We start from the raw sequence: 57,671 nt of genomic DNA on the forward strand, positions 1-57,671 counted from the left end.
GCCGATCGCATCGTCGATCACCAGCAGCTTGTTGTGCATGCGCTGGTTGAAACGGCGGAAGCAGCACAGCACGCTGCCGGCGTAGTCGAAGTAGTTCAGCCGGGCCTTGCCGAAGGTCGGGTTGTAGACCCGCAGCTGGAAGTTCTGGTGCGCACCGGACAACGCACCGAGGATCTGCAGGTCGGAGATCGCCGAGAGCTGGTCGATCAGCACCCGCACCTTCACCCCGCGGCGCGATGCGGCCAGCAGCTCGTCGATGACCAGCCGGGCGCTGTCGTCCTTGTCGAAGATGTAGGTCTGCAGGTCGATGCTGCGGGTGGCGCTGCGCAGCAGGTTCAGGCGCGCCACCAGGGCACCTTCGCCTTCATCCAGCAGGGTCGCGTAATGCCGCGGCCGTTCCGGGGTGGATTCGGTGAACGCGCGGCCGGCCAGCGCCCGCAGCGGCGAGTCCTGAGCGCAGCGGTCGGCACGTTGGCAATCGACCACGGCCGAGCGTGCCTGCACGGCGATCGCTTCGGCACGGTCGCGCTCGGCATGCGAGAGCGATGCACAACCGCTGCCCAGCAACACGGTTGCCAGCGCCAGTACACGCAGCAGAAGGTTCACGGTTTCGGCGCCTCGCTCAGGCGCGCACGCAATACGAAGGTCACTCGGTCACTCAAGGCAAGCTGCCAGCTGTCCATGCCATACCGGCCTCGCTGCACGGTACCGCGGCTGACGACGTCGCAATCATAGCCGGGTCGGGCGCACTCCGCCTTCTCGACCTTCAGTTTCTCCGGGTGGCTGATCCCGCGCAGGGTCAGGCGGCCATCAATGTCGCCCCCGTCTTCCACGGTCTCCGGCCAGTACGGCAGCGAGTCGAACTCGACCACCGGATGACGGCCGGCATCGAAGAACTCCTCGCCCCGCATCCAGCCTGTATAGCGCGCCTTGCCCGGAATCTCGACCGAGCGCGTGAACATCTTCAGGTGCACCTGGTGCCGGCCATCGGACAGGATCTCGATGCGGCCCTCGAAGTGCGGGAACACGCCTTCGATGCGTTGCCCGAACCGGGTGCGCACTTCGAACCCGATCTGCGAGCGCACGGTATCCAGGCGCAGCACGCGCGGGGCTTCGGCCACCACCGGAGGCAACGGGGTTGGCGGCGGCACCACGGCCCAGGCCGGGCCCAGTGCCAGCAGCGCGGGCAGCAGCAAGCGGCCGCGCCGCGCCAGGCTCATCGGATCACGGCCACCAGAACGCGTTCAGGCGGGCCACGCCGGGTTCGATCGAGGCCTCGCGCGGGAAGCCAAGCACGGCCACGCCGCCCGGCGGCATGCCGCGATAGTCGCTGCTGCTGCCGTCGGTCATCAGGGCCACCAGCTGCTCCAGGCCCGGGTTGTGGCCAACGATCAACACCCGGTCCAGGTCACGACGCTCGTCCACCAGCGCCGCCAGGGTACCTGGAGTGGCTTCGTAGATACGGTCTTCCAGGCGCTTTTCGACATAGCCGATGGCCGTCATCACCGCTTCCAGGGTCTCGCGGGTACGTCGCGACGGCGAGCACAACACGCAGTCCGGCAGCAGGTTGTTTTCCTTCAGCCACTTGCCGGCGGCTTCGGCTTCGGCCAGCCCCACCGGCGACAGCGGCCGGTCGAGGTCGGCCTGGCCGGGGGTGGCCGGTTCGGCATGGGCATGGCGCAGCAGGATCAGTTCACGCATCGCGGGTTTCCATGAAGAAGAGGATGCAGCAGGAAAAGTGACGCCGATATCAAAGTTTCAGCCAGGACAGCAGGGGCTCCCAATCGGCCTGGTGTTCACGCACCTGGGCCGAGCGGTAGTCGAACAGGCTGCGGCCGAGGCCGGTCATGACCACATAGCTCTGGCTGTCACGCAGCTGCGCGACCACCGGGTAGGGCCATTCGGCCAGCATCTGCAGGGCCTGCTGCGAAGTCTGGGTCCAGGGCTTGGTACGGTTCAGGACCAGCCCGACCGGCAGCTTGCGGCTGTGCACCCGCGGGTTCTGGGCCAGGCTGTTGAGGAAACCGACGATGGCTTCGATGTCCAGCGCCGAAGGCAGCACCGGCACCACCACCGCGTCGGCAGCGTCAAGGAAATGGGGGATATCGTCGGCCAATGCACCCGCCGGCGCATCGATGATGACGGTTTCGGTGCCGTCGGGCAGCTTCTGCGCCCACTGCTTCTTCCGATGCACGTCGATGGGGAGCACCGCGCTTTCCAGCCCGGCACGCCGTTGTGCCCAGCGGGTGCTGGAGCCCTGCGGGTCGGCATCGGCGATCACCGTGGCCTTGCCCTGCAATGCCGCGTACGCGGCCAGGTGGGTGGCGACGGTGGTCTTGCCCACCCCGCCCTTGGAACCGGCCACCAGGATCGTCTTCATGCCAGCCTCGCTTCCGGGTACGTGCCCCGAGCGTACACCGGCGGTGGTGACGGGAGGTAGCGCCGCGCTGAACCTGTGCCGCTTGGCTTTGCTATCGTGGCGCCCCCGAAGGATCGAACCGGCATGAGCGAGCTGCAGGACCTGAGCGCACTGATCCGCGCCAATACCCCCCTGATCGTGATCGAAACCCAGGACGAGGGCCGCATCGTCGAGCTGTTCCGGCAGACGCTGATGCACGTGTGGCGGGCGCTGCACCGCTGGTCGATCACCGAGGGCCTGCGCCGCATCGACCTGGACAGCGAAGACCCGGCGGTCGGCCCCCCCGATGCCAGCGCAGCCCTGCAGATGATCCGCCAGGCGGACCAGCGCGGGGTCTACCTGCTGCTCGATTTCCACCCCTACCTGGGCTATGCCAGCCACCAGCGCGCGCTGCGCGACCTGATCCAGCGCCGCCACAGCGAGCCGCACGTGCTGGTGCTGATCGGTGCCAAGGTAGAACTGCCGGCCGAGCTGGAAGCGCTGGCGGTGCGCTTCAACCCGCGCCTGCCCGATGCCAACGCGCTGTTGAAGATGCTGCGCGAGGAGGCCGATGCCTATGCGCGCGAGCACGGCGGCCGCCGCGTGGAAGTCGACAGCGAGGCGGTGAAGAAGATCCTGAAGAACCTGCAGGGCCTGAGCCTGGTGGATGCCCGGCGCATCGCGCGCCAGCTGATCTACGCCGACGGCGCACTGCGCGACGACGACCTGCCGCAGCTGGCACGGCTGAAGTTCGAGCTGCTCAACCGCAGCGGGCACCTGTTCTTCGAGCATGACAGCGCGCGCTTCGGCGACGTGGCCGGGGCCAACCGGCTCAAGCGCTGGATCAACCAGCGGCGGGTGGCGTTCATCGCCGGCTCGGCACCGGCCGGGCTGGACCCGCCACGCGGCATGCTGCTGCTGGGCGTGCAGGGCTGTGGCAAGTCGATGCTGGCCAAGGCCACCGCCGCCGGTTTCGGCGTGCCGCTGCTGCGCCTGGACGTGGGCGCGCTGTACAACAAGTACCACGGCGAGACCGAGGCCAACCTGCGCCAGGCGCTGGCCTCGGCCGAACAGCTGGCACCGTGCGTGCTGTGGATGGACGAGATCGAGAAGGGGCTGGCAACCGGTGGCGAGGATGGTGGCGTGTCGCGCCGCGTGCTCGGTTACCTGCTGACCTGGATGGCCGAGCGCAAGGCGCCGGTGTTCATCGTCGCCACCGCCAACCAGGTACAGGAACTGCCGGCCGAACTGCTGCGCAAGGGCCGCTTCGACGAGATCTTCTTCGTCGACCTGCCCACCCCGGACGTCCGCGTGGAACTGCTGCGGCTGCACCTGGGCCGGCGCCAGCTCAACGCCGATGACTTCGCACTGCCGGCGCTGGCCGCGGCGGCGAACGGTTTTTCCGGTGCCGAGATCGAACAGGCGATCGTGGCCGGCCTGTATGCAGCACATGCGGAAAGCCGGCCGCTCGACACCGAGCTGCTGATGACCGAGATCCGTGCCACGCGGCCGCTGTCGGTGCTGATGGCCGAACAGGTGGAGGCGCTGCGGGCGTGGGCGTCGGGGCGGACGGTGTCCGCGGACGACTGAGGGGTTTCCCGCGAACGGCGCAGCCCCTCGTGGCGGGTTGGCCGTGAACATCAAAAGCCGCGCCTGGCCGGGCGGGGTGGGTTCGCGGGGGACGCCGTGAACCCATCCCTGGGGGCTTGGCCGCGGCATCCATGCCGCGGACACCCCCGCGAACCCACCCCGCCCGGCCTCTGACAATTTCCGAGTGCGTCCGCCACGGAAAAGAAAAAAGAAGATCAAAAGCAAACGCCGGTTGGCTGGCCGCCTTTTGTGGAGCCGAGCCCACGCTCGGCTGCATTTCGATCAGATATCGAATAATCGATTCCGACACAGATTCATCCACGCATGGCGTGGATACCGTGTCGACCAAGGTCGACACCTACCCACAGCTGCGAGAATCTGTCGAAGGCGGGGCACTGTGGGTTTGCGGGGTGTGAGCCGCATGGATGCGGCGACCAAGCCCCCATGGATGGGTTTACGGCGTCCCCGCAAACCCACAGTGCCCCGCCATCCCACGGGAAGGCCGCTGTTGCTGTTGCTGTTGCTGTTGCTGTTGCTTGGGCTTTGGCCGTTGCCTCTGCGGGTGCCGGGTGCAACCCGGCCGAACCCCTTCCTCAGGGCCAGGCCGGCGGCGCGGCCGCCCAGGCCTGCTGCACCTCGGCCAGCGAGGCGCGCTCATCCTCGCGCCAGTGCGGCAACAACTGCGCAAACTGCGCCGTGCTGCTCCACTGCGACGGCTCGGTCCGCACCGCCGCCGCGTACCACTGCACCGCCTCCTGCTTCTGCCCCAACCGCCACAGCGCCAGCGCATAGGTGGGCGGCACCCAGCTGGGCTTCGTGCGCGCATTGCCCGCCGAGGCCAGCCACTGTTCCAGCGCCGCCTCCGGCTTGCCCTGGCGAAGCAGGTCCCAGCCGTAGTTCCAACGCACGCTGCGGCCACTGCTGCTCTGGGCCGGCGCCTCTTTCATGGCCTCGCCATACAACTGCTCGGCCAGCTCGCCACGGCCCTGTGCACCGGCCACCATCGCCAGCTGCACCGTGGCTTCAACGGCACGCCTGCCGCGTTCACGCAGCTTGAGCAGCTGGGCGACCAGTTCATCGCCCTCGCCCTGCACCGCCACCATCGGCGCGGCGGCCGGATCGCTGTCGAAGTAGAACTCCTGAGGGGCCGGCAACGCCGGCGCCGCCCACGCTGTGGCCGCTCCCGAGGCCAGCAGCATGCTGGCCAGGATCTTTCCTGGAACTGACATCCCTTCTCCCCAGGCTGCAATCGCAGCCTCCCTCTCTCTGCCCGATCCTAACCCCAGCAGCGGCGCGGGCGCGAGTGCCGGGGGCATTACGGGCGCGCTGCTACAATCCGCGCCTTTCCCGCCGCGTGCCCGCACGCGGCCGGTGCCAGCCGATCCTACCGGGCCAGCCATGACCAGTACCGCGCAACTCACTTCGCCCTCTTCCGCCGACCTGATCGACCGTGACTACACGCTCGACCACAAGTACACCCGCAACGAGGGGCGGATCTACCTGAGTGGCGTGCAGGCACTGGTGCGGTTGCCGCTGATGCAGCGCCTGCGCGATGCCGCCGAAGGCATCGACAGCGCCGGCTTCGTCAGCGGCTACCGCGGCAGCCCGCTGGGTGGCTTCGACCTGGAACTGTGGCGTGCGCGCAAACACCTGGAAGCGGCCAGGGTGAAGTTCACCCCCGGCCTCAACGAGGATCTGGGCGCCACCATGGTCTGGGGCACCCAGCAGACCAACCTGTTCCCCGGTGCCAACGTGCAGGGCGTGTTCGGCATGTGGTACGGCAAGGGCCCGGGCGTGGACCGTTGCGGCGACGTGTTCAAGCACGCCAACGCCGCCGGCACCTCGCGTTACGGCGGCGTGCTGGCGCTGGCTGCCGATGACCATGCCTGCCGCAGTTCGACCCTGCCGCATGGCAGCGAGGACGAGTTCGTCAGCGCGATGATGCCGGTGCTGAACCCGGCCGGGGTGCAGGACATCCTCGACATGGGCCTGCTCGGCTGGGCGATGAGCCGCTATACCGGCCGCTGGGTCGGCTTCAAGACCATTGCCGAAACGGTGGAATCGTCGGCCTCGGTCGAGGTCGATCCGCTGGCGCGACGCATCGTGCTGCCCGAAGACTTCGACATGCCCGGCGGTGGCCTCAACATCCGCTGGCCGGACCCGCCGCTGGACCAGGAAATGCGCCTGCACCGCTATGCGGTGAAGGCGGCGCAGGCCTTCGCCCGCGCCAACGGCATCGACAAGGTGGTGATGGATGCGCCGCGCGCGCGGCTGGGCATCGTCACCACCGGCAAGAGCTACCTGGACGTGCTGCAGGCGCTGGAATACCTGGGCCTGGACGAAGCCGCTTGCGCCGACATCGGCATCCGCGTGTACAAGGTCGGCATGACCTGGCCGCTGGAACCGCAGGGCATCGCGCGCTTCGCGCAGGGCCTGGAAGACATCATCGTGGTGGAGGAGAAGCGGGCCTTCATCGAGCGCCAGATGAAGGAACAGTTCTTCAACTGGCCGGCCAGCTGGGGCCAGCGCCCGTCCATCGTCGGCAAGTACGACGAGAGCGGTGAATGGATCCTGCCGTCCACCGGTGAACTGACCCCGGCCACCATCGCCGGCGTGATCGGCCGCCGCATCCAGAAGTTCTTCAACAACGAATCGATCGAACAGCGCCTGCACTGGATGCAGGAAAAGGAAGCCGAGCTTGCGCTGCCGCGCGCCAGCTTCCCGCGCGTGCCGCACTACTGCTCGGGCTGCCCGCACAACACCTCCACCCAGGTGCCGGAAGGTTCGCGTGCGCTGGCCGGCATCGGTTGCCATTACATGGTGACCTGGATGGACCGCAGCACCGACACCTTCACCCACATGGGCGGTGAAGGCGTGACCTGGGCCGGGCAGGCGCCGTTCACCGATACGCCGCATGTGTTCCAGAACCTGGGCGACGGCACCTATTTCCACAGCGGTTCGCTGGCGATCCGCCAGGCGGTCGCGGCCGGCGTCAACATCACCTACAAGATCCTCTACAACGATGCGGTGGCGATGACCGGCGGCCAGCCGGTGGACGGCCCGCTGAGCGTGCCCGACATCGCAAGGCAGATGCGCGCCGAAGGCATCCACACCATCGTGGTGCTGTCGGACAACATCGGCAAGTGGACCGGCCAGCGCGAGCACTTCCCCAGCGATGTCGAGTTCCATGACCGCAGCGAGCTGGACGACGTGCAGAAGCGCCTGCGCGAAGTGAAGGGTGTTTCCATCCTGATCTACGAACAGACCTGCGCCACCGAGAAGCGCCGTCGTCGCAAGCGCGGCAAGCTGGAAGACCCGCAGAAGCGGGTGATGATCAATTCGCTGGTCTGCGAAGGCTGCGGTGACTGCGGCAAGAAGAGTTTCTGCGTGTCGGTGCTGCCGAAGGAAACCGAATTCGGGCGCAAGCGCGAGATCGACCAGTCCAACTGCAACAAGGACTATTCGTGCGTGAATGGCTTCTGCCCGAGCTTCGTCACCGTGCACGGTGGCCAGCCGCGCAAGGGCAGCAAGCGCGATGCCTCCACCCTGCTGGACAACCTGCCGGCACCGGTGGTGCGCGGTACGCTGGAACAGCCCTGGAACATCCTGATCACCGGCGTCGGCGGTACCGGCGTGGTGACCATCGGCGCGCTGCTGGGCATGGCCGGCCACCTGGAAGGCAAGGGCGCGACCGTGCTCGACCAGACCGGCCTGGCACAGAAGGGTGGCGCGGTAACCACCCACATCCGCATCGCACGCCGGCCCGACGACATCCACGCCGTGCGCATCGCCGCCGGTGAGGCCGACCTGGTGCTGGGCTGCGACATGGTGGTGGTCAACGACTACTGGGCGCTGTCGAAGGTGCGCGCCGGCCGCTCGCAGGTGGTGTTGAACACCTACGAGGCGATGCCGGGTACCTTCACCACCCGCCCGGACATGCAGTTCCCCGCCGCCGACATCATCGCCGGCGTGCGCGTGGCGCTGGGTGGCCAGGAACCGCTGCTGCTCGATGCCACCCAGCTGGCCACCGCGCTGCTGGGCGATGCCATCGCCGCCAACCTGTTCATCCTCGGCTATGCCTGGCAGCAGGGACTGGTGCCGCTGTCGTTCGACTCGCTGATGCGCGCCATTGAACTCAACGGCGCGGCCGTGGCGATGAACCAGCAGGCCTTCGCCTGGGGCCGCCTGGCCGTGGTCGACCCGCAGGCCGTGCAGCAGGCGGCCGGCCTGGTGCGCAACCGCCACACCGATACCGAATCCACCCCGGGCCCGCTGCATCCGTTGCCGCCGGGCGAATGGGAAGGCAATGAATGGGGCGCCACCGCCGCGCCGCGCAACACCGGCGACGAGCGCGAACTGCGTGGCCTGCCCTCGCACGGTGGCGATGTGGCGTTCCTGCCGCTGGACGACGCGCGCCTGTCGCGCTCGCTGGATGAAATGATCGAGCGCCGCGCCGCGTTCCTGGTCGAGTACCAGGATGCCGCCTATGCCAACCGCTATCGCGATCTGGTGTCGCGTGTGCGCGCCGCCGAAGCCGATCGCATCGGCGGTTCCACCGCGCTGACCGAGACCGTCGCCCGTTACCTGTTCAAGCTGATGGCATACAAGGACGAATACGAAGTGGCCCGCCTGTACACCAGCGGCGACTTCCAGCGCAGCCTGCAGCAGCAGTTCGAGGGCGATTACCAGCTGCGCTTCCACCTGGCGCCGCCGCTGTTCGCCAAGAAGGACGAGCACGGCCGGTTGCTGAAGAAGGAATACGGCCCGTGGATGTTCAAGGCGTTCGGCCTGCTGGCGAAGCTGAAATTCCTGCGTGGCGGCCGCTTCGATGTGTTCGGGCGCACTGAAGAGCGCCGCATGGAGCGCAAGCTGATCGGTGACTACGAGGCGACCGTGCAGGTGCTGCTGGACGGCCTGGAAGACGGCCGCCTGGCCCTGGCGGTGGAAATCGCCAGCATTCCCGAGCACATCCGCGGCTATGGCCACGTCAAGGAAGCGCACTTCGCGCAGGCCAAGGCGCGTGAGGCTGCCCTGCTGGCGCAGTGGCGCAACCCGAAGGCGCTGCACATCGTGCAGGTGGCTTGAAGGTAATGCCGGCCAGCGGCCGGCACTACCGGCGATTCAGCCCAGCCGCCACAGCAGCAGGCGGTTGTTGGCCGGCATCGCCACGTCGCGCAGGCGGGTGAAGCCGTTGTCCTCGGCCAGCGCCTGCACCGCTTCGCTATCGCGGATACCGCTGCGCGGGTCGCGCGCCTTCAGCCAGGCATCGAACTGCGCATTGCTGTCGCTGGTGTAGCGACCGCCGTAGTTGAACGGGCCGTACACCGCCAGCAGCGCACCGTGGCGCAACAGCGGCGGCAGCGCGGCGAACAGCGCCTGCACGTGTTCCCAGCCCATGATGTGCAGCGTGTTGGCGCTGAATGCGGCGTCGAACGTGCTGCCCTGCGGCACGCTGAGGCCAGGCGCCGGCGGCAGTTCCACCTGCAGCGCCAGCGGCGGCAACAGGTTCAGCAAGGCCGCTTCGGCGCGCCATGCCTCGATGCCAGGCAGGTGGTCGGGATGATCACTGGGCTGCCAGCGCAGCCACGGCCAGCGCTCGGCAAAGAACGCGGCGTGCTGACCGGTGCCGCTGCCGATCTCCAGCAGCCGGTGGCGGTCGCCCATCCACGGGTCGAGTGCGGTGGCGATCGGTTCGCGGTTGCGCTCGCAGGCTTCTGAATACGGCTTGATCGACATCAGGACGGCGTCCAGGCGGGGTCGGCTCCATTGTGCACGAGGGGTTGTTGCTCGGCAGGGCTGCGCCCTGCACCCGCCGAAGCCGGAGCCAGAGCAACGTCAAAAGCTGGCATTCCGTGGGATGGCAGGGTGGGTCCGGTTGCGGGGGACGCCGTGAATCCGTCCCTGGAGGCTCGGTCGCGCCATCCATGGCGCTCACCCCCCCGCAACCGGACCCACCCCGCCTTCGACAGTTTTCTGCGATCTGTCAGATTTCATTCGATTCATTTCGATATCTGACAGATGTGTCGACCAAGGTCGACACCTACCAACAGCACAGGGAATCTGTCAGAGGTGGGGCGGTGTCGGAGTGCGGGGTGTCAGCCGCATGGATGCGGCTGCCAAGCCTACACGGACGTACTTGCGGCGTCCCCGCACTCCGACACCGCCCCGCCACCCCTCGGAATGCCAGCTTTTGACGTTGACGTTGCCTTGGCTTGTAGCCTCTGCAGGTGCAGGGCTGCAAGCCCTGCCGAAACCCACCCCTACCATGACTGCAGTCACTTGCCCGCAGCCGCTGCGCTGGCGAAAGTCGAGGGGTTGACGTGATCGGCTTGGCCCATTGCCAACCGCACGCAAGCGAGAGAGAGAAACGCTGTGCAACGACGTGAGTTCCTGGCTGTCTCCGGTCTGGGCCTGGCCGGCCTGCTGCTGCCGCATTCCCGTGCCATCGCGGCCGAGCAGCTGCTGGCCCCGGTCGATACCGCCCAGCGCCGGCGCCTGGCCGAGGTCGCCCTGGCCACCGCGCGCAGCGCCAAGGCCAGCTACTGCGACGTCCGCATCGGCCGTTACCTCAACCAGTCGGTCATCACCCGCGAGCACCAGGTCGGCAATGTGACCAACCGCGAGTCGTCCGGCGTGGGCGTGCGGGTGATCGTCAATGGTGCCTGGGGCTTTGCCGCCACCCACCAGCAGACCGAGGCCGCCGTGCGCGCGGCGGTCGAGCAGGCCACCGCGATTGCCCGCGCCAACGCCAGCATCCAGACCCGCCCGGTGCAGCTGGCACCGACGCCGTCGATGGGTGAGGTGCGCTGGCAGACGCCGATCCGCCGCAATGCCATGCAAGTGCCGATCCAGGACAAGGTCGAGCTGCTGCTGTCGCTCAACGCCGCCGCGCTGAATGCGGGTGCCGACTACATCAATTCCACGTTGTTCCTGGTCAACGAACAGAAGTACTTCGCCTCCAGCGATGGCTCGTTCATCGACCAGGACATCCACCGCATCTGGCTGCCGTTCACCGCCACCGCCATCGACAAGGCCAGCGGCAAATTCCGCACCCGCGCCGGCCTGTCCTCGCCGATGGGCATGGGCTACGAGTTCCTCGATGGCGATGCGCGCGGCAAGGTGCAGCTGCCCGGTGGCATCACCGCCTACCGCGATTCCTACGATCCGGTCGAGGACGCCATCGCCGCTGCCCGCCACGCACGCGAGAAGCTGAAGGCGCCGTCGGTGAAGCCCGGCAAGTACGACCTGGTATTGGACCCGTCCAACCTGTTCCTGACCATCCACGAGAACGTCGGCCACCCGCTGGAGCTGGACCGCGTGCTCGGCTACGAAGCCAACTACGCCGGCACCAGCTTCGCCACGCTGGACAAGCGCGATGCCGGTTTCCGCTGGGGCAGCGACATCGTCACCTTCTTCGCCGACAAGACCCAGCCGGGCAGCCTCGGCGCAGTCGGCTATGACGACGAAGGGGTGAAGACACAGCGTTGGGACCTGGTGCGCGATGGCATCCTGGTCGATTACCAGGCCACCCGCGATGAAGCCCATATCCTCGGCCGCGACGCATCGCATGGCTGCAGCTATGCCGATTCCTGGTCCAGCGTGCAGTTCCAGCGCATGGCCAATGTCTCGCTGGCGCCGGGCAAGCAGCCGCTCAGCGTCGAGGACATGATCAAGGACGTGGAGAACGGCATCTGGATCCACGGCCGCGGTTCGTACTCCATCGACCAGCAGCGCTACAACGCGCAGTTCGGCGGCCAGCTGTACTACCAGATCAAGGATGGAAAGATCGCCGGCATGGTCGAGGATGCGGCCTACCAGATCCGCACGCCGGAGTTCTGGAACGCCTGCACCGCCATCTGTGATGAGCGTGACTTCCGCCTGGGCGGTTCGTTCTTCGACGGCAAGGGCCAGCCCGGGCAGGTCTCGGCGGTCTCGCACGGTTCGTCCACCACCCGCTTCAACGGCATCAACATCATCAACACCGCGCGCAGTCTCGGCGCTTGAGCCACCCCATCCTTCGACATGGAGAGCAGCCTTGCAAAGACGTGACTTCCTGGCCCTGACCGGGCTTACCGCGGGCGGGCTGATCGTGCCCTCCTTCTTCGGCAAGGCGATTGCCGCCGAACAACTGCAGAGCACGCTGGACCTGGGGCTGAAGAAGCGCCTGGCCGATGCGGCGCTGGCCGCCGCCCGTCAGGCCGGTGCCACCTACTGCGACGTGCGCATCGGCCGCTACCTGCGGCAGTTCGTGATCACCCGCGAGGACAAGGTGCAGAACGTGGTGAACACCGAGTCCACCGGCGTGGGCATCCGCGTGATCGTCAACGGTGCCTGGGGCTTCGCCGCCACCAATGCGCTGGGCACCGCCGACGTGGCCAGGGCCGCGCAGCAGGCCGCGGCCATCGCCAAGGCCAACGCCGGCGTGCAGACCGCGCCGGTACAGCTGGCCAAGGCGCCGGGCGTGGGCGAGGTGAGCTGGCGCACGCCGATCCGCAAGAATGCGATGGAAGTGCCGATCAAGGACAAGGTCGGCCTGCTGCTGGACGTCAACGCCGCGGCGATGGGCGCCGGTGCCAGCTTCGTCAATTCGATGCTGTTCCTGGTCAACGAGCAGAAGTACTTCGCCTCCACCGATGGCTCCTACATCGACCAGGACGTGCACCGCATCTGGGCACCGATGACGATCACCGCCATCGACAAGGCCAGCGGCAAGTTCCGTACCCGCGAGGGCCTGTCCTCGCCGATGGGCCTGGGCTACGAGTACCTCGATGGCGCCGCCGCCGGCAAGGTGGTCAGCCCGAACGGCGTGGTCAACTACAGCACCTCCTACGACATGAAGGAGGACGCCATCGCCGCCGCCAGGCAGGCGCAGGAGAAGCTGAAGGCACCGTCGGTGAAGCCGGGCAAGTACGACCTGGTGCTCGACCCGTCGCACACCTGGCTGACCATTCACGAGTCGATCGGCCACCCGCTGGAACTGGACCGCGTGCTCGGCTACGAAGCCAACTATGCCGGCACCAGCTTCGCCACCCTGGACAAGCGCGAACAGCACTTCCAGTACGGCAGCGAGCACGTCAACATCTTCGCCGACAAGACCCAGCCGGGCAGCCTCGGCGCGGTGGCGTACGACGACGAAGGCGTGAAGTGCAAGCGCTGGGACCTGATCAGCAACGGCAAGCTGGTGGACTACCAGACCATCCGCGACCAGGCCCACATCCTCGGCAAGACCGAGTCCGACGGCTGCTGCTATGCCGACTCGTGGTCCAGCGTGCAGTTCCAGCGCATGGCCAACGTGTCGATGGCACCAGGCAAGCAGCCGCTGAGCGTGCCGGACCTGATCAAGGACGTGGAGAACGGCATCTACATCATCGGTGACGGCTCGTTCTCGATCGACCAGCAGCGCTACAACGCGCAGTTCGGCGGCCAGCTGTTCTACGAGATCAAGAACGGCCAGATCACCCGCATGCTGGAGGACGTGGCCTACCAGATCCGCACGCCGGAATTCTGGAATGCCTGCACTGCCGTGGCCGACGAGCGCGACTACCGCCTGGGCGGTTCGTTCTTCGACGGCAAGGGCCAGCCGGGCCAGGTTTCGGCGGTCTCGCACGGTTCGTCGACCGCTCGCTTCAACGGCATCAACGTCATCAACACCGCACGCAGCCTCGGCTGACCGGTCAGGAGCCCTTACACCATGAGTATCTTCACCGAAGCCCAGGCCAAGGCCATCCTCGACAAGGTCATCGCCCTGTCCAAGGCCGATGAGTGCACCGCCGTGCTGGCCGGCGCGATCAGCGGCAACATCCGTTTCGCGCTGAACAATGTCTCCACCAGCGGCATCGTCGACAACACCGAGCTGGCGGTCACCGTTGCCTTCGGCAAGCGCGTCGGCACCGCCTCGATCAACGAGTTCGATGACGCCGCGCTGGAACGCGTGGTGCGTCGTGCCGAAGACCTGGCGCGCCTGGCCCCGGAAAACCCGGAGTTCATGCCGGCCATCGGCAAGCAGAGCTACCGCGCCAGCCCGACCTTCAGCGAATCCACTGCCGCGATCGATCCGGCGTTCCGTGCCAAGGTTGCCGCCGATTCGATCGCGCCGTGCCGCGGGCATGGCCTGATTGCCGCCGGCTTCCTCGAGGATGGCCAGGGCTTCCAGGCCACCGCCAACAGCAACGGCAATTTTGCCTACCAGCGCACCACCAACTTCGACTACACCTGCACGGTGCGCACCGAAGACGGCCGTGGTTCGGGCTGGGTCGGCCGCAACCTGAAGGACGCGGCGGACTTCAAGGCCGACCAGGACATCCGCATCGCCATGCGCAAGGCCACCGAATCGGCCGAAGCCAAGGCGCTGGAGCCGGGCAAGTACACGGTGATCCTGGAACCGGCGGCGGCCGCGGGCCTGATCAGCTTCATGATGAACTTCTTCAGTGCCCGCTCGGCCGATGAAGGCCGCAGCTTCCTGTCGAAGAAGGGCGGTGGCAACAAGCTGGGCGAGCAGGTCTACGACCCGCGCGTGAGCATGTATGCCGACCCCTGGCATGCCGAAGCACCGGTGCTGCCGTGGGATGGCGAAGGCATGCCGCGCGAACGCATGGCGATCATCGAGAACGGAAAGATCGCCAACCTGGACTACTCGCGCTTCTGGGCCCAGAAGCAGGGCAAGACCGCCAAGGCCACCCCGGGCAACCTGCTGATGAGCGGTGGTGACAAGAGCACCGCCGAGCTGGTGCGTGGCACCCAGAAGGGCATCCTGGTCACCCGCACCTGGTACATCCGCATGGTCGATCCGCAGACCGTGCTGCTGACCGGCCTGACCCGCGACGGTACCTTCTACATCGAGAACGGCCAGATCAAGCACCCGGTGAAGAACTTCCGCTTCAACGAGTCGCCGGTGATCATGCTCAACAACATCGAAGAGCTGGGCAAGCCGGTGCGCGTGGCCGGTGATGAATCCAGCTACGTGATGATGATCCCGCCGATGAAGCTGCGCGATTTCACCTTCACTTCGCTGTCCGACGCGGTCTGATGGATCGCCGGGCCTGCCTGCGCTGGTTGGCCGCTGCCGCTTCGGCGGCGGCGCTGCCGGCCTGGGCGCAGGCAGGCCCGCGCAGTTCGCGCTACGACTTCTGGTTCACCCGCCTGCAGTACGACTCCGGTGACTGGGACGTGGACGCGCGCATGCCGTCCAACCTGATCACCTCGCTGATCGACTACACCTCGCTGCGCGTGGACCCGCAGGAGCACGTGGTGGCACTGGCCGACCCGCGCATGATGGAAGCGCCGTTCTGTTACCTGGCCGGGCACACGCTGGTCGAGTTCAACGCCGCCGAGCGGCAGAACTTCGTGCGTTACGTGCGCAATGGCGGCTTCGTGTTCGTCGACGACTGCAACCACGACATCGATGGCCTGTTCGCCACCTCGTTCGAGGCGCAGATGGGCCGCCTGTTCGGTCCGAAGGCATTGCAGAAGCTGCCCAACAGCCACGCGCTGTACCGTAGTTTCTTCCGCTTCCCGGACGGCCCGCCCGCCACCAGCTTCGAGCTCAACGGCTGGGGCGACGACCTGGTGCACGACTACCTGAAGGGCATCGAGGTCGATGGCCGCCTGGGCCTGCTCTACAGCAACAAGGACTACGGCTGCGAGTGGGACTACGACTGGCGCAACAAGCGTTTCCTGGCCGAAGACAACACCCGCTTCGGCGTCAACATCGTGATGTACGCGCTGAACAACTGACAGGACCTGCACGCTCATGACCACCCCCGACCTCGATTCCCTGCTGCCGCGCCTGGATGCGCTGCGCGGCGCCCTGGCCCGTGCCGTGGTCGGCCAGCACAGCGTGGTCGAACAGCTGTTGATCGGCCTGCTGGCCGGCGGCCATTGCCTGCTGGAAGGTGCGCCAGGCCTCGGCAAGACCCTGCTGGTGCGCTCGCTCGGGCAGGCACTGGAGCTGCAGTTCCGGCGCGTGCAGTTCACGCCCGACCTGATGCCCAGCGACATCCTCGGCACCGAACTGCTGGAAGAAGACCACGGCACCGGCCATCGCCATTTCCGCTTCCAGCAGGGCCCGATCTTCACGAACCTGCTGCTGGCCGACGAACTCAACCGCACCCCGCCCAAGACCCAGGCCGCGCTGCTGGAGGCGATGCAGGAACGCACGGTCAGCTACGCCGGCACCACCTACGCATTGCCTGCGCCGTTCTTCGTGCTGGCCACGCAGAACCCGATCGAGCAGGCCGGCACCTACCCGCTGCCGGAAGCGCAGCTGGACCGCTTCCTGCTGCACGTGCTGGTGGATTACCCCAGCGAGGACGAGGAACGCCAGATCCTGGAGCAGACCACCGGCGGCGCCACCGACGCAGTACCGAAAGTGATGGACGCCGAGGCGGTGATCGCTTTGCAGGCCGCTGTGCGCCAGGTGCATGTCAGCCCCGACGTGCTGGCCTGGATCACCCGCCTGGTGCGCGCCAGCCGCCCCGGCGACGGCGCGCCGGCGGCGATCAACCAGTGGGTGAAGTGGGGCGCCGGCCCGCGCGCCGGGCAGTCACTGGTGCTGGCGGCGAAAGCACGCGCACTGCTGCAGGGCCGCTTCGCTGCCACCCGCGAGGATGTGCAGGCGCTGGCCGCACCGGTGATGCGCCACCGACTGCTGCTGTCGTTCGCCGCCGAGGCCGAGCAGAAGCGCGCCGACGACGTGGTCGCCGCTCTGCTGCAGGCCGTGCCGTTCCCCGGTTGATCCAGGCGTGAGTGCAGGCATGCCGCTGACGTTGCCACCGGAACTGCGTGCGCGCCTGCGCATGCTGCGGTTGCGGCCGCGCCTGGCCAGTGGTGCCAGCGGTATCGGCCAGCATGCCAGCCGCAGCCGCGGCGCCGGCCTGGAATTCGCGCAGTACCGTGCCTACGAGCCGGGTGACGCACTGCGCCAGATCGATTGGAAGCTGTACGCGCGTTCGGACCGCTTCTTCGTTCGTGAATCGGAGCGCGAGAGCCCGATCACGCTGTGGGTGCTGCTCGATGCCACCGCCTCGGCTGGCCAGGCCGATCGCGCAGCACCGCAGCGCACGCGCCTGGATCATATGCGTGGTGTTGCCGCCTGCCTGGTCGAACTGGCCCTGCAGCAGGGCGACCGTTTTGGCCTGCTGGCGATCAATGGCGACGGGCTGCAACTGGTGCCCGCCGCCAGCGGTGCACGCCAGCGCGACCGGGTGCATCTGCAGCTGCATGCGCTGCAGGCGCGCGGCAGCTGGCCCGCCGCCGAGCGACTGCGCCCCCTGTGGGAGCGCGTGCGCCCGGGCGACCTGCTGCTGGCGATCGGCGATGGCTTCGACGAGGCAGGCATCGTCCTGCTGGAACAGCTGGCCAGCGCGCGCCGCGAGGTGGGGCTGCTGCAGATCCTGACGGCCGACGAGCGGGATTTCCCGTTTGATGCCGGCCATCGTTTCCGCGATCCCGAAACCGGCGACGAACTGCTCGGCGACGGCGCGGCGATCCGCGCCGACTACCTGCAGCGCTTTGCCGCTGCACGCACCGCCTTGCAGGCGCGGCTGCAGGCCGGCGGCATCGCGCATGCGACCGGCTGGCTCGACCAGCCGCTGGACCAACCGCTGCAGGCGCTGTTCGGCCGTGGGAGCGGCGCATGAACCTGTTGTTCCCGCTGGGCCTGGCGGCGCTGGCCGCCTGGCTGCTGCCGCTGCTGATCCATCTGGCCCGGCGCCATCCGTATACCCCTCTGGATTTCGCCGCGCTGCGCTGGTTGCGCGCGCAGATCCGGCCGCGCCAGCGCATCCGTTTCGATGACTGGCCGCTGCTGCTGGTGCGTCTGCTGTTGCTGGCCGCGTTGGCGCTGTTGCTGGCGCGGCCGGCGTTGATCGGCCCTGCCCCGCTCCCCGCGGCATGGACGGTAGTGGCACCGGGGTTGGACGCGACCGCACTGCGCGGCACCGCCGAAGAGGGCAACTGGCACTGGCTGGCACCCGGCTTCCCCGTCATCGATCACGCGCCACCGGTATCCAGCGCATCGCTGCCCAGCCTGTTGCGTGAACTGGACGCACAGCTGCCCGCGGGCACCGCGTTGACCGTGCACGTCCCCGATCCCTTGCCTGGCCTGGATAGCGCCCGCCTGCAGCTGTCGCGCGACGTGCAATGGCGCACGCAGCCGATGCCGGTCACATCGCCACAGACGGCAGTGACACTGCCTCGACTACGCGTGCACGGCGAGGCATCCGCCACTGCCCAGCACTGGTTGAACGCACTGCAGCGCGCGTGGGGCGCGCAGGCACTGCCCTCGCCCTTGGCGGAGGATGCTGTGCCCGAACGCGGCGAGATTGGCGTGTGGAGCGGCAACGATGCACTGCCGGCGAACTGGCAGGCGTGGCTGCGCGACGGCGGTCTTGTCATGAGTGCCGGCAAGCCTGCTGCCAGCGCCCGCATCCTGTTGCGCGACGCCGAGGGCGTACCGCTGCTATGGCAGCAACGCATCGGCCAAGGCCAACTGCTGTCGTTGCCCGGCGACTGGAATGCCGCCAGCAACGCTGCGCTGCGCGATCCGCAGTTGCCACGTGCCCTGCTGCTGGTGCTGCAGCCGCCCACGGCTCCGCGTCTGGGCGATGCACGTGACCAGGCACCGCACCGGGCCGCATTGCCTGCTGTAACACCGCCGCCGCGTGAGCCGACGCCTTGGCTGTTGCTGGCCATCGTGCTGCTGTTCGCGCTGGAACGCTGGATGGCCAGCAGTGCCCGACGCAGGGTGGCCGCATGAACACCCTGCAGCACGCCTGGCAACGCGCGCGCCGCCGCCGTGCGCTCATCACCCTGCTGCTGGGCCTGCCGTGGGCGCTGGCCGCCACGGTGCTGGCGCTGCGCCTGGCGGGTTTCGATGTCGCCTGCGTGGTTGGCACGGTCAGTCTGCTCGCCTGCGCGGCCTTCGCCACGGCACGTACCCGCCAGCTGGACCGGCAATGGCTGCAGCGCCAGCTCGATGGCAGCGGTGCCAGCGAGGACAGTGCCGACCTGCTGTTCGCCGAGGCCGCCACGCTCAATCCGCTGCAGCAGCGCCAGCGTGCGCATGTGCTGGCCACGCTGGAGCGCGCGATGCCGGAGCTGCGTCCACGCTGGCCGCGTGGGACATTGGCGCTGTGCTGGATCGCAGGCCTGGCCATCGTTGCACTGGCAGTCGGCTGGCCACGTTCCGGCCCCGGCTCCGCGCCTGCCCGTACGGCGGCACCTGGCAGCACGGCTGCCGCAGGCCCGCTGCACCTGCAGTCCACCCGCCTGCGCATCGACGCGCCGGCCTATACCGGCCAGGCCACGCTTACCCAGAATGCCTTGGACGCCAAGGTCGCCGCCGACAGCCGGTTGTCGTGGTCGCTGCGCTTCGACCGCGCACCGCACAAGGCATGGCTGCAGTTCCACGATGGTCGCCGGTTGCCGCTGAGCGAACACGATGGCCAGTGGCAGGCGCAGGATGTGGCACGCACGCCGGCGCTGTACCGCGTGGTGAGCGAACCGGCGCTGGCCGAAACCCGCCTGCACCGGCTGGATGTGGTGGCCGACCGCGCGCCCAGCGTACGCGTGCTGGAACCCGCTGCCAGCCTGGTGCTGGGCACGCCAGGACAGCGCCAATGGTCGCTGCGCTTCGAGGCCAGTGACGACTATGGCGTGGCCGCGCAGGCCACGCTGTCGATCACCACCACCCAGGGCAGCGGCGAGAACATCACCTTCGTGACGCGCAGCGTCACGCTTGCCGGCAGCGGCGAACCGACTGCACGCCGTTTCGCGCATACGCTCGACCTCGCCGCGCTGGGTGCGCAACCCGGCAACGATGTGATCGCGCAGCTGGAAGTGCGTGACAACCACGCGCCGACGCCACAGACCGGCCGCAGCAGCAGCGTGATCCTGCGCCTGCCCAGCGCCGAGGTGGCACTCGGTGCCGAACTGGAAGGCCGCATCAAGAAGACCCTGCCAGCCTACTTCCGCAGCCAGCGGCAGATCATCATCGATGCCGAAGCCTTGATCCGGCAGCGCCGCAGCCTGGCTGCCGAAGACGTCGTCAAGCGCAGCGATGCGATCGGTGTCGACCAGCGCATCCTGCGCCTGCGCTACGGCCAGTTCCTGGGCGAGGAAAGCGAGGGTGCACCGAAGCCGCCGCCGACCAGCGACCTGCCCACCAGCGATGCACCGGCCGCCGGCGACCACGACGATGATCACGATCACGACCATGGCGCACAGGCCGGTGCCCACGACGATCATGGCCATGACCATGGCGGCAGCGACGCCAGCGCCGATACGCCACCGGTATTCGGCAGCGCCACCGACGTGCTTTCCGAGTACGGACATACCCACGACCACGCCGAAGCGGCCACCCTGCTTGACCCACAGACCCGCGCCACGCTGAAGGCCGCGCTGGACCAGATGTGGTCGGCCGAGGGCGAGCTGCGCCAGGGCCGACCAGAGCAGGCGCTGCCGTTCGCCTACAAGGCGCTCGGCTTCATCAAGCAGGTGCAGCAGGCCGAGCGCATCTATCTGGCCCGGGTTGGACCGGAGCTGCCACCGATCGATGAAGGCCGCCGGCTGGGTGGTGATCGCGCCGGACTGGCCAGCCGTGAACTGCCGCTGGCCGCACGCACGCCGCCCGATCCGGCCATCGTCGAAGCCTGGCAACGTCTCGGCGACGACACCGGCGCGCCGGATCTGGATGCGCTCGCGGCCTGGCAGCAGCGCAACGCGGCCTACCTGCCCGATGCACTCGATCTGGCTGCCGCCATCGAGCAGCTGCGCATCGAGCCCGGTTGCCGCGACTGTCTCCAGCGCCTGCGTGCGCAGCTGTGGCGCGCGCTGCAACGGCCGCTGCCGCAGGCGATGCGGCGCAGCGCCGCCGATGCGATGGGCCAGCGCTACCTCGATGCGCTGGAGGCGCAGCCATGAACGCCTCCGCTGTGAACCTGTGGAGTGCGCTGGCACTCGCTCTGATCGTGGTCATCGCCAGCGTGCGCCAGCTGCGTGGAAACACCGCGCACGCTGGCCGCCGGTGGAGGGTGATCACGCTGCAGGTCATCGCCGCCACACTGCTGTATTTCTGCCTGGTGCCGCCCACCCGCCAGCAGCCCGCCGTCGGCCTGGTCGTGCTTGGAATCGATGCCGACAAGGCCGGCGTACTCCCTGCCAGCGCAGGCCCGCTGCTGCTGTTACCCGAAGCCGCTGATGTGCCCGGTGCGCAGCGCGTGCCGGACCTGGCGACCGCGCTGCGCCAGCATCCGGCCACCACGCTCAGCCTGGTCGGTGCCGGCCTGGTCGCGCGTGATCGCGACGCGCTGTTGCCTGGCGACGTGCGCTGGCAGCAGGTCCCCGCACCGCGTGGCTGGATCGCACTGCAGCCACCGGCCGACGTCGCGCCGGGCGCCCGTTTCGAGGTGCGCGCCCAGGCGAATGGTGTGGCGCACGCAAGGGCGGAACTGCTGGATCCGGCCGACAGCGTGATCGATCGCACCGATGTTGCCGACGACGGACGCGTGCAGCTCAGCGGTGTCGCCCGTGCCGAAGGCCGCAGCGTGTTCCAGCTGCGCCTGCTCGACGCTGAAGGCCATGTGGTGGACAGCGTGCCGGTACCGCAGCAGACCGTCCCAGCGTCGCCCGTGCGGCTGCTGGTCCGTGCCAGCGCGCCCGGACCGGAACTGAAGTACCTGCGCCGCTGGGCCACGGACGCGGGCCTGCGCGTGCAGGCGCAGGCCGATACCGGTGCCGGGATCAGCGTCGGCGATGGCGCGGTTCCACTTGATGCCACATCGCTCGCGCGCAGCGACCTGCTGCTGCTGGACGAGCGCAGCCTGGCGGCGTTGAGCACCGCTCAGTTCGCCGCCGTGCGCCAGGCGCTGCGCGATGGAATGGGCGTGCTGGTACGCAGTGCGGGCGCACCTTCGCCCAGCGCGCGCCAGCGCCTGCGCGATCTGGGCCTGCCGTTGCTGGGCGATGGCAGCAGCCACACCCTCATCCTTCCAGGTGACGGCGAAGCCGCCCTGCTGGCCGCGCGACGAGGTCCGCTTGCCGCTGGCACGCTGCCGACCGGCTACGGCGAGGAGGCCGACCGCAGCTCGCACAGTGCGCCATTGCCTGCACTGGAAGCGCTGGCGCTGCAGGTGCCAGGCGGCAGTGCCCTGCTGCAGGATCATGACGGCAAGCCCATCGGTGGCTGGCGCGCCATCGGCAAGGGCCGCGTCGGCCTGCTGCCACTGACCGACAGCTGGCGCTGGGTGCTGGCCGGCCGCGATGACCGCCACGGTGAACTCTGGAGCGGTGTCGTCGCTACGCTGGCGCGCGCGCAGGGCGGTGGTGATGCGCTGTGGTCGCCGCAGCCGATCAGCTGGGCAGGCGAACGCCAGACATTGTGCGGCGCGCAGGCAGCGCTGCGGGCATTCAATGCACGTGGCGACGGCGTACCGCTCGTTGTCGACGACACGACCTTGCCCCTGCGCTGCGCCGGCTGGTGGCCGCGCGAAGCCGGATGGCAGCGCCTGCAGCACGGTGACAGCATCGTCTGGCGCTATGTGTTCGATCCGAAGGAGGCACCTGCACTGCATCGGCAGGCGATGATCGATGCGACCTCGCTGGCCCTGGCCTCCGCCACGCCGATGAACACGCCGATGCAGTCCGTTCCGGGCTCGCGCTGGCCCTGGTGGCTGGCCTTCGTGCTGTGCGCCTCACTGCTGTGGTGGCTGGAACGACGGCGCTGAACCCAGCGATGGGATCGCAGACAGCATCCACGCATGGCGTGGATCTACCGACCGGTTTCCCTGGTGGATGCCAACCTTGGTTGGCGCCTTTCCGCAGAGGTCAACGCTTGCCGGCGCGCCGGTACACGCCATTGAAGCGCACGTTCATGCCACCGCACTCGCTGTTGTCGGACACGATCAGTACGTCTACCAGCGAATGCACGCGCACCCTGCAGGTGTCCTCGGCAAACTCCACATCCGCACCGCGCGGGATCGCGTGCGCTTCCACCTGGCCCAGGTTCGGCCCATACGGGCGCTGTTCCGGCGTGGGGTTGGCCGAGGGCCAGTAGGCATCGCCTTCCACCTGCAGCTGCCCACCCTGCACCGAAATCCGCAGGCCATTGTCGCCATCCTTCCAGTGACCCACCCAGTCCTGCAGCGAGGGGGTCGCTACCGGCAACGGCTGCAGTTTGCTGCGCTCCACCCAGCCCGCACTGCCGCCCACTTTGTTCGGGAAGAACGCGCAGCGGTAGCGGCCGAGGTCGCGCCCGGTCACCACGACATCGCCGTTCACTACGTAGCTGCGCTGCCGGCACGCCGGCTCGCCCTTGGCCGGGCAGCCGTCCGTGTCACCGAGCAGGTACAGGCGTTGCGTGCCCACCACCCGCGCCAGTGCGAACCGGCTCTGTTCGGAGGGGAATGCACCGTTGCGGCACGCGCCGTCGCCGGCGATGCCGGCAGCGAAGGCAGGGATCGGCAGCACGGCGGCCAGCAGGACGAACGAACGCAGCAACATGGCAACGCCCCCATGGAGAAGGCCGAAGGATATACCGTCGCTACTTCACCGGAGGCGCGTCGCCGGCATCCTGCTGCTGGGAGAACTGCAGCGCGCGCTGCTGCTGCTCGGCGCTGAGCTCCGGCGGTGGCCGCGCGACCGCTGCCTGGATCTGCGAAGGCCCGCCGGTCAGCTTGTTGACCCCCTTGGCCGCCGCCATCACGCCCTTCACCACGCCCATCATGATGTAGCCGCCGCTCATGCTGACCTGCTCCGGCGACGGCGGCTCGCTCCAGTCGCGGCTGAAGCGGTTGTCACCGAACTTCACCGGGTTCTTGAAGCGGTACAGGTCCAGCGGCTGGTCGTCTTCGGGCTTGAGCGCCCGCACTTCGCCGAGGGTGGTGACGTTGTCCTGCGGCGGGGTGGTGGATACCGGCGCGGTGGTTGCCGCCGCAGCATCTGCAGGGGCAACGGGCGCGGGATCGGGCACCGGCACGGCCTGCTGCGCATGCGCACGCGCAAGCCCAACCAGCACCAGGCCAGCCAGCAGTGCGCCCTGCGATCCACGTCCTGCCACCGCCATCCACCCTGTTGGTTGCGTCCTGTGAACAAGGATACGGATGCGGGCTTCAGATTTCGTTGGCGTCGGCAGAGGCATTCAGGGTGTGTCACGCCTGGCCGATGCGCGGCCAGCGCCGCCGAAGTTTGCAACGAACTTCATTCCCCCCGCGGGGCGGGATCTGCATCCTGTGCTGTTCCCGCTACGGCAACCCCCATGTCAGCTCCCTCCCCCCTCCTACCGCCGCAGCCGTTCGCCTGCTGATGTCGCGCGCAGCAGTGCTGGTTGGCATGGCAATCCTGCTGGCGATGGCCGTGGCGGCCATTGTCGAATGGACGGCACGCGTGTGCAGCAGGCTGCGTGCGCTGCGCAGGGCCCGCGTGCTACGCACACTGAACGCTGACGAGCACGCCGCTCTGGCGCCCCTGCGCGCAATGACCGGCATCGCCCACGACGATCAGGTTCGATTGCTGCGCGGCGCGTTCACAGGGGGCGCTTACCGCCCCAGGCACCCGTTCAACGATGGCATGCTGGGTGGCATTCCCGTGCTGTTTCCGTCCGCTGCACGCGACCACATGGCCGCCTGGAACGAAGCGGAAGTGGTGCTTGCCGACCGTTGGGCGGTCATTGTCCGCCTCAACGGCGTGCAGATCGCCACCCGGTCACGCTCACGGCGCGTCCGGCACTGAACGGTTCACGCCCTTCGCGCGCGATGTCTCACATACTGAGACGTGAATGTGGTGCCATGTGACCCCTCGTAAACCGTCCCGGCTCCACTTTCCATGGCCTACGAACTCGCCAAGCGCACCGCCGACGCCGAGCAGAAGCTCGCTACCCGCGACGGCCTGCCCGCCCGCGACGGTGCCCTGCTCAGTGCGCGCCTGCAGCGCCGCTACCAGGACCGCATCACCGGCAGCTTCGCCATTCCCGGCCGCGAAGGCCGCTACGCGCCTATTCCCGATGCGGTACCGCCCGCCCTGGCCGCGGCGCTGAAGGCACGCGGCATCGAGCAGCTGTACAGCCACCAGGCCGAGGCCTGGGAGGCCAGCCAGCGCGGCGAGCATGTGGCCATCGTTACTCCCACCGCCAGCGGCAAGTCGCTGTGCTACACCCTGCCGGTGGTCAGCGCGGCGATGCAGGACAAGGCCAAGGCGCTGTACCTGTTTCCGACCAAGGCGCTGGCCCAGGACCAGGTGGCCGAGCTGCTGGAGCTCAACCGCGCCGGCGATCTGGGGGTGAAGGCCTTCACCTTCGACGGCGACACCCCCGGCGACGCACGCCAGGCGATCCGCCTGCACGGCGACATCGTGGTCTCCAACCCGGACATGCTGCACCAGGCGATCCTGCCGCATCACACCAAGTGGGCGCAGTTCTTCGAGAACCTGCGCTACATCGTCATCGACGAAGTGCATACCTACCGTGGCGTATTCGGCAGCCACGTCACCAACGTGCTGCGCCGGCTCAAGCGCATCTGCGCGTTCTATGGCGTGCAACCGCAGTTCATCCTGTGCTCGGCCACCATCGGCAATCCGCAGGCGCATGCCGAGGCCCTCATCGAGGCGCCGGTCACCGCCATCACCGAGTCCGGCGCGCCCAGCGGGCCGAAGCAGGTGCTGCTGTGGAATCCACCAGTGATCAATCCGGACCTGGGCCTGCGTGCCTCGGCGCGATCGCAGAGCAACCGTATCGCGCGCATCGCGATCAAGTCGGGGCTGAAGACCCTGGTGTTCGCGCAGACGCGGCTGATGGTCGAGGTGCTGACCAAGTACCTGAAGGACATCTTCGACCACGACCCGCGCAAGCCGCCGCGCATCCGCGCCTATCGCGGTGGCTACCTGCCCACCGAACGCCGCGAGACCGAGCGTGCGATGCGCGCGGGCAACATCGACGGCATCGTCAGCACCTCGGCGCTGGAGCTGGGCGTGGACATCGGCAGCCTGGACGTGGTGATCCTCAACGGCTATCCCGGCAGCGTGGCAGCCACCTGGCAGCGTTTCGGCCGCGCCGGCCGTCGCCAGCAGCCCGCACTGGGCGTGATGGTGGCCAGCTCGCAACCGCTGGACCAGTACGTGGTGCGGCATCCGGATTTCTTCGCCGAGGCCTCGCCCGAACACGCGCGCATTGCCCCGGACCAGCCACTGATCCTGTTCGATCACATCCGCTGCGCGGCGTTCGAACTGCCGTTCCGGGTCGGCGATGGCTTCGGCCCGATCGATCCGGAAGTGTTCCTGGAAGCGCTGGCCGAGACCGAGGTGATCCACCGCGAAGGCGAGCGCTGGGAATGGATCGCCGACAGCTATCCAGCCAACGCGGTCAGCCTGCGCGCGGTGGCCGACGGCAACTTCGTGGTAGTCGACCGCAGCGATGGCCGCCAGCAGATCATCGCCGAGGTCGACTATTCGGCTGCCGCGCTCACCCTGTACGAAGGCGCCATCCACATGGTGCAGTCCACCCCGTACCAGGTGGAGACGCTGGACTGGGACGGGCGCAAGGCCTACGTCACCCGCACCCACGTGGACTACTACACCGACAGCATCGACTTCACCAGGCTCAAGGTGCTGGACCGTTTCGACGGCGGCCTGGCCGGCCGTGGCGATTCGCATCACGGCGAAGTGCACGTGGTGCGCCGCGTCGCCGGCTACAAGAAGATCCGCTACTACACGCACGAGAACATCGGCTATGGGCCGGTGAACCTGCCCGACCAGGAACTGCACACCACTGCGGTGTGGTGGCAGCTGCCGCAGGCGCTGCTGCTGCGCGCGTTCGCCAGCAAGCAGGATGCGCTGGATGGCTTCCTCGGCGCGGCCTACGCGCTGCACATCGTCGCCACCGTGGCGGTGATGGCCGATGCGCGCGACCTGCAGAAATCGGTCGGCAACGGTGATGGCTCCTGGTTCGCGATTGCCGACCAGACCGGCCGTGGCCAGCTGCGCGGCGGCGAGGGTGATCCTGGCGTTGTCGAGCTGCTGCAGGAGTTCGTGCCCACTGTTTACCTGTACGACAACTTCCCCGGTGGCGTCGGCCTCAGCGAGCCGCTGTGGCAGCGCCAGGCCGAGCTGGTGCAGCGCGCGCGCGAACTGGTGCAGCGCTGCGACTGCAAGGCCGGCTGCCCGGCCTGTGTCGGCCCGGTGCTGGCCGCGCAGGAAGAGGATGAGACCTCGCCGCGTGCGCTCGCGTTGCGTGTGCTGGATCTGTTCGATGCCGAAGCCTGCCAGCACGTGCCCGACGTAGTGGTGACCGCCCGCGACCCGATGGAGCTGCTGGCCCCGTGAGCCTGAGCCTGGACAAGCTGCGCCTGCTGCGGAAGCAGGCCGGCGACCCGAAGGCGAGCACGCCGGCCGTGCCCGAGCCACCGCCTGCAGCACCGGCCCCGGTGGCCGCCAACGATGCACGGCAACCGCAGGCCGAGCGCTCGGTGTTCGCCTGGGTCGAACGGGAAATCCGCCACAAGCCGACCGGCGCGGCGGCGCCGGTTGCGCCCCCCGCACCGCTGCGTCGGCCCGAGGTGGGCAGCCTGCATCGCCTGCTCGGCCTGCGCACACGCGGCGGTTCCGCACCGGCGCGAGCCAGTGCGCAGGATCGCCAGCTCCCCGGAGAGGAAATCGCGCCGGGCCTGTTCCTGATCGAGTCGCTGCTGCCGCAGCCGATTCCCGCAGAGCCGCTGTCGCTGGATTTCGCCCGCCGTGATGGCGAGCACGTGGCCGCGCGTGACCTGCTGTTCTTCGATACCGAGACCACCGGCCTGGCCGGCGGCACCGGCACCCGCGCCTTCATGATCGGTGCCGCCGACTGGCATGCGTACCCGCGGCGCGGCGAGGGCCTGCGCATCCGCCAGCTGCTGATGTCGACGATGGCCGCCGAGGACGCGATGCTGGCCACCTTCGCCAGCTGGCTGCAGCCGTCCACCGTGTTCTGCAGCTACAACGGCCGCAGCTACGACGCGCCGTTGCTGAAGGCGCGCTACCGGCTGGCCCGCCAGCGTTGCCCGATCAGCGCGCTGGACCATGTCGATCTGCTCTATCCCACGCGCCGCCGCTATCGAGGGACGTGGGAGAACTGCAAGTTGTCCACCATCGAACGCCAGCTGCTGCGCGTGGTGCGCGAAGACGACCTGCCCGGCTCGGAAGCCCCGGGCGCATGGCTGCGTTTCCTGCGCGGTGGCGATGCAGTCAACCTGCGCCGGGTGGCCGACCACAACCACCAGGACGTGGTGACCCTGGCCCTGCTGCTGCAGCGGCTGGTGCGCGAAGAACAGCGCGAGCGCGAGACGCTGGCATTGGTCGGGCAGTAGCGTGAAACCCCGTTGACATGCCCTGACGGGGACGGCGGCGACACTGGCGCCACCATCCACGCGTGGAGCCCGACAATGCGCCTCAGTCCCCTTGCCCTGCTTGCCATCCTGCCGCTGGCCGCCTGCAGCCACGCCGGCAGCAGCACCACCCACGATGCCGCGCCAGCGCCAGTGGCCGACGCCGCGCATGAATGCAGGCCGGAGGCGCTCGAGGCCTTCACCGGCAGGACCGCCGACGAGGCCACCATCAAGAAGCTGGTGGCCGACAGCGGCGCGCGCAACGCGCGGGTGGTCAAGCCGGGCATGGCGGTGACCATGGACTTCCGCCAGGATCGCGTGACCGTGCAGGTGGATGCGCAGAACCGGATCGAGCGCGCCAGCTGCGGTTGATCGGCCTCGGAGAGGGTGCCGGCCGCGGGCCGGCATCTCCCCCAAGCATTGCCGGCCCGCGGCCGGCACGCCCTGTTTACAGGCGCTCGGCCTTGCCGCTGGCCAGCGCGCGCGCGATCACCTGCTGCGCCCGTTGCGATGCCTCGGCTTGCACACGTGCCTGGCGCTCGCCCAGTGCGGCCTGCTGGCTGCCCAGCGCCGCCTGGCGGCTGGCCAGTTCGGCCTGCTGTCTGGCCAGGCGCCCCATATCGCGGCTACGGCCGGACTGCGCGGCATCGCTGCGGGCTTCCTGCATCCCACGGCGTGCCTCGGCGGCGGCCTCACGCGCAGCGGCCATATCGTTGCTTGCGCCACGCACCGCCTTCACCGCCTCCGTGGCGGCGGCAGCGGCCTCACGTGCAGCCTCACGCACACCGGCCACACTGTTGGTCGCGCCCCGCGCCGCCTTCGCCGCTTCCGCGGCGGCCTCGCGGTTGATGTCATGGGCGGCCATCGCACTGCGTGCGGCTTCTGCCGCTTCCAGCGCGATGCGGCGTGCCTCCTCGCCCTGCAGACGGCCCACCTCGCCCATCTGCCTGCCGAGTTCGCCCTGCTGGCGACCCAGCGCACTCTGCTGGCGGCCCAGTTCGCTCTGCTGGCGGCCCAGATCCACCGCGCCGCTGTAGGCACGCTGCAGCGACTCGATCAGCATCGGGTCACGCACCACATAGCGCTTGTCGCCCTGCCGGAACCACAGTGCCGGCCCCTTGCCGAGCTGCTTGCGGGCCAGCGTGACGTCGTCCATGCCGCCATTGGCGAAGGTCGAGTCGCCATCCACCAGCACATAGGCCTGCGGCGGCGATTTGCCCAGGTCCAGGCGGCCATAGGTGGTGATGGAGGTGGTGTGGGAGGTCGTGCGTCCACCGTGCATGCCGGTATCGACATCGACATCCACGTCGACCGCCACATCCGCATCGTCCGGACCTGACAGCGCCTCGACATCTGCCGGCTCGGCCGGAGCCGCCGGGGCCACTGGCGTGGCCGGCACCCGCGCGGATGCGGGCGGCGCCGGCGGTGCTTTCGGTGCTTTCGGCGGAGGCGGCACCACGGCCTTCGGTGCCGCCGGCGGCGCGGGCGGTGCCGGCGGCACGGGCGCGGCAACCAGGCGCATCGGCGCCACGCCCACCACCAGCACCACAGCGGTCAACGCCATCGCCAGAATGCGCGGGCAGGCCCGGCGCGGTTGCAGCGACATCAGGCGGCGCTTGAGACTGGTGGTGCTCGGCGCGGCACTGGCCACGCCCAGGTGCGGCTGCGGTGCCACGCCCAACTGCAGCAGCAGGCGACCATAGGCCTGGCGGCTCGCGCCGTGCTGGCCGACCACTGCCGCATCCACCGCTTCCTCGCGGGCCTGGGCGTATTCGCGCACCGACAGGCGCAGCAGCGGGTGGAAGAAGAACAGATGCTGGGCCAGCGCCGGCAGCAGGCCCCACTGCAGGTCACGCCGCTGCAGGTGCTGAAGTTCGTGGGTCAGTGCCAGGTCCAGCGCATCGCCCTGCAAGGCATTGTCGCCGGCCGGCAGCAGCAGTACCGGACGGAACGGCCCGACCAGCTGCGGCGAGTCCACCTGCGTGCTCATCCACAGGCGCGGCGCAGGGCGCACCCCGTGCGCTTCGGAGGCCAACTGCAGGGCCTGTACCAGCGCCTCGTCCTGGCAGGGATAGGCCGCCGCCAGCAGCGCGCGGCACTGGCGCCACTCACCGAAGGTGCGCCATGCCATCAGCAGCACGCCGGACACCCACAGCGCGGCCAGCGCGACGGCCCACCACGCCACCGCCGGCATGTCCGCGGCAGGCATCGGCATCGCGGCCAGCAGCTGTGCGGAGGCTTCCGGGGCCAGCGGGTAGATCATGTCGGCAGCCACGTCGGTGGCGGTCATCGCCACCGCCTGCGGCGCCGGCAGCCAGGGCAGCTGCAGCGGCTGGCTCCAGAACAGGCCCAGCACGGCCTGCAGCGACACCAGCCACCACAGACGGCAGCGGGTCGCCGCCGACAGCGACGGCAATGCGCGGCACGCCCCATACACCAGGGCCACCAGCAGCACGGTCTGCAGGCTGGTCCAGCCCAGCCGTTCCAACAACGGGATCAGCATCGTGGTGTCCATGGCTCAGCCCTCGTGGCGACGCGATTGGAGTTGGGCGACCAGCGCTTCCAGCTCGGCCAGTTCGTTGTCACTGACCTGCTGGCGCTGCGACAGGTAGGCCACGAACGGCGACACCGAGCCCTGCAGGGTGTTGTCGACGAACTGGGCCACGGCGCCCTGCAGCACGCTCTCCGGGCCACGGGTGGCCTGGTAGCGGTAGACGCCCTCCTGCTGCCGGCGCTGAAGATACCCTTTCGCGCGCAGCCGCTCCATCATCGTCAGCACGGTGGAGCGGGCCAGGCCACGGGCTTCCCCATAACCACTGGCGACCTCGCCGACGCTGGCCGGCGCATGTTCATCGATGTACTGCAGCAGGGCCAGTTCCTGGTCCCCGATCGTCTTGCCACGCATGACACCACTCCCTTGACTACACGTGTCGTCACTGTCAGCGTGACGACAACTGTAGTCAACCCCCCGGAAGTCATGGGCCGACGAACGGTAGGCAGCTCGGCGCGCTTAAACCTTTCCCAAGCTCCCCGCATCCGATCCTCGACGCCCCGCCGGAAGCCTGCATGTTCCGCCCAACGCTTCGAGCCCTGCTCATGCTCACCTGCGCTCTGCCTCTCGCCGCCCTGCCCGTGCCCGCGATATCTGCCAGCCACGACCAGGCCAACGACCAGACCCGTCGCCTGATCCGTCAGATCATGCTCGAGCAGCGCATTCCCGGATTGCAGGTTGCCGTGGTCAGGCAGGGGCAGATCGTGCTCTCCGAAGCCTATGGCCTGGCCAACGTGGAAAACGGCGTGCGCGTCTCACGTGACACCCGCTTCCCGCTCAACTCGGCGACCAAGGCGTTCACCGGCGTCGCCATCGCACAGCTGGCAGAGCAAGGACGACTGGATCTGGATGCCCCCGCCTCGCGTTACCTGGATGATCTTCCAGCCACGTGGAAGGACGTACGCGTGCGCCAGCTGCTGGCACACACCTCGGGCCTGCCGGACATCCTCGATGCCAATGGCCTGCTGGGCGGTGGTTCCGAAGCGCAGGCATGGACGGCGGTCAGCGCGCGACCGGTCGACGCGGCACCCGGGCAGCGCTTTGCCTACAACCAGACCAACTATGTGCTGCTGGCGCGGATCATCGCGCAGCAATCGGGCATGCCCTACGACCGCTACCTCGCCACCGGCCAGTTCAGCGGCGCCCGCATGGCGCGCACCACCTTCGGCGACAGCTATGACCTGATTCCGGATGTGGCGACGATGTACAGCCTGGCGCCACGCGCCACCGATGCGGCCGACATGCCGCCGCGCCTGTCGCACTGGTTCTACGACATGCCGCCCAGCCTGTGGGCCGGGGGCGGCATCCTCACCACCGCCGACGACACCGCACGCTGGCTGGTCGCACTGAGCGAGGGTCACCTGCTGCAGGACGCGGCACGGCAGCGCATGTGGACCGCCGAGCGCCTGGCCGAGGGCCGCACCGGTCCGTGGGCTGGCGGCTGGCCGGTGCTGCACGCCTCCCCCGACCTGCAGGTGGCCGGCATTGGGGGCGCGCGCTCGGCCTTCGTGGTCTATCCCGAGCGCGGCGTGGCGGTGGTGGTGTTGACCAATCTTGTCGGTGCCAACCCGCAGCAGTTCATTCCACGCATCGCCGATTTCTACGCCAGCGCGGCCTCAACGCCCGCTGACGAACGGGTCGCCCTTGCACGGCAGCAACGGGCTGTCGTCACAGGGCCATAGCGCGGCGGGAACGGTCCTGGCCACCTCGAAATGGTCCTGGTTCCAGCGCAGGAAGCCGGCATGGACAGCGTTGCCGTGGTCGAACGTGCGTGCATCGGCGGCCAGCGGCTGCTCGGGATCGGCCTCGGCCACCCAGCGCAGCACCGGCACCTTGTCCAGCACACCGATGAAGGCGAACAGATCACCTGCGCCCTTGGACCGGTATGACGACATCATCGCTGCATCGGGCAGGTCGGCCTGCGCCAACAGCGACGCGGTGACGTCCTGCAGCGGCGCGGTCCCCTTCGCAACGTAGGCGCGCATGCCTGCGGTGCTGGTCGGGCAGTCCTGCAACTGCACCAGATAGCCGGTGCTGCCGCCGCTGCCGGCAAACGAGCGGATCCAGTAATGGAAGCGCGCTCCACTGCGGTCGGTGGCCATGACATCCTGCTGCCCGCCCTGTCCGGGGAGGGTGACCACATGCACGTTGCTGGCCGCGTCCACATTGCACTTCAACTGCGTCAGTACCTGCCTGACGGATTCGGGCAATGCGCCGTAACCGCCACCGGAAGAGGCGCTGCCGGAGGCTTCAGGCAATGCGGGCAAGCCGCGATCAGGGGCCAGCGGCTGCATCGGCCGGGTTGCCGCTTCCGCAGTGGACGCTGCCGGGGCAGTGCGCTCGCCGGCCGGCGCACAGGCGCTGCAGGCCAGCAGCAGCATCGACGCAATGCCCGGCATCAGGTGCGATCGGATCATCGTTCAACGCCCTCCCATCGCCGGCGCTTCCTGCTGCTGTGCGGGCGCCGGCGCGGGTGCGCCGTGTTCGCGCGCCTGCTGCTGCAGCTGGCGCAGGCTGGTTTCCACCGCGGTCTCGCGGACCTCGGCCGCATTGACCCCTGCACGCAGCGCCGCGGGATCGCCCGGGCTGCCCTGCACCAGGAACAGTGTCTCGCCCGCCGCACGGCCTGCGCTGGGGTTGCTGGCCACGATCTGGTCGACCTGGGTGATGCCCGCGGCCTTGGCTTCGCGCAGCATCACCAGGCTGTAGGCATCGGCGTGTTCGGCGTAGTGTCCACCCAAGGCCTGCAGGCGCGTACTGATCTGCTGCTGCAGGGAATGGTCACGATGCTGCGGCTGGCGAGGATCGTCCTGGGCGGCAAGGGGCGCGTCCTGGCCCAGTTCACGCACCTGGCCCGGCGCGACCGAGGTCAGCACGTACTGCCAGCGGTTCTGCCCCGGCGTGCCACGCACCGTCGCCACGAAGTCATCGTACTCGCCGCCGCCGATGGTCTGGCAGCCGGCCGAATCCGTGTTCGAGCGGCTGCCGCGATGGATCTTGAACGTGTCGTTGAGGTCCTGCACGCCCTGCGTGTCGCGCGCGTCGAACCAGCCGTCACCATTGCTGTCCCGCTCCACCCGGCCGGCACCGGCGGTGATCGCCTCCTGCGAGGGACGCAGTGCGAATTCATCGGGATGGCCGTGGCGCGGGTGGGTGGTCGCGCGCATCTCGGTGGTGCCTTCGCCCAGTCGCCCCAGATCCTTGATCCGGTCACCGTTGACGTCCTCACCTTCGGTCTTGGCGCGCGGCGCCACATCGCCGAAGCCCGGACTGCGGGGCGTGGTCTTGGCATGACCATCGTACTGGGCGGTCGGCTCGGTCGTGGCCTGGTTGAACTCGCGCACGTGGCCATGACCCTGCGCATCCTTCCACAGCACCACGATGCGGTCGTCATAGACACCACGCCCGCGTGCCTCGGTGCTGCGGTTCTCGTCGCGCAGCCCCAGCACCACGCGGTCCTGGGTGGCCATTGCATCATTCGCGGCGGTGTTGCCGCGCTGGGCCACGATGCTGCCGTACACGTCGTACTGCTGCGCCTGGCTCAGGCCTGCGGTTTCCGTGGCGTCGGGCATCAGCGGCGGACGCGTCGCCCCGCGCAGGCGATCCAGCATCGGATTCACCGTGGCGGCATCGGCGGCGGCCACGCCACCGGCCCGGCGCAGCGCCTCCAGTTCGGTGGCCGCGCGGACCGACACGTAACGATCCAGCGATTCCTGCACCACCGCGCTCTGGCCGTTGTGCAGGGCTTCCAGACGGGCGGCCGCACCGCGCGCGTCGTTCTGCCGCAACAGGGCAACGACTTCATTGGCCGCTGCATTGATATCCATCTCGGGCATGATCGGTCCTTGAACGTGTTCGTCGGGACGTCAGCCTACCGCAGCCGCTTGGCGCAGCTTTTGACACACCGCACACCTTCGTTGCCACGCCGCATTCAGGCAGATCACGTCACGGACCGGTCATCCGCGCGGTCCGCCCATCACCGGCAGGATCACCCCGCTGATGTAGCTGGCACAGGCCGGCGAGGCCAGGAACACATAGGCCGGCGACAGTTCTTCGGGCTGTGCGGGCCGGCCCATGTCACTGTCCTTTCCGAACTCGGCGACGTCCTCGGCCTGCTTGTCGGCCGGGTTCAGCGGCGTCCACACCGGGCCTGGTGCCACGCAGTTGACGCGGATTCCGCGCGGCAGCAGCTGGCTGGCCAATGCCTTGGTGAAGGCATGGATCGCGCCCTTGGTGGCGGAGTAATCGATCAGCGCCTTGCTGCCGAACAGGCCGGTTTCCGAACCCGTGTTGATGATGCTGGCACCCTCGCGCAGATGCGGCAGCACCGCACGCGCCATCTGGATGTAGCCGCCGATGTTGGTCTGCAGGGTTTCCTGCAGGTGCGCGTCTTGCAGATCCTCCAGGCGCTCGCAGTGCAGCTGGAACGCGGCGTTGTTGACCAGGATGTCGATGCCGCCGAAAGCCTTGGCCACCTGCTTCACCGCCTTGTTGCAGAAGCGCGGATCGCGCACGTCGCCGGCGATCACCACGCAGCGTGCTCCCTCGCGTTCCACGTGCTGGCGGGTGATCTCGGCATCTTCGGCTTCATCCAGATGCAGCACTGCAACATCCGCACCCTCACGTGCGAACAGCACCGCCACCGCACGGCCGATACCGGAATCGCCACCGGTAATGACCGCGCGCATGCCCTGCAGCTTGCCGCTGCCGGCGTAGTCCGGCGCAAGGAAGCGTGGCGCCAGCTCAAGTTGGTGTTCATGCCCGGGCTTGGCCAGCTGCTGTGCGGGCATGACCTCAGGTTGCCTGCGTGCACCGGCCTGGGTGGCGGTCTTCTTCGTGGCCTTCTTCGCTGCGCGCGCGTCCTTGGCCTTCTCCTGGTCCTGCAGGCGCCGCTGCCGCGAGGCCACCCGCGCCGCACGCGGGTCGCTGGCGGCGGCCTTGCGGGTTGCGGTTTTCACCACGCGCGGGCGATCAGGGTCGGCAACGGTCTGGATCGCGGTGCTGCCTTTGCGCACCTTGGGCGCGGCTTTGTGGCGGGCGGGGGTCTTCTTGATGGTGGCCATGCAGGGTCTCCTCGGGAGGGAAAGGGACTGCCGGCCAGCGGCCGGCACTACCGGGGGCGGCATCCGCCGCAGCTGCAGTGTCTCCATCGGCGCTGTCGGTGGCAGTGAGTGCACCGTGTCCACGGCGTGCACGGCATTCATTCCGCCACCACGCGTGCCATCGCACCCTGCACGCAACCACACGAGGACCGCACCTGTGAAGAACGCCTGCCTGCACCCTGCCCTTGCCGCCGCCGCTCTCAGCCTCGCCCTCGCCGCGTGCAGCAGCACGCCGATGGCACAGGTACAGCCGATCGACGGCGTGATTTCCGGCCAGTGCCACAGCGACATGGTGCGCGGTGCGCTGGGGCTGGCGGCCTCGGATGCCACCGTTGCGCGTGCCCGCGTGGACAGCGACAGCCTGCACGTGCGGGTGCTGCGTCACGACGGTCCGCGGGTGCCGCCAGCCAGCGAAGGCGGTGACCGCCTGACCATCGAGAAGGGCCGCACCAACAACATCACCGCGATCTACTGCGGCTGACCGCCGTCACCCGCTGCGCTTGGCCAACCGCCGCGCCCTGCGCAGCACCTTCAGCGTTGCCTGCTCCCACTGGCGCGGACCGCGCAGGCCGGCCAGCGCAGCCAGTTCGCCACGTTCCCAGCCGGCAAACACGCAGGGGTCGATATAGGCCTTGCGGCACACCGCCGGCGTGTTGCCCAACCGCGCGGCCACCTGGCACACCACCTCGCGCTGCGCCTTGGCCAGCGCGCGCTGGGTGGCCGGTTCCGGCAGCTCGGTGGCAGCGAAGGTCTGCACCGCCGCCAGGGTGCCGCCCCAGGTGCGGAAATCCTTGGCGGTGAAGTCTTCCCCCATCACCTCGCGCAGGTAGTCATTCACCGCGCCCGAATCGACCGGCTGGATGACGCCCTCATCGTCGCGGTACTGGAACAGCGCCTGGCCCGGCAACTGCTGCACACCGCGTACCAGCGTGCCCAGCCGGCGGTCACCGACGGTCACCTCATGCAGCTGGCCGGATTTGCCACGGAAGCGCATGCGCACCCGGCCGCCGCGCAGCAGGTCCAGGTGGCGGTTGCGCAGCGTGGTCAGGCCATAGGACCTGTTCTCCCTGGCGTAGGTTTCATTGCCCACCCGCACCAGGGTGTCGGCCAGCAGTGCGACCACGACTGCCAGCACTTTCCCGCGCGGGAAGCCCCGCTGCTTGAGGTCACGGCCGAGCCGCCTGCGCAGGCCCGGCAGCGCTTCGCCGAAGGCGATGGTGCGGTCGAACTTGCCCGAATCGCGCACCGCTGCCCAGTCGGCGTGGTAGCGGTACTGCTTGCGCCCACGCGCATCGCGACCGGTCGCCTGCAGGTGGCCGTTGGCATGTGCGCAGATCCATACCGCGGTATAGGCCGGCGGGATCGCCAGCGCACGGATGCGTTGCAGGGTGGCGGCATCACGCAGCGCGTGGCCGTCGGCATCGCGGTAGCTGAAGCCCTTGCCGGCGCGGCGGCGGCTGAAGCCGGGCTGGGTGTCATCGACATAACGCAGGCCAGCGGCGCGCGCGGCCTGTTGTTCCGGAGTGGAGGGCGTTGGCATGGCTGCCAGTGTCGCGGGCGCGGCGCGGTGATCCTGTCGATAACGCAAGACAAACACGTGAGGGTCGGTTCGCCGCTATGCTCGGGTCTTCACAACCCCTTCCGGAGTCATGATGTCGTTTCAGATTCGCACCCGTCCGCTCTCCGCCCTGTTGCTGCCGGCCGTGCTGGCCCTGACCGCCTGCCAGGCACCGGCGCTGGATGAACAGGATTCGGCCACCGCCCATGCCCAGCAGGCCGCCGAAGCCGCCAAGGCGCCGGCCGACGACGCAGGCAAGGCGACCGAGGCGCCGCCGGTCGGCACCTGCGACGCCAGCCAGGTGCAGAGCCTGGTCGGCCAGGCCTACACCGACGCGCTCGGCAAGCAGGCCCAGGAAGACGCCGGCGCCAGCCAGGTGCGCGTGCTCAAGCCCAACGACGTGGCCACGATGGAGTTCCTCGGCGACCGCCTCAACATCGAAGTGGACGACAAGGGCGCAGTGAGCGGCACGCGCTGCGGCTGAGCCCGGCCCCGCGCCGGCACGGGCGTGCCGGCGCTTTCTGTTGCACCTGCAACCGTGTATTGCGGCGCTGCAGCAACCTGTGATCTAGTCGAGGCATCCGGTGGCCTCACGATGCGCTCCAGGGATTTGGGCGGGCTTGAGTGTCCCCGTTCAATTCATCCCGCATCGAGGTAGAGATGGCCCCCCGCAACCGCCAAGGGCTTTACGACCCGCGCTCCGAGCGCGATGCCTGTGGATTTGGCATGGTCGCCCAGCTCGACGATCAACCTTCGCGCCTGTTGGTTGATACCGCCATCGCCGCGCTCTCGCGCATGACCCACCGTGGCGGCGTCGCCGCCGACGGCCTGACCGGCGATGGCTGCGGCCTGCTGCTGCGCCGCCCCGATGCTTTCCTGAAACTGCTGGCCAACGAAGCGGGCATCGTCGTCGCCGCGCGCTTCGCCGCCGGCCTGGTGTTCCTGCCGCACGATGCCGACGCCGCGCAGGCCTGCCGCACCCAGCTGCAGGCGCAGGTGGAAGCCGTCGGCTGCAAGGTGGCCGGCTGGCGCGAGGTGCCCACCGACGACAGCGTCTGTGGCCAGCTGGCACGCGACACGCTGCCGCGCATCGAACAGGTATTCGTCGATGCCGGCGTCGGCCAGGACGATGCCGGCTTCGCGCTGGCCCTGTTCCTGGCCCGCCGGCGCAGCGAACAGCAGCTGCGCGCGCATGCCGACTTCTACGTCACCACGCTCACCCCGGATGCAATCAGCTACAAGGGCATGGTGCTGCCGGACAAGCTCAGCCGCTTCTACCCGGACCTGCAGCGCCGCGAACTGGCCTCCAGCGCGATCGTGTTCCACCAGCGCTTCTCCACCAACACGCTGCCGCGCTGGCCGTTGGCCCACCCGTTCCGCATGCTTGCCCACAACGGCGAGATCAACACCATCGAAGGCAACCGGCGCTGGGCGCAGGCGCGCAGCAAGGTGTGGAAGACGCCGCGCTTCGACATCGCCGAGTTCGATCCGGTCATCTCCATGCACGGCTCGGACTCGCAGAGCCTGGACAACATGCTGGAGCTGATGGTCGCCGGCGGCATGGAACTGATCCAGGCACTGCGCATCCTGGTGCCGCCGGCCACCCAGTCGCTGGAATTCAAGGACCCCGACCTGGCCGCGTTCTACGAGTTCCATGGCCTCAACAGCGAACCCTGGGACGGCCCGGCCGGCATCGTCGCCTGCGACAGCCGCTATGCGGTGTGTACGCTGGATCGCAATGGCCTGCGCCCGGCGCGCTGGATGCTGACCGCCGACCGCCACTTCCTGGTCGCTTCCGAAGCCGGGGTGTGGGAAGTGCCGACCGAGCGCGTGGTGCGCAAGGGCAAGCTCGGCCCGGGCGAGATGATCGCCATCGATCTCAAGCGCGGCGACCTGCTCGACTCCGACGCGGTGGATCGCATCAATCGCGGCCGCGCGCCGTACAAGCAGTGGCTGCAGCAGGGCGTCACCTACCTGCAGACCGAACTGATCGACCCGTCGCTGGTGGAAGAGCCCTTCGACGAAGGCACCCTGCGCAGCTACCACAAGCTCTACCAGCTCAGCAGCGAGGAAGTGGAACAGGTGCTGCGGCCGCTGGCCGAGACCGAGCAGGAAGCCACCGGCTCGATGGGCGACGACACGCCGATGGCGGTGCTGAGCCAGCGCAGTCGTCCGCTCTACGACTACTTCCGCCAGGCCTTCGCGCAGGTCACCAACCCGCCGATCGACCCGCTGCGCGAAGACTGCGCGATGTCCCTGTCCACCCAGCTCGGCAAGGAGACCAACATCTTCCATGCCGGCCCGGAGACGGTGAACCACGTCATCCTCAACTCGCCGGTGCTCAGCCAGCGCAAGCTGCGCCAGCTGCTGAAGATGGAGCAGTACGTGCAGGCCAACCGCCTGCTCGACCTGTCCTACAGCGAGGACGAAGGCCTGCGCGCCGGCATCGAGCGCATCTGCGCCGAGGCCGAACAGGCCGCGCGCGATGGCATGGTGATGCTGCTGCTGTCCGACCGCTACCCGGTGGCCGGGCGGCCGATGGTGCACGCCCTGCTGGCCACCAGCGCCATCCACCACCACCTCTCGCGGCTGGGCCTGCGCTGCGACGTCAACCTGATCGTCGAGACCGGCACCGCGCGCGACCCGCACCACATGGCCTGCCTGCTCGGCTTCGGTGCCACCGCGGTGTACCCGTACCTGGCCTACCAGACCCTGTTCGACCTCGGCCGCCGCGGCATCCTCAAGCTCAGCAAGGGCGGCGAGCAGTCGCAGATCGGCCGCCGCTACCGCAAGGGCGTGTACAAGGGCCTGTCCAAGATCATCTCGAAGATGGGCATCTGTACCGTGGCCAGCTACCGCGGTGCGCAGCTGTTCGAGATCATCGGCCTGGAACCGGAGGTGGTCGACCTGTGCTTCCCCGATACCGCCTCGCGCATCGGTGGCGCCGGCTTCGCCCGCCTGGACGCCGATGCGCGCGAGCTGTGCGCGCAGGCCTGGGATGCGCAGCAGGACGTGGATGTCGGCGGCCTGCTGAAATACGTGCACGGCGGCGAGTACCACATGTACAACCCGGACGTGGTGACCACCCTGCAGCGCGCGGCGCGCAGTGGCGATCCGCGTGCCTGGCAGCAGTACTGCGATGCCGTGCATGCACGGCCGCCCTCGGCACTGCGCGACCTGCTGGAACTGGTGCCGGCCGCCACGCCCACGCCGCTCGATGAAGTGGCACCGGCCAGCGAACTGTTCCCGCGCTTCGATACCGCAGCGATCAGCCTGGGTGCGCTATCGCCCGAAGCGCACGAGGCGCTGGCGATTGCCATGAATCGCCTGGGTGGCCGCAGCAATTCCGGCGAAGGCGGCGAAGATCCCGCACGCTACGGCACGCCGAGGCGCAGCAAGATCAAGCAGGTGGCCTCGGGCCGCTTCGGCGTCACCGCCGAATACCTGGTCAATGCCGAAGTGCTGCAGATCAAGGTCGCGCAGGGCGCCAAGCCCGGCGAAGGCGGCCAGCTGCCCGGCCACAAGGTCAACGAACTGATCGCGCGCCTGCGCTATGCGCGCCCGGGCATCGGCCTGATCTCGCCGCCGCCGCACCACGACATCTATTCGATTGAAGACCTGGCGCAGCTGATCTACGACCTCAAGCAGGTCAACCCGACCGCGCTGGTGTCGGTGAAGCTGGTCAGCCATGCCGGCGTCGGCACGATTGCCGCCGGCGTGGTCAAGGCCGGTGCGGACCTGATCACCATTTCCGGCCATGACGGCGGCACCGGCGCCTCGCCGGTCAGCTCGATCCGCTATGCCGGCGTGCCGTGGGAACTGGGCGTGGCCGAAGCGCACCAGGCGCTGCTGGCCAACGACCTGCGCGGGCGCACCCTGCTGCAGACCGATGGTGGCCTGAAGACCGGCCTGGACGTGGTCAAGGCCGCGCTGCTGGGTGCGGACAGCTTCGGCTTCGGCACCGCGCCGATGATCGTGCTGGGCTGCAAGTACCTGCGTATCTGCCACCTCAACAACTGCGCCACCGGCGTGGCCACCCAGGACGAGCGCCTGCGCGAGAACCATTTCACCGGCCAGCCCGAGCGCGTGGAGAACTTCTTCCGCCTGCTGGCCGAGGAAGTGCGTGGCTGGCTGTCGTACCTGGGTGCGCGTTCGCTGGAGGACATCGTCGGCCGCACCGACCTGCTGCGGCAGATCGAGGCCGCGCCACGCGATGGCGTGCGCGTGGACCTGTCGCGCCTGCTGGCCGATGCCCGTTACGAAGGCAGCCACTGCGCCGCGCAGCGCCTGTACGAATCGCCGGACAGCCTGGCCACGCAGATGGATGGCCTGCTGGCCCCGGCCATCGAGCACAGGCGCGGCGGCGAGCACCGCTTCCTGATCCACAACACCGACCGCAGCATCGGCACCCGCCTGGCCGGCGCGGTGGCGCGCGCGCACGGCAACCAGGGCATGGCCGAGGCACCACTGGAACTGCGCTTCCGCGGCAGCGCCGGGCAGAGCTTCGGCGCCTTCAACGTGGGCGGCCTGCATCTGGAAGTAGAGGGCGAGGCCAACGACTACGTCGGCAAGGGCATGGCTGGGGGCCGCCTGGTAGTGCGGCCGCCGCGTGGCGCGCGCTTCGAGGCACGCAGCACCGCCATCATCGGCAACACCTGCCTGTACGGCGCCACCGGAGGCGAACTGTTCGCGGCTGGGCGTGCCGGCGAGCGCTTCGCGGTGCGCAATTCCGGCGCGTTGGCGGTGGTGGAAGGTGCCGGTGACCACTGCTGCGAATACATGACCGACGGCGTGGTGCTGGTGCTGGGCAAGGTCGGCCTGAACTTCGGCGCCGGCTTCACCGGTGGCCTGGCGTATGTGCTGGACGTGGACCGCGATTTCGTCGATCGCTACAACCACGAACTGATCGACATCCATCGCGTGTCCGCCGAGGGCTTCGAAAACTATCGCCAGCACCTGCACCGCCTGATCGGTCGCCACCGCGAGCTGACCGGCAGCATCTGGGCGCAGCAGATCCTCGACGAGTTCCGCGATTACATCGGCAAGTTCTGGCTGGTCAAACCCAAGGCCGCCAGCATCGAGTCGCTGACTGAAACCCTGCGACGCGCCGCCTGACGGGAGCGCCGGCCGCTGGCCGGCACCCCAGGATCACGTAGTGCCGGCCGCTGGCCGGCAACCGGAAAACATCAAAGAGCCCGCCATGAGCCGCAAGCACGCCTTCCAGTTCCTCGACCTGCCCCGCACCATGCCGCAGCGCATCCCGGTGGAACTGCGCACCTCCGGCGACTGGGGCGAGCTGTACGGCAAGTTCGGCAAGGAGGAGGCGCAGTACCAGGCCGGCCGCTGCCTGGACTGCGGCAACCCGTACTGCAGCTGGAAGTGCCCGGTGCACAACGCCATCCCGCAGTGGCTGCAGCTGGTGCAGGAAAACCGCATCCACGAAGCCGCCACGCTGTGCCACAGCACCAACCCGCTGCCGGAAGTGTGCGGCCGCGTCTGCCCGCAGGACCGCCTGTGCGAAGGCAGCTGCACGCTGGAGGAATTCGGCGCGGTCACCATCGGCGCGGTGGAGAAGTACATCGTCGATACCGCGCTGGCCAGCGGCTGGCGCCCGGACCTGGGTGCCGTGCAGCCGACCGGGCACAGCGTGGCGGTGATCGGTGCCGGCCCGGCCGGCCTGGCCTGCGCCGACCGCCTGGCCCGCGCCGGCATCACCGCCGTGGTCTATGACCGCTACGAACAGATCGGCGGCCTGCTGCAGTTCGGCATTCCCAGCTTCAAGCTGGACAAGGAGGTGATCCACCGCCGCCGCGAAGTACTGGAAGGCATGGGTGTGCAGTTCCGCCTGGGCGTGGAGATCGGCCGCGATGTCAGCGTGCAGCAGCTGCTGGACAGCCACGATGCCGTGTTCGTCGGCACCGGTGCCTACCGCTACACCGATGGCGGCCTGGACGGCCAGGACCTGAAGGGCGTGCTGCCGGCGCTGCCGTTCCTGGTGCAGAACAGCCGGATTGTCGGCGGCGACGATCCGAAGGGCCGGCCGATCGCCGGCTGGGAAGACACCATCGCCCTGCCCGATCTCAACGGCAAGCGCGTGGTGGTGCTCGGTGGTGGTGACACCGGCATGGACTGCGTGCGCAGTGCGGTACGGCTGGGCGCGGCCAAGGTCACCTGCGCCTACCGCCGCGACGAGGCCAACATGCCCGGCAGCGCCCGCGAGGTGGCCAACGCGCGCGAGGAAGGTGTGCGCTTCCTGTTCAACCGCCAGCCGCTGTCGATCGAAGCCGGTGCCGATGATGAAGTGATCGGCGTGACCGTGGTCGAGACCCGGCTGGGCGAGCCCGATGCCAACGGCCGCCAGAACGCGGTGCCGATCGAGGGCAGCGAATCGCTGCTGGAGGCCGACGTGGTGATCATCGCCTTCGGCTTCTCGCCGACGCTGCCGGCGTGGTTGTCCGAGCACGGCGTGGAAGGCCGGTCGAACGGCCGCATCGTGGCCGGTGGCAAGGACCGCCTGCCGTTCCAGACCGCGCATCCACGCCTGTTTGCCGGTGGTGATGCCGTGCGCGGCGCCGACCTGGTGGTGACCGCCGTGGCCGAAGGCCGTGATGCCGCCGCCAGCATCGTGCGCCTACTGGCGGGTTGAATCCGGCGCCAGCAGCCTGGCCAACAGCGCATTCAACGAGTGCGTTTCCACCGGTTTGGCCAGGAAATGCTCGATGCCGGCGTCACGGCAGGCCTCGCGTGTCCGGTCCAGCACGCTGGCGGTGAGCGCGATGATTGGAACCCGCGCGCGGGCTGGACACGTGTCGGCGCGGATCGCCCGCGCCAGTGCGAACCCATCCACGTCCGGCATGTGGCAGTCGGTGATCACCACATCAAACGCTCCCGCATGCCACGCCTCGAGGGCCTTGCGACCGTCGGTGCAGGCCTGCACGTGCAGCCCCAGACCGCGCAGGCGCTGCTCCAGCAGGTGCAGGTTGGTGGGATGGTCTTCGGCCACCAGCACCCGGGCGGGCGGCAGTGGCAGCATCGCTGCGGCCGGCAGGGGTGACATCACTGCCGGCAGCTCGCAGCTGGCCAGCTCCAGCTCCATCCACACCGTGGTGCCTTCGCCAGGCCTGCTGCGCAGCTGCAGCTCCGCGCCCATCGACGACGCCAGCTCACGGCAGATCGCCAGGCCCAGGCCGCTTCCGCCGAAGCGGCGCGTGGTCGACGTCTCGGCCTGGGTGTAGGCAGCGAACACCGCCTGCTGCCGTTCCGGACTGATGCCCACACCACTGTCGCTCACCTGCAGGCGCAGCCGCTGGCCCCCCTGCAACCGCTGCAGCACCTGCACCTGCAGTTCCACCCCGCCATGCTCGGTGAACTTCAACGCGTTGCCGGCAAGATTGAACAGGATCTGGCGCAAACGCAGGCCGTCAGCAAGCAGTCCGGCCTGCAGTGCAGGATCGAGTTCAAGCGTGAGATGCAGTCCGCGGCTGGCCGCGACGGGCATCAACAGCTGCTGCACTGCGCGCAGCAAGGCGGCGAGATCGGTTGGACGCAGCTGCAGGGGCGCAGGTTGCAGGCGCTGGCTGTGCAGCACATCGTCGAGGATCTGCCGCAGCATCCTCGCCGCATCTCCCACCGTGGCAAGCACCTGCCGCTGGTGCACCTCCAGCTCGCTGTCGGCCAAGCGTTCGAGCATGCCCAGCAAGGTGCTCATCGGCGTACGGATCTGGTGGCTCATGGTCGCCAGGAAGTGGGTCTTGGCCAGCGCCACCTGCTCTGCCTCGCGCCGGGCGTGTGCCAGCGCACGGGTGCGCGACTGCACCTCGCTGACATCCATCCAGTAGCCGCTCCACTCGACAATGCCATCGGCGCGCGGCAACGGCCGTCCATGCGAGTGCACCCAGCGCCAGCCCAGCGGCGACAGCGTGCGGAAGAGGACGTCGATCGGCTCGCGCGCCAGCGCAGCGGCATCGACCGCTTCGGTCAGTCGCTCACAATCATCGGGGTGGACCGCCGCCAGCAAGCGCTGAGGATCGATCAGCGCGGTCTCGACGCTGATCCCGAACAGCGCCTGCACGTCCCCAGCGATCTGCGGAATGCTGTAATGGCCTGCGGCCGAGCGACGCGCCTGGAACACCACGGCCGGCAGATTCGATGTCACCTCCCGCAGCCGCTGTGCGGCCACGCGACGTCGCTCGCTTTCACGGTGCACGCGCCAGTAGCCGAACGCGTACACCAGCGCGAGCGCCAGCAGGATCAGCGAGGCCGGCACCAGCCAGTGCAGTGCCGAGGGCGACGACTGGCTTCGCGGCGTGGCCGGCAGCCAGGCCGCACGGATCGCCTCGCGTTGGGCGCCACTCAAACCCGACACGACCTGCTCGAACTCATCGATGACCGCTGCACAGGCAGGCACGGTGGCCAGCACCAGCGCATCATCGAAGCCCGCCGGTGCAGCGACCACCAGTGGGTCTCCGTGGTAACGCCGCAGAGCGGCCTCGACCTCGCCCAGATTGGCGATCACCGCATCGACCAGGCCGGTGCCCAGCAGCGAGAGGGCGTCATCGAGCGGTGCAGGCGGAAGCAGCTGTGCGCCCGGCGCCTGTTCGGCCAGCATCGCAGCCAGTGGCCCGGGATCGGGACTGGCCACGGTGCGCCCCCGCAGCGCGCCCACGCCCATCACCGGTGGCGCATCCCGGCGCTGTACGATCACCTGCGGCAGCTGCAGGTAGGGAGCGCTGGCCACCCAGCCCGGGGGCAGTTGCGAACGGGGCCAGCCCAGCAGCGCCTGGATGCCGTCGGGCACCCTGCCCTCGGCCACCGCAGCGGCCAGCAGCGGTTGTGGCTGCAAGGGGCGCTGTGCACCCAGCAGCGCCAGGTAGTCCGCATCGGGTCCGTTCGCCTGCCCCTGCACGCCGGCGGACAACGGCGTGCGGTCGGATGGCCAGGCGATACGCAGCGGTGAGCCGCAACGTGCGGAGGTGGTGGCTGGCAGCAGCAGGCATGCCATCACGGCAGCGGCAGGAAACCCAACGACGTTCACGGCAGGCATCCTCATTCGCCGGCGGGAGAAACGGCCGCGCAGCGGTACCGCTGCCTGCCACGCTAGCGACGTGTCAGCAGGCAGCAATGAAGAAAGTTGTAAATGCATCCAGAAGGGGGAATGGCGACATACACTGCCGCTTTCACCCGTATCTGCGGAGCTCTCGATGCGCATCGGCCTGGCTGCCAACCGTCTCCACCATCACGACGCGCGTGCGGCCCTGTTCCGCTGGTTGCGTGCCAGCGAGCCCGGACTGCGCGAACTGGGGGTATCGCTGCACGCGGTCGGCCGCACCCATGACGCGATCGAGCGACAGGGATTCCTGGCCGGGTACAACGGCCTGCACCGCTACCCCTATGGACGCGAAGGCGGCCTGATGAAGCTGGTGGCCGAGGTGGTCGGCATGGGCCCGGAGCGGACGCTGGATGGTGCGATCTATCTGATCGATCCGGTCGATCCGTCATCGGTGTTTCCGGAAGCCACGGCGCTGAAACGACAGTGCGTGATCCACGGCAAGCCGTTCATTTCGACCGTGGCCACTGCGCGCGACTGGGTGGAGGTGGAGCGCATCCATGCGGGCCTGGATGCAGATGCCGGCGCCGATGACCTGCACGGCTTCGAAGGGCAGACGCTGGCGCTGATCGCGCACGATGCGATGAAGCCGGCGATGCTGGCCTTCGCCGACGAGCACTTCGCGGTACTGGCGCGATTCGGCGAACGCGTGGCGACGGGCACCACCGGGCAGCGCTTGAACGAACTGGCCTGGAGCCGTGGCTGGCCCAGTGACACGCCGTGGGTGACGCGCTACCAGAGCGGCCCGATGGGCGGTGATGCGCAGATTGCCGACCGCGTGCTGGAAGGGCGCTGCCAGCGCGCGATCTTCTTCGAGGACCCGCACGTGGCGCGCCAGCACGAGGCGGACATCCAGCTGCTGGAGCGCGCGGTGACCACGGTGACCGACCAGGCGGTGTGCATTACCGCGCCGCGGGTGGCGGCACGCTGGGCAACGGCGGCGGCGTTGCGGGCGGGGTGATGGAGGTTTCGGCCAACGGCTGAGCCCCTCGTGGCTGGCGGTATCTGAAGGCAAAGCCGTGCTTGGCCGGGCGGGTGAGCCATGCAGGGGACGCTGCAAGTACGTTCCTGTAAGCTCGATGGCGCCATCCATGGCGCCAACGCCCCTGCATGGCTCACCCGCCCGGCCTCAGACAGTTTCCGTGCGTGCCCAGCCACGGAAGAAAGAAGAGCAGGAGCCGGTCGCGCGCTGCGCGCACTCCATGGCGCGTTGCCAGGGCAGAGAATGTTCATCCTCTGGCAGAGTCGAGCCTGCTCGACCGCCGGCCCACGGTCTGGAGTGAAGCCCCTTCTGTTGAAGGGGCGCGCCGAAGGCGAGGGTAGAGGGAGAATGCGTGGGCAACTGCTGTAGCGCGGGCGCTACAGCAGTTGCCGTAGCATGGCCTTCAGTCTGCGACCTTCCAGTTGGAAGTAGTCGCGCTGTTCGCGCCAGGCGGGGAAGCGCTGTTCCACTTCATGCCAGAACGCGGGCGAGTGGTTCGGCTGGATCAGGTGGCAGAGTTCGTGCACCAGCACGTACTCGAACGCTTCCGGGCGCCCCAGCACCAGCGCAAGGTCCAGCGCCATGCTGCCGTCCGGCGCCAGCGAGCCCCACTGCGAGGACATCACCTTCAGCCGCAGGCGGCTGGGCGCGCGCGGCAGGGTGGGCAGGTACTTCGGCAACCAGCGGCCGACGTCGGCGCGGGTCTGTGCTTCGTAGAACTCGCGCAGCAGGCGGCGCAGGGTGGCATCACCGCCACGGCTCGGCCACTGCACGCAGGCGCCGTGCGCATCGATCTCCAGGCGCGCGTAGCGGCCTTCCTGCCAGCGCAGCGGCAGCAGTTCCCCGCGCAGTGGCAGCACACCGTCTTCGCCGGGCTGCAGCGGTGCGGGCAGGCCTTGCCCCTGGTACTGGCGCAGCTGCAGCGCCAGCCAGTCGCGGTGCTGTTCCAGGAAGCGTTCGCCCATCACCAGGCTTGCCCGCGGCGGCAGGGTCAGGCGCGCGCCGCGCTCGTCCACGCTCAGTTTGATGCGCCGCGCACGCGGGTCGCGCACGCGCAGCACCTCGATCTCGGCATCCTCCAGGCGCAGGCGAACGGTGTCGCGCTGTACGGTGGCGGGCGGGGTCGGGCTGATCAGGCGGCGCAGCAGACGGCTCATGCGCCCAGCATAGCGCTGCTTCGGGCCGCCGGATGACCGGCGGCCGTCGGGTTGCCTGTTCAGTCAGCCTTGCTGAGCTTGAAGGCTTCTTCCAGCAACAGGAACAGGCGGCGGATCTCGGCGCTCTGCAGGGCGAAGCGGGCGTCGAATTCGGCGCGGCGGCCGTCTTCGTCGGCATGTTCCAGCTGGTCCAGCGCGCCGTCGAGGAACTTCAGCTTGCGCACGATCAGGTCGTCGCCGATCACGAAGGACAGGTTGTCTTCGAAGATCAGCGCCAGCTTGGTCACCTGCTTGCCGGCGTCCAGGTGCTTGTCGATCTCGTCGCAGCGCAGTTCCTGGTGCTGGCACTTGACCACCGCACCGCCCTCCACCGGGTCCTTCATCTCGCACTCTTCGCCCAGGCTCAGCCCGGTCGGCAGCGGCTCGCCGGCAATCCAGCCGGTCAGGATCGAGCGCGGCGCGACTTCGGCATTCAGCGGCATCGCCGGGAAGCTGCCGAGCAGGCCGCGGATGTCGGACATGAAGTATTCGCCGGTCTTGCGGCTGGAGGTATCCACCGCGACATAACCGTGCTGCAGGTCGATGAAGGCGTCATTGCGCGAAGACTTCACAAAGGCGCGCGGCAGCAGCTCATGCAGCAGGTCGTCCTTCATGCGCTTGCGCTCGCGGCCACCCGGGCGACGGCCTTCCTTCTCCTCGATCTCCTCCAGCTTGCGCTCGAGCAGGTCGTTGACCACCGCCGCCGGCAGGATCTTGTCCTCACCGCCCACGGTCAGCCACAGGTGCTCGGCGATACGGTGGGAGAGCAGTTCCTTCTCCTCGCGGCCGAACGGCGAGATGAAGCCGCGCGAATTCATTTCCAGCGCGCCTACCGGCTTCAGCAGGGCGTGCGGCAGCAGGGTGTCGACTTCGGAAAAATCGGTGGTGGTCGGGAAACGGAAGAACGTCAGGTTGCGAAAGAACATGGATTTCCGGATGGCAAAGAGGAAGGGCGACCGACCTTAAACGGCGGGCGTCTCGGGATCTGCGTCGGCGTCGGCCGGGGAGCCGGCCAGCCAGGCATGGGCGTCGGGCAGCGGCGCGTCGTCGCGACGGCCCAGCGCCATGAAGTCGAACAGGGTGGTATCGGCCAGCTGCGAGGGCCGCACTTCGCCCATGGCACGCGCGATCTGATCGATGCGGCCCGGGTGGTCCTTCTCCCACTGCCTGAGCATCAGGCCGACCTGGCGACGCTGCAGGTTTTCCTGGCTGCCGCACAGGTTGCAGGGAATGATCGGGAACTGACGTGCCTGCGCGTACTCGACGATGTCGCTCTCGCGCACATAGGCCAGCGGCCGGATCACCACGTGCCTGCCGTCATCGCTGCGCAGCTTCGGCGGCATGCCCGACAGCTTGGCGTGGTGGAACAGGTTCATGAAGAACGTGGCCACCATGTCGTCACGGTGGTGGCCCAGCGCGATCTTGGTGAAACCGTGGGTCTCGGCATAGTTGTACAGCGCGCCACGACGCAGGCGCGAGCACAGCGAACACATGGTCTTGCCTTCCGGAATGACCCGGCTGACCACCGAATAGGTGTCCTGCTCGATGATGTGGTACGGCACGCCCAGCCCGGCCAGGTACTCCGGCAGCACGTGCTCGGGGAAGTCCGGCTGCTTCTGGTCCAGGTTCACCGCCACCAGCTCGAACGGCACCGGCGCCTTCTTCTGCAGCTGCAGCAGCACGTCCAGCAGGGTGTAGCTGTCCTTGCCACCGGACAGGCAGACCATGACCTTGTCACCGGCCTCGATCATGCCGAAGTCGGCAATCGCCTCGCCCACCTGGCGGCGCAGGCGCTTGGCCAGCTTGTGCTGCTCGCGATCGGCCACGCGCGGATCGCGGGCGGCACGGGGCGGGGGATCGGGAAGGGAGATCACGGCACTCATGGTCTCCATTCTAACGGCTCGGAGCCGCCGCGGCCGGGCCGAGGGGCTCCCCTCTCCCGGCAGTCATCATCGCTGTGTATGCTCGGAGGCTGTGGACACCTACAGCCCCGCCGAGATCGTCGAGCACCTCGCCGCCCTGCGCGCCGAGCACCGCCTGCTGGATGAACAGATCACCCGCATGGCCGCCAACGGCGAGGACGAGCTGGAGTCCAAGCGCCTGAAGCGTCGCAAGCTGCAGCTGAAGGACTGCATCGCCAGGCTGGAAAGCCTGCAGATTCCCGACGAGCCGGCCTGACGCCGGGTTCGGGTGGGGGCCAACCTTGGTTGGCCTCCTGCTCTGGTGGGTGCCAACCTTGGTTGGCACGACTGGAATGTGTGTGGACCAAGGTCCACACCCACCACAAGGATTCAGTTCAATCCTGCGGCGCAGCCTCGTCCGGGCGTGCCGCTTCCGGGCTGACCCGCTCGATGGTGTGGCGCAGCTCGCGGCCGAGGATGAACTTGGCATCCTTGGCCCAGGCATCCAGGCGTTCGTCGAACAGCAGCTTGCTGTTCTCGTCCGGCCACACCAGGCGCAGTTCGCGCAGCTTCTGGATGAAGCCGCGGAACAGGGACTTGTCGAAGAACTCCGGTGCCGCCGGTGCATACAGCAGGCTCAGGCGCTGCGCCGCCTGCTGGCACAGGCTTTCCAGCTCGGCCGCGCCGAGTACGCCGGGGCCGTTCTTCACCAGCACCGAAATGGCGATGTAATAGCGCTCGAACGCCTGCTGCAGCGAATGGCCGATCGCACGCAGGCGGAACACCTCGTCGGTCTGCCCGGTGTTGCGCGCCAGGATGCCGCCGTCGTCATCGTTGACGTTCTGCAGCAGGCCTTCGCGCACGAACACATCGATGGTCCGGTCGATACGCTGGGCGAACTCGTCCTCGCTCCACGGCAGGAACAGTTCGGCCTGCAGGAACGGGTACACCGTGCGGCCCAGCTGGACCAGGCCGGTGCGGCTCATGCGGCGGTTGTTCTGGAAGCAGCAGGCCACCCACGACGAGGCGGTGAACAGGTGCACCACGTTGTTGCGGAAGTAGCTCAGCAGCACCGCGGTATCGCCGCTGACGCTGAGCACATCGCCCAGCGGGTGCTTGATGCGGGTGAGGACGTTGATTTCCTCGGCGTGGGCGATGATCCGCTCCGGCGAGTGCGGAGTGACCGTCACCCGGTCCGAATACGGCATCTCGACCAGCAGGGTCTTGCACAGCTCGATCTGCGCGATCAGGTCGGCCTCGCCCATTGCATGCTTGGGCGTGGACAGCAGGGCCAGCGCCAGCAGGTTGATCGGGTTGACGTCGGCGGCGCCGTTGATGCGCACCTGGATGCGTTCGGCCAGCGTGTCCACCGTGGTCGACAGCCAGGCCGGCTTCTCGTCCTCGGAGACCGCCTCGCCCTTCCACTCCGGCGCCTTCTCGGCCAGCACGTCGTTCAGCGCGATCGGCTCGCCGAAGTTCACCACCACCTGTCCATAGTTCTGCTTGAGCACCTTGGGGATGCCCCACAGCAGCGACCAGATCGATTCCTTTTCCTTCGGCCGGCCGGACAGTTCGTCCAGGTAGCTGCCGCCTTCCATCAGCTTCTCGTAGCCGATGTAGATGGGCTGGAACAGCACCGGCTTGCGCGGCTGGCGCAGGAACGCGCGCAGCGTCATCGAGATCATGCCGCCCTTGGGCTGCAGCAGGCGGCCGGTACGCGAGCGGCCGCCTTCGACGAAGTATTCCAGCGAGTAGCCGCCGGCCACCAGCTGCGCGACGTACTCACTGAGTACCGCCGAGTACAGCGCGTTGCCGCGGATCGAGCGGCGGATGAAGAACGCGCCACCCTTGCGCAGCAGGGTGCCGACCACGGGCAGGTTCAGGTTGATGCCGGCCACGATGTGCGGCGGCACGATGCCACGGTCGTACAGCAGGTAGGACAGCAGCAGGTAGTCCATGTGGCTGCGGTGGCTGGGCACGTACACCACTTCGTGGCCCGGCGCGGCCGCCTTGAACTTGTCCAGGTGGTGCACCAGCACGCCGGCATAGATGCGGTTCCACACATGGCTGAGCATGAAGCTGGCCGAGCGCACCACCGGGCTGGAATAGTCCGCGGCGATTTCCCAGGCGTAGGCATGTGCCTTCTTCCAGGCATCGGCCGGCTTCGAATTGTCGCGCTTGGCCTGTGCGGCGATCGCCTCGCGCACCGGTTCGGCTGCCAGCACCTGGTCGACCAGCAGGCGCCGGGTCGACAGGTCGGGGCCGATCACCGATTCACGGATGCGGCGGAAATGGGTGCGCAGCACGCGCTGCAGCTTGCGCACCGTGCGCTCCGGCTCCAGGCCTTCGTCCACGGTGCTGCGCAGCGAGATCGGCGGGGCAAAGCGGACGATGGTGCTGCGGCCGTTGAGCAGCACCGCCAGCAGGCGGCGGAAGCGGCCGACCAGCGCCCAGTTTTCCGAGAACAGCACGGCGAACCAGCCGCTCTGCTTGTCCGGCGCGCGGCCGACGAAGATCGACACCGGCACCAGGTGCACGTCCAGGTCCTCGCGCACGCGATGTGCCTGCAGCACCTTGGCCAGGGAATCGGAGTGGGTCTTGGCGCCACGCTGCTCGGGGATCAGCGAATTGCTGGAGCTGCGTCGCGATAGCGCCAGGTAGGCACGCTTGCGGCCGGTCGGGTCACCGGCCAGCGGCACCAGCGGTGACGGCAGCCCGGCCTGGCGGCAGGCCTTGTCCAGGATCAGTGCGTTGGACAGGCCATAGTCTTCCAGCACGTACATGACCGGGCGGCCATCGTTGTACTGGCCGGGGTCTTCCGGTTCGATCTTCAGCGACAGCCACGGCTCGACCAGGCGACCGAGCAGGCGCGCCCACAGCGGGCGGCGGCCGGCCGAACGCGCGTGCGCGGGCGGCGGTACCGGGTTCGGGCCGGTACCGGTCGAGGGGGACGCCGGCACCGTATCGGCGGGCGTCGACGGGGATTCTTCGCCGGGGAACGGCAGCGGGTTCTGTTTCGACATCGGCGCCATTATGGCTTAGGCGGTGGCGTTGCCGCTTCCCCGCCCTCGGCGGGGACTTCGGCCGGGGCCGGCGCCGCGTCGGCACGGGCCGCATCGGCCTTGCGCAACAGCGCGTCGGTGTCGGCCAGGGTGCGGGTCAGGTACCAGTGGCCCTCGCGCCGGCTCAGCGGCAGCTGCAGGCTCATCTCGCGGCCTGCCAGGTCGTAGTGCAGGCGCACCAGCGCGTTGTCACCTTCCACCGACAGCAGTTCGCCACGCACGCTGCGCAGGGCTTCATCCACGCCCAGCCCGTAGCTGCCCAGCACCGCCTTGAAGGTATGGATGAAGGGTGCCAGCTGCTGCAGGCTGCCTTCCATGCCCGCCGCCTGCAGGCCGGCCTCGTCATCGAAGCCGACCTTGCCAGCGGCGCCGACCAGCGCGGCGATGGTGCTGCGCGCACGGGCCCGGTCGCTGATCGGTGCGCCCTGCGCCCAGACCGCCAGGGTCTCGACCAGGGCGATGTAGTGCGCCTGCTGACCGGGGGTGTAGCCCTTCTGGTGGCGCAGGTACTGCACGCCGAAGTTGCCCATCGACTGTGCGGCCTGGCGCACCGCACCGGCCTGGCCGGCCAGCTGGCGGTCGAAGCTGCGCTGCAGTTCGGTGCTGGCATTGGGCTTGCGCAGGGCGGCCAGCATCGGCAGCAGCTGGTCACCCAACGGCAGCTCGGTCAGCGGCCACTGGCTGTGGCCTTCGGCCCAGGCCTGCTGCAGGCGCTGGTACTGGCTGGGCGGTACCGACAGCCTGGCGTAACCGACCAGATCGTCTTCGGCCAGGCGCAACGCCATCGCCTGTACCGCCGCCACCGGCTCGGCCGCTGGCTTGGCCGGGTCGTTGCCAGACTCGCGGCACGCCGCCACGGCCAGCAGCAGCATGGCCGCCAGCCCCCATCCACGCGCAGACCTTCCTCGCACCGCCACGCTCATGCATTCGGACTCCCCGGACCGGTCCGCATCTTGCGGCCTGCGACGTGACAGCGGCAAGCCGGGCCGTCACGGTTTCCACAGCCGAGGATGCAAATCGCTGAAAAGCATAAAAAAAGAGCCGGGATCACGGGGATCACAGGCTCTTCAAGCCGGCACGGGGCCGGAGGACAGTGTTGTGGCACATGTCCGGTCCAGGGACCGGATGGCGGCGATCCTACGCTGCCCCGCAAGTTAAGGCAACACTTCATGTAATACGATGCATGTATTTGATTTTATTGAATCAATCGCGCTGCCAGACGGCCTCGATGAAATCTACGGCGTGTTTTTCGGCGATTCGGGCATAAACGCCGGGATAGCCGGCCAGCGCGCAGCCTTCGCCCCAGCTGACCACGCCGAACTGGGTCCAGCCCTCGCGCAGTCGCAGCAGCAGCGGCCCGCCGGAATCACCCTGGCAACTGTCGATGCCCTCGCGGCCGGCACAGATCACCTTGCCGCTCGACAGCTCACCGCCGTAGGCCTGCTGGCATTCGTTGAACGGTACGAACGGCACCTGCACCGTCTGCAGCTGGGTGGGATAGACACGGCCATCGCCGATGTCGGTGTCGCCCCAGCCGATCACGGTGAACTCGCGGCCCGGCTTGAGATAGCTCGCATCGGGCCGCAGCCGCAGGGCGACCGGCTGCGCATCGGCCAGCGGCGCGCTGAGCTGGATCAGGGCGACGTCGTGCTCCAGCGAGTTGCCGCTGTTGAAGGCGGGATGGACGTGGATCGCCTTGACGTTGGAGCTGCGCGACGCGGTCTCGGTGGAGAGCGAAGTCTGTCCGGCCAGCACCGCCAGGCCGGTCGGATTCTCACCCTGCAGGCAATGCGCGGCGGTGAGTACCCACGACGGTGAAATGAGCGTGCCGCCGCAGAAATGGCGGTCATGGTCCGAGTCACCGTCGAGGACGCCCTGGATGCTGACCATGAACGGGTATTCGCCCGGTTGGGTGGGTTCGCCGCCGATGATGCGTGGTACCTCACGCACCTGCGGTGCGGCGATGACGGGTGCGGCAGACGCGGCCAACAGCAGGCCGATGAACAAAGAGGTGCTGCGATACATATCCCTGTACTCCTCTATCGATGGTTGGAACCGGCGCGGCCGCGGTCCGTGCCGGTGCATCGATTGGGAAGCAGTGAGGGTGCCCACAGGGCGAACGCGCGCACAGTTTCCACGCCTTGTGCTGCCTGCGTCAGTGGCGGCCGCATAAATGCGAACGCCATCGCGCACGGGTCGCGATGGCGTTCGTAGTGCCGGTGTGACCGGCGTATGCCGAAGGCTCAGCGTGCAGCCAGAGCCGACGCGATTTCCTGCTGGATCGCCCGCGCCGCCGCCTGCGGATCCGCTGCCAGGCGGATCGGGCGGCCGACCACGATGGCATCGGCGCCATCGGCAAAGGCCTGGGCCACGCCGACCGTGCGCTTCTGGTCATCGCCGACCGGGCCGCCGGGTCGGATGCCCGGGCAGACGATCGAGAATCCAGCGCCGGTGGCGGCACGGATCGGGGCCGCTTCCTGGCCCGACGCGATCACGCCATCGATGCCCGCCGCCTGGGCGGCCAGCGCGCGCTCGACCACCACGTCCACCGGCTCGCGGTCGATGCCCATCTGCGCCAGGTCCGGGCGGCCCATCGAAGTCAGCACGGTCACCGCCAGCAGGCGCATGTCGCTGCTGTTGGCGACCGCGCAGGCCTCCATCATTGCCGGATGCCAGCCATGGATGGTCGCGTAGCTGACCGGCCACTGCGACAACCGCTTGATCACCGCCGCAGCGGTGGCCGGGATGTCGAAGAACTTCAGGTCGACGAACACGCGCTTGTCGCGTCGTGCCAGCTCGTCGAGCACCTGGAAGTACTCGCCGGAGGCCAGCAGCTCCATGCCGATCTTGTAGAACGCCACGCTGTCGCCGAGGCGATCCACCCACTCCAGTGCCTGCACGCGGTCGGGCACGTCCAGCGCGAAGATCAGGCGCTCGTCATCGCGCAGCGGCAGCGGCGCGCGGCTCACGGTGCGTAGTCCAGGGCGGCGCGCTTGGCGTCGTGGCGGGCCTGGCGCGACTGGCTGTAGTCATTGTTGAACTGCGCCGGCTCGAAGCCGCCGTAGGTCGGGTTCGGCAGCATCCACCAACGCTCGCCGAACCAGTCGTGGTACTGCTGCAGCAGCGCGTCACGGCCGTCATTGGTGTTGGCGGTCACTTCCACGAAGTCACCCAGCTGGTCGCCGAACTGCATCAGCACGCGGTACTGCTGCCCGGCCAGGCGGCGGCGGCAGTTCTTCTCGCTGCCGTTCTGCTCGCAGCCCGGCACCACGGTGCCCAGGCCGAGGAACACGCTGTCGTCGGCCACCGGCAGGCCCTGCTCGCGCAGGTTGGCCAGGGTCGCGTCCTTGAGGTGCACGGCGCGGTTGGAGATGTACAGCAGGGTCACGCCCTTGGCGTTGGCGGCCTTGGCGAAATCAACCACGCCGGGAATGGCCTTGGCCTTCTTCTCGGCCACCCACTGGTCCCAGGTCAACTCGTCATATTCCTTGCCGTCGCGCACCAGGCGCGCCTGGTAGGGCGAGTTGTCCAGCACGGTCTCATCCACGTCCAGCACCACAGCCGGCTTCAGGCCCTTGGCCTCGTTGCCGCGCTCCTCCGGCACCAGTGCGTCCCAGTGGGCTTCCTTCAGCGCTGCGTCCAGGTGGTCGGCGGCGGCACGGTAGGTCTGCTCGGTGATCGCCTTGTATTCCTGCGCGCGCTGCATCCACAGCACGGCATTGAGATTGTCGTTGGCGGTGGCATCAAGCGCACCCTCCGCCTTGGCAGCGGCGGCCGGGGCCTCCGGGGCAGTGGCTTCGGCGGCAGGCGCATCCACGCGCTTGCAGGCAGACAGGCCCAGCGCCGCGGTGGCGAGCAGGGTCAGGGACAGGGAAACGGGA

45 protein-coding genes (2 of these 45 cut by a window edge) are annotated in these 57,671 nt (G+C 68.5%); 22 read left to right on the forward strand and 23 right to left on the reverse strand.

Annotated elements, in window-relative coordinates:
- The 4 genes in view from N440_RS18900 to N440_RS18915 are tightly spaced (at most 49 nt apart) and all read right to left on the reverse strand, a layout consistent with a single transcriptional unit that may run on beyond the window.
- Positions 1-606: the 5' portion of a phospholipase D family protein gene (locus tag N440_RS18900; protein ID WP_133936218.1), read on the reverse strand. Its footprint begins 1,449 nt before the window's first position; the window shows 606 of its 2,055 coding nt (coding positions 1-606); the start codon lies at positions 604-606; its stop codon lies beyond the left edge, outside the window.
- A complete protein-coding gene (locus N440_RS18905) occupies positions 603-1,220 on the reverse strand; it encodes a YceI family protein (protein WP_133936220.1) in 618 nt (205 codons plus the stop codon). The genes N440_RS18900 and N440_RS18905 overlap by 4 nt, the downstream gene beginning before the upstream one ends.
- A 4-nt stretch (positions 1,221-1,224) precedes the next feature.
- Entirely contained in the window at positions 1,225-1,701 is a 477-nt protein-coding gene (locus N440_RS18910; protein WP_133936222.1) for a histidine phosphatase family protein, read from the reverse strand.
- 49 nt (positions 1,702-1,750) lie between these two features.
- A complete protein-coding gene (locus N440_RS18915; RefSeq protein WP_008265138.1) occupies positions 1,751-2,380 on the reverse strand; it encodes a ParA family protein in 630 nt (209 codons plus the stop codon).
- Between the two features lie 123 nt (positions 2,381-2,503).
- Between N440_RS18915 and N440_RS18920 the strand changes: the two genes are divergently transcribed.
- Positions 2,504-3,988, forward strand: coding sequence for an AAA family ATPase (locus N440_RS18920; RefSeq protein WP_133936224.1), 1,485 nt, complete (start codon positions 2,504-2,506; stop codon positions 3,986-3,988).
- Positions 3,989-4,581: 593 nt separating this feature from the next.
- Here N440_RS18920 and N440_RS18925 read toward each other — a convergent pair.
- The gene (locus N440_RS18925) at positions 4,582-5,217 is read right to left on the reverse strand and encodes a tetratricopeptide repeat protein (RefSeq protein ID WP_133936226.1); all 636 of its coding nucleotides are present in this window, start codon (positions 5,215-5,217) and stop codon (positions 4,582-4,584) included.
- A gap of 169 nt (positions 5,218-5,386) precedes the next feature.
- Between N440_RS18925 and N440_RS18930 the strand changes: the two genes are divergently transcribed.
- Positions 5,387-9,073, forward strand: coding sequence for an indolepyruvate ferredoxin oxidoreductase family protein (locus N440_RS18930; RefSeq protein WP_133936228.1), 3,687 nt, complete (start codon positions 5,387-5,389; stop codon positions 9,071-9,073).
- Between the two features lie 36 nt (positions 9,074-9,109).
- On the opposite strand, the gene N440_RS18935 is transcribed toward N440_RS18930, so the two are convergent.
- Positions 9,110-9,724: a DUF938 domain-containing protein gene (locus N440_RS18935; protein WP_133936230.1), complete on the reverse strand. Its 615-nt coding sequence runs from the start codon at positions 9,722-9,724 to the stop codon at positions 9,110-9,112.
- Positions 9,725-10,360: 636 nt separating this feature from the next.
- Here N440_RS18935 and N440_RS18950 point away from each other — a divergent pair.
- The 9 genes from N440_RS18950 to N440_RS18990 are packed head-to-tail and all read left to right on the forward strand — an operon-like array spanning position 10,361 to position 22,710.
- Entirely contained in the window at positions 10,361-11,992 is a 1,632-nt protein-coding gene (locus N440_RS18950) for a TldD/PmbA family protein (RefSeq protein ID WP_166671586.1), read from the forward strand.
- Between the two features lie 31 nt (positions 11,993-12,023).
- On the forward strand, positions 12,024-13,658 hold the full coding sequence (locus N440_RS18955; RefSeq protein WP_133936234.1) for a TldD/PmbA family protein: 1,635 nt from the start codon (positions 12,024-12,026) through the stop codon (positions 13,656-13,658).
- 21 nt (positions 13,659-13,679) lie between these two features.
- On the forward strand, positions 13,680-15,014 hold the full coding sequence (locus N440_RS18960) for a TldD/PmbA family protein (RefSeq protein WP_004153507.1): 1,335 nt from the start codon (positions 13,680-13,682) through the stop codon (positions 15,012-15,014).
- Positions 15,014-15,721, forward strand: a complete 708-nt coding sequence (locus tag N440_RS18965; protein ID WP_133936236.1) for a DUF4159 domain-containing protein — start codon at positions 15,014-15,016, stop codon at positions 15,719-15,721. Before N440_RS18960 ends, N440_RS18965 begins: the two co-directional genes overlap by 1 nt.
- 16 nt (positions 15,722-15,737) lie before the next feature.
- The gene (locus tag N440_RS18970) at positions 15,738-16,721 is read left to right on the forward strand and encodes a MoxR family ATPase (protein WP_053509479.1); all 984 of its coding nucleotides are present in this window, start codon (positions 15,738-15,740) and stop codon (positions 16,719-16,721) included.
- A gap of 7 nt (positions 16,722-16,728) precedes the next feature.
- Positions 16,729-17,625: a DUF58 domain-containing protein gene (locus N440_RS18975; RefSeq protein WP_133936238.1), complete on the forward strand. Its 897-nt coding sequence runs from the start codon at positions 16,729-16,731 to the stop codon at positions 17,623-17,625.
- Complete coding sequence (locus N440_RS18980; protein ID WP_133936240.1) at positions 17,622-18,743, forward strand: BatA domain-containing protein; 1,122 nt, start codon at positions 17,622-17,624, stop codon at positions 18,741-18,743. The genes N440_RS18975 and N440_RS18980 overlap by 4 nt, the downstream gene beginning before the upstream one ends.
- Complete coding sequence (locus N440_RS18985; protein WP_133936241.1) at positions 18,740-20,908, forward strand: hypothetical protein; 2,169 nt, start codon at positions 18,740-18,742, stop codon at positions 20,906-20,908. The genes N440_RS18980 and N440_RS18985 overlap by 4 nt, the downstream gene beginning before the upstream one ends.
- Positions 20,905-22,710, forward strand: a complete 1,806-nt coding sequence (locus tag N440_RS18990; protein ID WP_133936243.1) for a hypothetical protein — start codon at positions 20,905-20,907, stop codon at positions 22,708-22,710. Before N440_RS18985 ends, N440_RS18990 begins: the two co-directional genes overlap by 4 nt.
- A 100-nt stretch (positions 22,711-22,810) precedes the next feature.
- Here N440_RS18990 and N440_RS18995 read toward each other — a convergent pair whose 3' ends face one another.
- Both N440_RS18995 and N440_RS19000 read right to left on the reverse strand, forming a co-directional pair.
- Positions 22,811-23,485, reverse strand: coding sequence for a hypothetical protein (locus tag N440_RS18995; protein ID WP_133936245.1), 675 nt, complete (start codon positions 23,483-23,485; stop codon positions 22,811-22,813).
- 40 nt (positions 23,486-23,525) lie between these two features.
- Complete coding sequence (locus tag N440_RS19000; RefSeq protein WP_133936247.1) at positions 23,526-24,047, reverse strand: hypothetical protein; 522 nt, start codon at positions 24,045-24,047, stop codon at positions 23,526-23,528.
- Between the two features lie 266 nt (positions 24,048-24,313).
- Between N440_RS19000 and N440_RS19005 the strand changes: the two genes are divergently transcribed.
- From N440_RS19005 to N440_RS19020, 4 genes are all read left to right on the forward strand, one after another.
- Positions 24,314-24,712 carry a hypothetical protein gene (locus tag N440_RS19005; RefSeq protein ID WP_133936249.1) on the forward strand — a complete coding sequence of 133 codons (399 nt, stop codon included), beginning with the start codon at positions 24,314-24,316 and terminating at the stop codon, positions 24,710-24,712.
- A 93-nt stretch (positions 24,713-24,805) separates the two neighbouring features.
- Entirely contained in the window at positions 24,806-27,295 is a 2,490-nt protein-coding gene (locus N440_RS19010; protein WP_133936251.1) for a DEAD/DEAH box helicase, read from the forward strand.
- Entirely contained in the window at positions 27,292-28,314 is a 1,023-nt protein-coding gene (locus N440_RS19015) for a ribonuclease H-like domain-containing protein (RefSeq protein ID WP_133936253.1), read from the forward strand. Before N440_RS19010 ends, N440_RS19015 begins: the two co-directional genes overlap by 4 nt.
- 75 nt (positions 28,315-28,389) lie before the next feature.
- Positions 28,390-28,704 carry an I78 family peptidase inhibitor gene (locus N440_RS19020; RefSeq protein WP_133936255.1) on the forward strand — a complete coding sequence of 105 codons (315 nt, stop codon included), beginning with the start codon at positions 28,390-28,392 and terminating at the stop codon, positions 28,702-28,704.
- 76 nt (positions 28,705-28,780) lie between these two features.
- Here N440_RS19020 and N440_RS19025 read toward each other — a convergent pair whose 3' ends face one another.
- Both N440_RS19025 and N440_RS19030 read right to left on the reverse strand, forming a co-directional pair.
- A complete protein-coding gene (locus N440_RS19025) occupies positions 28,781-30,847 on the reverse strand; it encodes a M56 family metallopeptidase (protein WP_133936257.1) in 2,067 nt (688 codons plus the stop codon).
- Positions 30,848-30,850: 3 nt separating this feature from the next.
- Entirely contained in the window at positions 30,851-31,237 is a 387-nt protein-coding gene (locus tag N440_RS19030) for a BlaI/MecI/CopY family transcriptional regulator (protein ID WP_004153481.1), read from the reverse strand.
- 206 nt (positions 31,238-31,443) lie between these two features.
- Here N440_RS19030 and N440_RS19035 point away from each other — a divergent pair, with 206 nt between their 5' ends.
- Positions 31,444-32,565, forward strand: coding sequence for a serine hydrolase domain-containing protein (locus N440_RS19035; protein ID WP_133936370.1), 1,122 nt, complete (start codon positions 31,444-31,446; stop codon positions 32,563-32,565).
- Here N440_RS19035 and N440_RS19040 read toward each other — a convergent pair.
- From N440_RS19040 to N440_RS19050, 3 genes are all read right to left on the reverse strand, one after another.
- Positions 32,500-33,300, reverse strand: coding sequence for a hypothetical protein (locus N440_RS19040; RefSeq protein ID WP_133936259.1), 801 nt, complete (start codon positions 33,298-33,300; stop codon positions 32,500-32,502). The genes N440_RS19035 and N440_RS19040 overlap by 66 nt on opposite strands.
- A 3-nt stretch (positions 33,301-33,303) precedes the next feature.
- On the reverse strand, positions 33,304-34,719 hold the full coding sequence (locus N440_RS19045; RefSeq protein ID WP_133936261.1) for an XVIPCD domain-containing protein: 1,416 nt from the start codon (positions 34,717-34,719) through the stop codon (positions 33,304-33,306).
- 120 nt (positions 34,720-34,839) lie between these two features.
- Entirely contained in the window at positions 34,840-35,946 is a 1,107-nt protein-coding gene (locus N440_RS19050; RefSeq protein ID WP_133936263.1) for an SDR family oxidoreductase, read from the reverse strand.
- A gap of 211 nt (positions 35,947-36,157) precedes the next feature.
- On the opposite strand from N440_RS19050, the gene N440_RS19055 reads away from it, so the two are divergent.
- Complete coding sequence (locus tag N440_RS19055) at positions 36,158-36,466, forward strand: hypothetical protein (RefSeq protein ID WP_133936371.1); 309 nt, start codon at positions 36,158-36,160, stop codon at positions 36,464-36,466.
- Positions 36,467-36,472: 6 nt separating this feature from the next.
- Here N440_RS19055 and N440_RS19060 read toward each other — a convergent pair whose 3' ends face one another.
- A complete protein-coding gene (locus N440_RS19060; protein WP_133936265.1) occupies positions 36,473-37,525 on the reverse strand; it encodes a DNA topoisomerase IB in 1,053 nt (350 codons plus the stop codon).
- Between the two features lie 112 nt (positions 37,526-37,637).
- On the opposite strand from N440_RS19060, the gene N440_RS19065 reads away from it, so the two are divergent.
- The 3 genes from N440_RS19065 to N440_RS19075 all read left to right on the forward strand — a co-directional run bounded on the left by N440_RS19065 (position 37,638) and on the right by N440_RS19075 (position 44,189).
- Positions 37,638-38,027, forward strand: a complete 390-nt coding sequence (locus N440_RS19065) for an I78 family peptidase inhibitor (protein ID WP_133936267.1) — start codon at positions 37,638-37,640, stop codon at positions 38,025-38,027.
- A gap of 176 nt (positions 38,028-38,203) precedes the next feature.
- Complete coding sequence (gltB, locus tag N440_RS19070; protein WP_133936269.1) at positions 38,204-42,658, forward strand: glutamate synthase large subunit; 4,455 nt, start codon at positions 38,204-38,206, stop codon at positions 42,656-42,658.
- A gap of 85 nt (positions 42,659-42,743) precedes the next feature.
- Positions 42,744-44,189, forward strand: coding sequence for an FAD-dependent oxidoreductase (locus N440_RS19075; RefSeq protein WP_133936271.1), 1,446 nt, complete (start codon positions 42,744-42,746; stop codon positions 44,187-44,189).
- Here N440_RS19075 and N440_RS19080 read toward each other — a convergent pair.
- Complete coding sequence (locus N440_RS19080; protein ID WP_208322810.1) at positions 44,175-46,586, reverse strand: ATP-binding protein; 2,412 nt, start codon at positions 46,584-46,586, stop codon at positions 44,175-44,177. The two genes, N440_RS19075 and N440_RS19080, sit on opposite strands and share 15 nt — an antisense overlap.
- A 157-nt stretch (positions 46,587-46,743) precedes the next feature.
- Between N440_RS19080 and N440_RS19085 the strand changes: the two genes are divergently transcribed.
- Positions 46,744-47,610 (forward strand): methylglyoxal synthase, encoded by an 867-nt coding sequence (locus N440_RS19085; protein WP_133936275.1) that lies wholly within the window; start codon positions 46,744-46,746, stop codon positions 47,608-47,610.
- 398 nt (positions 47,611-48,008) lie between these two features.
- On the opposite strand, the gene N440_RS19090 is transcribed toward N440_RS19085, so the two are convergent.
- Genes N440_RS19090 through ttcA form a run of 3 tightly spaced genes read right to left on the reverse strand, consistent with a single transcriptional unit; the run spans position 48,009 to position 50,710 of the window.
- Positions 48,009-48,788: a SprT family zinc-dependent metalloprotease gene (locus N440_RS19090; RefSeq protein WP_133936277.1), complete on the reverse strand. Its 780-nt coding sequence runs from the start codon at positions 48,786-48,788 to the stop codon at positions 48,009-48,011.
- Positions 48,789-48,847: 59 nt separating this feature from the next.
- Positions 48,848-49,753, reverse strand: coding sequence for a recombination-associated protein RdgC (locus N440_RS19095; RefSeq protein ID WP_005411825.1), 906 nt, complete (start codon positions 49,751-49,753; stop codon positions 48,848-48,850).
- Between the two features lie 36 nt (positions 49,754-49,789).
- Complete coding sequence (ttcA, locus tag N440_RS19100) at positions 49,790-50,710, reverse strand: tRNA 2-thiocytidine(32) synthetase TtcA (protein WP_208322811.1); 921 nt, start codon at positions 50,708-50,710, stop codon at positions 49,790-49,792.
- A gap of 91 nt (positions 50,711-50,801) precedes the next feature.
- Between ttcA and N440_RS19105 the strand changes: the two genes are divergently transcribed.
- Complete coding sequence (locus N440_RS19105) at positions 50,802-51,005, forward strand: YdcH family protein (RefSeq protein WP_004153435.1); 204 nt, start codon at positions 50,802-50,804, stop codon at positions 51,003-51,005.
- Between the two features lie 118 nt (positions 51,006-51,123).
- Here the strand turns inward: N440_RS19105 and plsB are convergent, their stop codons facing one another.
- From plsB to N440_RS19130, 5 genes are all read right to left on the reverse strand, one after another.
- On the reverse strand, positions 51,124-53,760 hold the full coding sequence (plsB, locus tag N440_RS19110) for a glycerol-3-phosphate 1-O-acyltransferase PlsB (protein ID WP_049456644.1): 2,637 nt from the start codon (positions 53,758-53,760) through the stop codon (positions 51,124-51,126).
- Positions 53,760-54,713, reverse strand: a complete 954-nt coding sequence (locus N440_RS19115; protein ID WP_133936281.1) for a hypothetical protein — start codon at positions 54,711-54,713, stop codon at positions 53,760-53,762. The genes plsB and N440_RS19115 overlap by 1 nt, the downstream gene beginning before the upstream one ends.
- Positions 54,714-54,993: 280 nt before the next feature.
- Positions 54,994-55,815 (reverse strand): serine protease, encoded by an 822-nt coding sequence (locus N440_RS19120; RefSeq protein WP_133936283.1) that lies wholly within the window; start codon positions 55,813-55,815, stop codon positions 54,994-54,996.
- Between the two features lie 218 nt (positions 55,816-56,033).
- A complete protein-coding gene (gene pyrF, locus N440_RS19125; RefSeq protein ID WP_133936285.1) occupies positions 56,034-56,759 on the reverse strand; it encodes an orotidine-5'-phosphate decarboxylase in 726 nt (241 codons plus the stop codon).
- Positions 56,756-57,671, reverse strand: the 3' portion of a protein-coding gene (locus tag N440_RS19130; protein WP_053448397.1) for a 5'-nucleotidase, lipoprotein e(P4) family. 8 nt of this gene lie beyond the right edge of the window; the window shows 916 of its 924 coding nt (coding positions 9-924); the start codon falls outside the window, past its right edge; its stop codon occupies positions 56,756-56,758. Before N440_RS19130 ends, pyrF begins: the two co-directional genes overlap by 4 nt.

It is taken from the genome of Stenotrophomonas sp. CC22-02, assembly GCF_004365115.1.
GTDB lineage: Bacteria > Pseudomonadota > Gammaproteobacteria > Xanthomonadales > Xanthomonadaceae > Stenotrophomonas > Stenotrophomonas forensis.

Coding starts and splice junctions, on each gene's coding strand:
- N440_RS18920 (WP_133936224.1), top strand. CDS start 2,504: ATGAGCGAGCTGCAGGACCTGAGCGCACTGATCCGCGCCAATACCCCC.
- N440_RS18990 (WP_133936243.1), top strand. CDS start 20,905: ATGAACGCCTCCGCTGTGAACCTGTGGAGTGCGCTGGCACTCGCTCTG.
- N440_RS18930 (WP_133936228.1), top strand. CDS start 5,387: ATGACCAGTACCGCGCAACTCACTTCGCCCTCTTCCGCCGACCTGATC.
- N440_RS19005 (WP_133936249.1), top strand. CDS start 24,314: ATGGCAATCCTGCTGGCGATGGCCGTGGCGGCCATTGTCGAATGGACG.
- N440_RS19080 (WP_208322810.1), bottom strand. CDS start 46,586: ATGCCTGCCGTGAACGTCGTTGGGTTTCCTGCCGCTGCCGTGATGGCA.
- N440_RS19085 (WP_133936275.1), top strand. CDS start 46,744: ATGCGCATCGGCCTGGCTGCCAACCGTCTCCACCATCACGACGCGCGT.
- N440_RS19000 (WP_133936247.1), bottom strand. CDS start 24,047: ATGGCGGTGGCAGGACGTGGATCGCAGGGCGCACTGCTGGCTGGCCTG.
- N440_RS19050 (WP_133936263.1), bottom strand. CDS start 35,946: ATGGCCACCATCAAGAAGACCCCCGCCCGCCACAAAGCCGCGCCCAAG.
- N440_RS18910 (WP_133936222.1), bottom strand. CDS start 1,701: ATGCGTGAACTGATCCTGCTGCGCCATGCCCATGCCGAACCGGCCACC.
- N440_RS18995 (WP_133936245.1), bottom strand. CDS start 23,485: ATGTTGCTGCGTTCGTTCGTCCTGCTGGCCGCCGTGCTGCCGATCCCT.
- N440_RS18925 (WP_133936226.1), bottom strand. CDS start 5,217: ATGTCAGTTCCAGGAAAGATCCTGGCCAGCATGCTGCTGGCCTCGGGA.
- plsB (WP_049456644.1), bottom strand. CDS start 53,760: ATGGCGCCGATGTCGAAACAGAACCCGCTGCCGTTCCCCGGCGAAGAA.
- N440_RS19090 (WP_133936277.1), bottom strand. CDS start 48,788: ATGAGCCGTCTGCTGCGCCGCCTGATCAGCCCGACCCCGCCCGCCACC.
- N440_RS19115 (WP_133936281.1), bottom strand. CDS start 54,713: ATGAGCGTGGCGGTGCGAGGAAGGTCTGCGCGTGGATGGGGGCTGGCG.
- N440_RS18905 (WP_133936220.1), bottom strand. CDS start 1,220: ATGAGCCTGGCGCGGCGCGGCCGCTTGCTGCTGCCCGCGCTGCTGGCA.
- N440_RS18970 (WP_053509479.1), top strand. CDS start 15,738: ATGACCACCCCCGACCTCGATTCCCTGCTGCCGCGCCTGGATGCGCTG.
- N440_RS18980 (WP_133936240.1), top strand. CDS start 17,622: ATGAACCTGTTGTTCCCGCTGGGCCTGGCGGCGCTGGCCGCCTGGCTG.
- N440_RS19065 (WP_133936267.1), top strand. CDS start 37,638: ATGTCGTTTCAGATTCGCACCCGTCCGCTCTCCGCCCTGTTGCTGCCG.
- N440_RS19095 (WP_005411825.1), bottom strand. CDS start 49,753: ATGTTCTTTCGCAACCTGACGTTCTTCCGTTTCCCGACCACCACCGAT.
- gltB (WP_133936269.1), top strand. CDS start 38,204: ATGGCCCCCCGCAACCGCCAAGGGCTTTACGACCCGCGCTCCGAGCGC.
- N440_RS18985 (WP_133936241.1), top strand. CDS start 18,740: ATGAACACCCTGCAGCACGCCTGGCAACGCGCGCGCCGCCGCCGTGCG.
- N440_RS19010 (WP_133936251.1), top strand. CDS start 24,806: ATGGCCTACGAACTCGCCAAGCGCACCGCCGACGCCGAGCAGAAGCTC.
- N440_RS19025 (WP_133936257.1), bottom strand. CDS start 30,847: ATGGACACCACGATGCTGATCCCGTTGTTGGAACGGCTGGGCTGGACC.
- N440_RS19060 (WP_133936265.1), bottom strand. CDS start 37,525: ATGCCAACGCCCTCCACTCCGGAACAACAGGCCGCGCGCGCCGCTGGC.
- N440_RS19075 (WP_133936271.1), top strand. CDS start 42,744: ATGAGCCGCAAGCACGCCTTCCAGTTCCTCGACCTGCCCCGCACCATG.
- N440_RS18965 (WP_133936236.1), top strand. CDS start 15,014: ATGGATCGCCGGGCCTGCCTGCGCTGGTTGGCCGCTGCCGCTTCGGCG.
- N440_RS18915 (WP_008265138.1), bottom strand. CDS start 2,380: ATGAAGACGATCCTGGTGGCCGGTTCCAAGGGCGGGGTGGGCAAGACC.
- ttcA (WP_208322811.1), bottom strand. CDS start 50,710: ATGAGTGCCGTGATCTCCCTTCCCGATCCCCCGCCCCGTGCCGCCCGC.
- N440_RS19020 (WP_133936255.1), top strand. CDS start 28,390: ATGCGCCTCAGTCCCCTTGCCCTGCTTGCCATCCTGCCGCTGGCCGCC.
- N440_RS18935 (WP_133936230.1), bottom strand. CDS start 9,724: ATGTCGATCAAGCCGTATTCAGAAGCCTGCGAGCGCAACCGCGAACCG.
- N440_RS18960 (WP_004153507.1), top strand. CDS start 13,680: ATGAGTATCTTCACCGAAGCCCAGGCCAAGGCCATCCTCGACAAGGTC.
- N440_RS19030 (WP_004153481.1), bottom strand. CDS start 31,237: ATGCGTGGCAAGACGATCGGGGACCAGGAACTGGCCCTGCTGCAGTAC.
- N440_RS19120 (WP_133936283.1), bottom strand. CDS start 55,815: ATGTATCGCAGCACCTCTTTGTTCATCGGCCTGCTGTTGGCCGCGTCT.
- N440_RS19045 (WP_133936261.1), bottom strand. CDS start 34,719: ATGCCCGAGATGGATATCAATGCAGCGGCCAATGAAGTCGTTGCCCTG.
- N440_RS19040 (WP_133936259.1), bottom strand. CDS start 33,300: ATGATCCGATCGCACCTGATGCCGGGCATTGCGTCGATGCTGCTGCTG.